The 57,671-nt window shown below is 71.6% G+C and carries 46 protein-coding genes and 2 tRNA genes; 32 read left to right on the forward strand and 16 right to left on the reverse strand.

The genetic code is table 11. From position 1 onward, the window contains the following. The first annotated feature begins 159 nt into the window (after nucleotides 1-159). The 5 genes from ACFRKB_RS04430 (at nucleotide 160) to moeZ (ending at nucleotide 6,472) form a co-directional block, all read left to right on the forward strand. On the forward strand, nucleotides 160-2,028 hold the full coding sequence (locus ACFRKB_RS04430; RefSeq protein ID WP_383103291.1) for a DUF3492 domain-containing protein: 1,869 nt from the start codon (nucleotides 160-162) through the stop codon (nucleotides 2,026-2,028). Beyond that, nucleotides 2,021-3,370, forward strand: a complete 1,350-nt coding sequence (locus ACFRKB_RS04435) for a hypothetical protein (RefSeq protein WP_383103187.1) — start codon at nucleotides 2,021-2,023, stop codon at nucleotides 3,368-3,370. The genes ACFRKB_RS04430 and ACFRKB_RS04435 overlap by 8 nt, the downstream gene beginning before the upstream one ends. Before the next feature lie 109 nt (nucleotides 3,371-3,479). Beyond that, nucleotides 3,480-4,454: an NAD-dependent epimerase/dehydratase family protein gene (locus ACFRKB_RS04440; RefSeq protein WP_383103188.1), complete on the forward strand. Its 975-nt coding sequence runs from the start codon at nucleotides 3,480-3,482 to the stop codon at nucleotides 4,452-4,454. Further along, complete coding sequence (locus ACFRKB_RS04445; RefSeq protein WP_383103190.1) at nucleotides 4,442-5,221, forward strand: spherulation-specific family 4 protein; 780 nt, start codon at nucleotides 4,442-4,444, stop codon at nucleotides 5,219-5,221. Before ACFRKB_RS04440 ends, ACFRKB_RS04445 begins: the two co-directional genes overlap by 13 nt. Nucleotides 5,222-5,293: 72 nt before the next feature. Then, nucleotides 5,294-6,472, forward strand: coding sequence for an adenylyltransferase/sulfurtransferase MoeZ (moeZ, locus tag ACFRKB_RS04450; RefSeq protein ID WP_030352874.1), 1,179 nt, complete (start codon nucleotides 5,294-5,296; stop codon nucleotides 6,470-6,472). Between the two features lie 150 nt (nucleotides 6,473-6,622). On the opposite strand, the gene ACFRKB_RS04455 is transcribed toward moeZ, so the two are convergent. The 3 genes from ACFRKB_RS04455 to ACFRKB_RS04465 form a co-directional block, all read right to left on the reverse strand. Continuing rightward, entirely contained in the window at nucleotides 6,623-8,221 is a 1,599-nt protein-coding gene (locus ACFRKB_RS04455) for an alpha/beta hydrolase (RefSeq protein ID WP_383103191.1), read from the reverse strand. Between the two features lie 54 nt (nucleotides 8,222-8,275). Continuing rightward, nucleotides 8,276-9,856: an alpha/beta hydrolase gene (locus tag ACFRKB_RS04460; protein ID WP_383103292.1), complete on the reverse strand. Its 1,581-nt coding sequence runs from the start codon at nucleotides 9,854-9,856 to the stop codon at nucleotides 8,276-8,278. 298 nt (nucleotides 9,857-10,154) lie between these two features. After that, nucleotides 10,155-12,860: a lysylphosphatidylglycerol synthase domain-containing protein gene (locus tag ACFRKB_RS04465; protein ID WP_383103192.1), complete on the reverse strand. Its 2,706-nt coding sequence runs from the start codon at nucleotides 12,858-12,860 to the stop codon at nucleotides 10,155-10,157. Between the two features lie 248 nt (nucleotides 12,861-13,108). On the opposite strand from ACFRKB_RS04465, the gene ACFRKB_RS04470 reads away from it, so the two are divergent. From ACFRKB_RS04470 to nudC, 5 genes are all read left to right on the forward strand, one after another. Beyond that, a complete protein-coding gene (locus ACFRKB_RS04470; RefSeq protein ID WP_383103193.1) occupies nucleotides 13,109-13,510 on the forward strand; it encodes an MGMT family protein in 402 nt (133 codons plus the stop codon). Between the two features lie 254 nt (nucleotides 13,511-13,764). Further along, complete coding sequence (locus ACFRKB_RS04475; protein ID WP_383103195.1) at nucleotides 13,765-17,232, forward strand: ATP-dependent helicase; 3,468 nt, start codon at nucleotides 13,765-13,767, stop codon at nucleotides 17,230-17,232. An 81-nt stretch (nucleotides 17,233-17,313) separates the two neighbouring features. Then, the gene (locus ACFRKB_RS04480; protein WP_383103196.1) at nucleotides 17,314-21,156 is read left to right on the forward strand and encodes a UvrD-helicase domain-containing protein; all 3,843 of its coding nucleotides are present in this window, start codon (nucleotides 17,314-17,316) and stop codon (nucleotides 21,154-21,156) included. A gap of 18 nt (nucleotides 21,157-21,174) precedes the next feature. Continuing rightward, nucleotides 21,175-22,590: a dipeptidase gene (locus tag ACFRKB_RS04485; protein ID WP_383103197.1), complete on the forward strand. Its 1,416-nt coding sequence runs from the start codon at nucleotides 21,175-21,177 to the stop codon at nucleotides 22,588-22,590. Between the two features lie 72 nt (nucleotides 22,591-22,662). Further along, nucleotides 22,663-23,613, forward strand: coding sequence for an NAD(+) diphosphatase (gene nudC / locus ACFRKB_RS04490; RefSeq protein WP_383103199.1), 951 nt, complete (start codon nucleotides 22,663-22,665; stop codon nucleotides 23,611-23,613). A 149-nt stretch (nucleotides 23,614-23,762) separates the two neighbouring features. Here the strand turns inward: nudC and ACFRKB_RS04495 are convergent, their stop codons facing one another. Further along, nucleotides 23,763-24,005 (reverse strand): mycoredoxin, encoded by a 243-nt coding sequence (locus ACFRKB_RS04495; RefSeq protein ID WP_249954276.1) that lies wholly within the window; start codon nucleotides 24,003-24,005, stop codon nucleotides 23,763-23,765. A 166-nt stretch (nucleotides 24,006-24,171) separates the two neighbouring features. Here ACFRKB_RS04495 and ACFRKB_RS04500 point away from each other — a divergent pair, with 166 nt between their 5' ends. From ACFRKB_RS04500 to ACFRKB_RS04515, 4 genes are all read left to right on the forward strand, one after another. Further along, nucleotides 24,172-26,439 (forward strand): ATP-dependent DNA helicase UvrD2, encoded by a 2,268-nt coding sequence (locus tag ACFRKB_RS04500; RefSeq protein ID WP_383103200.1) that lies wholly within the window; start codon nucleotides 24,172-24,174, stop codon nucleotides 26,437-26,439. Between the two features lie 167 nt (nucleotides 26,440-26,606). Next, entirely contained in the window at nucleotides 26,607-26,954 is a 348-nt protein-coding gene (locus ACFRKB_RS04505) for a hypothetical protein (RefSeq protein WP_383103202.1), read from the forward strand. A gap of 172 nt (nucleotides 26,955-27,126) precedes the next feature. Beyond that, complete coding sequence (locus tag ACFRKB_RS04510) at nucleotides 27,127-27,495, forward strand: WhiB family transcriptional regulator (protein ID WP_365977413.1); 369 nt, start codon at nucleotides 27,127-27,129, stop codon at nucleotides 27,493-27,495. Then, entirely contained in the window at nucleotides 27,492-27,815 is a 324-nt protein-coding gene (locus tag ACFRKB_RS04515; protein ID WP_383103203.1) for a hypothetical protein, read from the forward strand. Before ACFRKB_RS04510 ends, ACFRKB_RS04515 begins: the two co-directional genes overlap by 4 nt. An 88-nt stretch (nucleotides 27,816-27,903) precedes the next feature. On the opposite strand, the gene ACFRKB_RS04520 is transcribed toward ACFRKB_RS04515, so the two are convergent. Both ACFRKB_RS04520 and ACFRKB_RS04525 read right to left on the reverse strand, forming a co-directional pair. Continuing rightward, entirely contained in the window at nucleotides 27,904-29,325 is a 1,422-nt protein-coding gene (locus ACFRKB_RS04520) for an ABC1 kinase family protein (protein WP_383103204.1), read from the reverse strand. 42 nt (nucleotides 29,326-29,367) lie between these two features. Next, a complete protein-coding gene (locus ACFRKB_RS04525; RefSeq protein WP_383103206.1) occupies nucleotides 29,368-30,516 on the reverse strand; it encodes a TOMM precursor leader peptide-binding protein in 1,149 nt (382 codons plus the stop codon). A 294-nt stretch (nucleotides 30,517-30,810) separates the two neighbouring features. Here ACFRKB_RS04525 and ACFRKB_RS04530 point away from each other — a divergent pair, with 294 nt between their 5' ends. The 4 genes from ACFRKB_RS04530 (at nucleotide 30,811) to ACFRKB_RS04545 (ending at nucleotide 34,567) form a co-directional block, all read left to right on the forward strand. Next, the gene (locus ACFRKB_RS04530) at nucleotides 30,811-31,365 is read left to right on the forward strand and encodes a M48 metallopeptidase family protein (protein WP_383103208.1); all 555 of its coding nucleotides are present in this window, start codon (nucleotides 30,811-30,813) and stop codon (nucleotides 31,363-31,365) included. A 144-nt stretch (nucleotides 31,366-31,509) separates the two neighbouring features. Next, complete coding sequence (locus tag ACFRKB_RS04535) at nucleotides 31,510-33,099, forward strand: TerD family protein (RefSeq protein WP_383103210.1); 1,590 nt, start codon at nucleotides 31,510-31,512, stop codon at nucleotides 33,097-33,099. Between the two features lie 13 nt (nucleotides 33,100-33,112). Continuing rightward, nucleotides 33,113-33,793, forward strand: coding sequence for an AIM24 family protein (locus tag ACFRKB_RS04540; protein WP_383103212.1), 681 nt, complete (start codon nucleotides 33,113-33,115; stop codon nucleotides 33,791-33,793). Between the two features lie 15 nt (nucleotides 33,794-33,808). Beyond that, nucleotides 33,809-34,567: an AIM24 family protein gene (locus tag ACFRKB_RS04545; RefSeq protein ID WP_383103213.1), complete on the forward strand. Its 759-nt coding sequence runs from the start codon at nucleotides 33,809-33,811 to the stop codon at nucleotides 34,565-34,567. Between the two features lie 199 nt (nucleotides 34,568-34,766). On the opposite strand, the gene ACFRKB_RS04550 is transcribed toward ACFRKB_RS04545, so the two are convergent. Beyond that, nucleotides 34,767-35,312, reverse strand: a complete 546-nt coding sequence (locus ACFRKB_RS04550; protein WP_383103214.1) for an NUDIX hydrolase — start codon at nucleotides 35,310-35,312, stop codon at nucleotides 34,767-34,769. Beyond that, nucleotides 35,309-36,754: a zinc-dependent metalloprotease gene (locus tag ACFRKB_RS04555; RefSeq protein ID WP_383103216.1), complete on the reverse strand. Its 1,446-nt coding sequence runs from the start codon at nucleotides 36,752-36,754 to the stop codon at nucleotides 35,309-35,311. The genes ACFRKB_RS04550 and ACFRKB_RS04555 overlap by 4 nt, the downstream gene beginning before the upstream one ends. A 309-nt stretch (nucleotides 36,755-37,063) precedes the next feature. Between ACFRKB_RS04555 and ACFRKB_RS04560 the strand changes: the two genes are divergently transcribed. The 4 genes from ACFRKB_RS04560 to ACFRKB_RS04575 all read left to right on the forward strand — a co-directional run bounded on the left by ACFRKB_RS04560 (nucleotide 37,064) and on the right by ACFRKB_RS04575 (nucleotide 40,325). After that, complete coding sequence (locus ACFRKB_RS04560) at nucleotides 37,064-38,176, forward strand: SDR family oxidoreductase (RefSeq protein ID WP_383103218.1); 1,113 nt, start codon at nucleotides 37,064-37,066, stop codon at nucleotides 38,174-38,176. Nucleotides 38,177-38,298: 122 nt separating this feature from the next. Then, the gene (locus ACFRKB_RS04565; RefSeq protein ID WP_383103219.1) at nucleotides 38,299-38,757 is read left to right on the forward strand and encodes a molybdenum cofactor biosynthesis protein MoaE; all 459 of its coding nucleotides are present in this window, start codon (nucleotides 38,299-38,301) and stop codon (nucleotides 38,755-38,757) included. 189 nt (nucleotides 38,758-38,946) lie between these two features. After that, the gene (locus ACFRKB_RS04570; RefSeq protein ID WP_365977398.1) at nucleotides 38,947-39,132 is read left to right on the forward strand and encodes a hypothetical protein; all 186 of its coding nucleotides are present in this window, start codon (nucleotides 38,947-38,949) and stop codon (nucleotides 39,130-39,132) included. A 104-nt stretch (nucleotides 39,133-39,236) separates the two neighbouring features. After that, nucleotides 39,237-40,325 (forward strand): YlbL family protein, encoded by a 1,089-nt coding sequence (locus ACFRKB_RS04575; RefSeq protein WP_383103220.1) that lies wholly within the window; start codon nucleotides 39,237-39,239, stop codon nucleotides 40,323-40,325. A 44-nt stretch (nucleotides 40,326-40,369) separates the two neighbouring features. Here ACFRKB_RS04575 and ACFRKB_RS04580 read toward each other — a convergent pair whose 3' ends face one another. Next, entirely contained in the window at nucleotides 40,370-40,927 is a 558-nt protein-coding gene (locus ACFRKB_RS04580; protein WP_383103222.1) for a PPA1309 family protein, read from the reverse strand. Nucleotides 40,928-41,077: 150 nt separating this feature from the next. Here ACFRKB_RS04580 and ACFRKB_RS04585 point away from each other — a divergent pair, with 150 nt between their 5' ends. From ACFRKB_RS04585 to ACFRKB_RS04600, 4 genes are all read left to right on the forward strand, one after another. Beyond that, the gene (locus ACFRKB_RS04585; protein WP_383103294.1) at nucleotides 41,078-44,026 is read left to right on the forward strand and encodes a UPF0182 family membrane protein; all 2,949 of its coding nucleotides are present in this window, start codon (nucleotides 41,078-41,080) and stop codon (nucleotides 44,024-44,026) included. Between the two features lie 42 nt (nucleotides 44,027-44,068). Continuing rightward, nucleotides 44,069-44,142 (forward strand) — tRNA-Met (locus ACFRKB_RS04590). Nucleotides 44,143-44,343: 201 nt separating this feature from the next. Continuing rightward, nucleotides 44,344-46,281 (forward strand): tetratricopeptide repeat protein, encoded by a 1,938-nt coding sequence (locus ACFRKB_RS04595; protein WP_383103224.1) that lies wholly within the window; start codon nucleotides 44,344-44,346, stop codon nucleotides 46,279-46,281. A gap of 66 nt (nucleotides 46,282-46,347) precedes the next feature. Continuing rightward, nucleotides 46,348-46,421, forward strand: a tRNA-Met gene (locus tag ACFRKB_RS04600). 166 nt (nucleotides 46,422-46,587) lie between these two features. Here ACFRKB_RS04600 and ACFRKB_RS04605 read toward each other — a convergent pair. Further along, on the reverse strand, nucleotides 46,588-47,004 hold the full coding sequence (locus ACFRKB_RS04605; protein ID WP_030352843.1) for a Fur family transcriptional regulator: 417 nt from the start codon (nucleotides 47,002-47,004) through the stop codon (nucleotides 46,588-46,590). A gap of 144 nt (nucleotides 47,005-47,148) precedes the next feature. Between ACFRKB_RS04605 and ACFRKB_RS04610 the strand changes: the two genes are divergently transcribed. After that, nucleotides 47,149-48,600: a catalase gene (locus ACFRKB_RS04610; protein ID WP_383103226.1), complete on the forward strand. Its 1,452-nt coding sequence runs from the start codon at nucleotides 47,149-47,151 to the stop codon at nucleotides 48,598-48,600. An 85-nt stretch (nucleotides 48,601-48,685) separates the two neighbouring features. On the opposite strand, the gene ACFRKB_RS04615 is transcribed toward ACFRKB_RS04610, so the two are convergent. Together ACFRKB_RS04615 and hisN are read right to left on the reverse strand one after the other, a co-directional pair. Beyond that, the gene (locus ACFRKB_RS04615; RefSeq protein ID WP_383103228.1) at nucleotides 48,686-49,090 is read right to left on the reverse strand and encodes a CBS domain-containing protein; all 405 of its coding nucleotides are present in this window, start codon (nucleotides 49,088-49,090) and stop codon (nucleotides 48,686-48,688) included. A gap of 177 nt (nucleotides 49,091-49,267) precedes the next feature. Next, nucleotides 49,268-50,068 (reverse strand): histidinol-phosphatase, encoded by an 801-nt coding sequence (hisN, locus tag ACFRKB_RS04620; RefSeq protein WP_365971190.1) that lies wholly within the window; start codon nucleotides 50,066-50,068, stop codon nucleotides 49,268-49,270. Between the two features lie 132 nt (nucleotides 50,069-50,200). Between hisN and ACFRKB_RS04625 the strand changes: the two genes are divergently transcribed. Continuing rightward, entirely contained in the window at nucleotides 50,201-50,929 is a 729-nt protein-coding gene (locus ACFRKB_RS04625; RefSeq protein ID WP_383103230.1) for a TetR/AcrR family transcriptional regulator, read from the forward strand. On the opposite strand, the gene ACFRKB_RS04630 is transcribed toward ACFRKB_RS04625, so the two are convergent. The 4 genes from ACFRKB_RS04630 to ACFRKB_RS04645 form a co-directional block, all read right to left on the reverse strand. Beyond that, nucleotides 50,895-51,218, reverse strand: coding sequence for a DMT family transporter (locus ACFRKB_RS04630; protein ID WP_383103232.1), 324 nt, complete (start codon nucleotides 51,216-51,218; stop codon nucleotides 50,895-50,897). The genes ACFRKB_RS04625 and ACFRKB_RS04630 overlap by 35 nt on opposite strands. 98 nt (nucleotides 51,219-51,316) lie before the next feature. After that, nucleotides 51,317-52,327: a ribosome small subunit-dependent GTPase A gene (gene rsgA, locus ACFRKB_RS04635; RefSeq protein WP_383103234.1), complete on the reverse strand. Its 1,011-nt coding sequence runs from the start codon at nucleotides 52,325-52,327 to the stop codon at nucleotides 51,317-51,319. 4 nt (nucleotides 52,328-52,331) lie between these two features. Continuing rightward, nucleotides 52,332-53,696 carry a 3-phosphoshikimate 1-carboxyvinyltransferase gene (gene aroA, locus ACFRKB_RS04640; RefSeq protein ID WP_383103236.1) on the reverse strand — a complete coding sequence of 455 codons (1,365 nt, stop codon included), beginning with the start codon at nucleotides 53,694-53,696 and terminating at the stop codon, nucleotides 52,332-52,334. A 134-nt stretch (nucleotides 53,697-53,830) separates the two neighbouring features. Continuing rightward, a complete protein-coding gene (locus ACFRKB_RS04645; protein ID WP_383103238.1) occupies nucleotides 53,831-54,553 on the reverse strand; it encodes a M50 family metallopeptidase in 723 nt (240 codons plus the stop codon). A 315-nt stretch (nucleotides 54,554-54,868) separates the two neighbouring features. Here ACFRKB_RS04645 and ACFRKB_RS04650 point away from each other — a divergent pair, with 315 nt between their 5' ends. The 4 genes from ACFRKB_RS04650 to rsrA all read left to right on the forward strand — a co-directional run bounded on the left by ACFRKB_RS04650 (nucleotide 54,869) and on the right by rsrA (nucleotide 57,625). Continuing rightward, a complete protein-coding gene (locus tag ACFRKB_RS04650; RefSeq protein ID WP_383103239.1) occupies nucleotides 54,869-55,684 on the forward strand; it encodes an SOS response-associated peptidase in 816 nt (271 codons plus the stop codon). Nucleotides 55,685-55,712: 28 nt separating this feature from the next. Then, nucleotides 55,713-56,384 (forward strand): alpha/beta hydrolase family protein, encoded by a 672-nt coding sequence (locus ACFRKB_RS04655; protein WP_383103240.1) that lies wholly within the window; start codon nucleotides 55,713-55,715, stop codon nucleotides 56,382-56,384. A gap of 264 nt (nucleotides 56,385-56,648) precedes the next feature. Next, nucleotides 56,649-57,308 (forward strand): sigma-70 family RNA polymerase sigma factor, encoded by a 660-nt coding sequence (locus tag ACFRKB_RS04660; RefSeq protein WP_193564036.1) that lies wholly within the window; start codon nucleotides 56,649-56,651, stop codon nucleotides 57,306-57,308. Beyond that, nucleotides 57,305-57,625: a mycothiol system anti-sigma-R factor gene (gene rsrA, locus ACFRKB_RS04665; protein ID WP_383103242.1), complete on the forward strand. Its 321-nt coding sequence runs from the start codon at nucleotides 57,305-57,307 to the stop codon at nucleotides 57,623-57,625. Before ACFRKB_RS04660 ends, rsrA begins: the two co-directional genes overlap by 4 nt. Nucleotides 57,626-57,671 lie beyond the last annotated feature (46 nt).

Consider the following 57,671-nt stretch of genomic DNA (forward strand, 5'->3'; position numbering starts at 1 on the left):
AACTGCGTGGTCTTGTCGTTTTTTTTTCCGTTCCTCCCCCGGGTCGGTGTGCGCCTCCCCCCCCCCCCCCCCCCACCACCGGCTTATCCGCTTACGGTCGTCCCCTGCGTGTCGCCGGATCAACGGCGTCCGCCCACAAGGGAGATCGGGGGTGTGCTCGTGCGGATCGGACTGCTTACGGACGGTGGGTATCCGTATGCGACGGGTGAGTCCAGGCTCTGGTGCGACCGGCTCGTGCGCGGGCTCGCCCCGTATGAGTTCGACCTCTACGCGCTGAGCCGGAGCGCGGGCCAGGAGAGCCGGGGGTGGATAGAACTGCCGCCCCAGGTACGGCGGGTGCGCACCGCGCCGCTCTGGGGACCGGCCGAGGGCGGCCGTCGTCACGGACGGCGTGACCGGCGCCGGTTCGCGGCGCACTTCACGGAGCTGACCGCCGCGCTCTGCACCGCGCGCACCGACGACGCGACCGCCTCCGACAGGTTCGCGGCGGGGCTCTACGGACTCGCCGATCTCGCCAGGGAGCGCGGCGGGCTGCCGGCGGCCCTGCGCTCGGAAGCCGCCGTGCGGCTGCTGGAGGCCGCCTGCCGCACCCCCGGCGCGCGCCGGAGCGTGCACACCGCGTCCGTGCCCGATTTCCTGGCCTTCGCCGATCAGCTGGAGCGCGCTCTGCGCCCCCTCTCGCTCGACTGGTACGAGGACGACGGGCTCGCCGGGGCCGATCTCTGCCATGCCGCGTCCGGGGGCCCGGCCGCGCTGTCCGGGCTGTTGGCCAAACGCTTCTTCGGGGTACCTCTGCTCGTCACGGAGTACGGCGTACGGCTGCGCGCGCACTACCTCGCCGCCGGCGGCGCTCCGGAGGCGGGCGCGCCGGGGGACGAGCCGGGGTGCGCGCCGGAGGACGGGGCGACGGCCGAGTCGGGGAGCGTGCCGGGGGGCGCGCATGACGCGCCGGTGCGCGCCCTGCTCGCGGCCTTCCAGGGGCGGCTGGCCGCCGAGGTCTACCGGCAGGCGGGCGTCATCACCTCCGGAAACGCCCATGCCAGGCGCTGGCAGGAGCGGTGCGGCGCCGACCGCGCGAAGCTGCGTACGGTCCACCCCGGGATGGCGGCGGCGCGGTTCGCGTCGGTCCGTGAGGCGGCGGAGGATCACGGCGGCGGCGATCCGCGCACCCTCGTCTGGGTGGGCAGGATCGAGCCCGCCAAGGACCTGATCTCGCTGCTGCACGCCTTCGCGGAGATCCGCAGGGCGGCGCCGGGCGCGCGCCTGCGGATCGTCGGTGCTCCGGCGCGGGGCCCCGAAGCCGCCGCGTATCTCACCCACTGCCGGGGGCTGGCCGCCCAGCTCTTCCCGGACGAGGCGGCCGACGCGCATGCCATCGGCGACAACCCCGTCTCCTTCGAGGAGATCGGCGGCCCCGAGGCGCCCGCGCTCACCGACGTCTATGCGGCGGCCGGCCTGGTCGTGCTCTCCAGCGTCGCCGAGGGCTTTCCGATCAGCCTGGTCGAGGCGATGTTCTGCGGACGCGCGACGGTCTCCACGGACGTCGGGGCGGTCGTCGAGGTCATCGGCGGTACGGGGCTCGTCGTGCCCCCGCGCAATCCGCGGGCGCTCGCGGACGCCTGTATCGCGCTGCTCCGCGACCCCGCGCGCCGGGCGCGGCTGGGCGCGGCGGCGCGCGCCCGCGCGGGCGAACTCTTCACCGTCGAGCAGAACCTCGCGGCCTACCGCGCGCTCTATCTGGAACTGATCTCGCACGCCCCGGTCCGGCGCGCGGCCGACGCCGTGGACGCGGACGGGGAGCCGCTGCCCTTCGCCCACCCGGCCGAGACGTATGTGCCCGGCCGCTGGACCGGCGGTCTTTCGGGGCTGCCGCGGCGTACGCCGAGCTGGGCGAGCCCGGCCGCGCGTGCCAAGCGCGGCGGGCGGGCCGAGCGCCCCGCGCGCGACGGGCGTGGCGAGCGCGGCGGGCGCGACGGGCAGGCCGGGCCGGTGGGGGCGTACGCCGGAGCGGGGGAACGCGATGTCTGACCGAGGCGCCGCCCGTACGACGAGCGCGGCCACTCCTGCCCCGGCCATGGCGGCCACCCCGGCCCCCGCCGGCCCGGGGCCCTGGGATTCCCGCTCCCGGGCCCTCCTGCCCGGCGAGCCCCCGTCCGAGGCGCCCGCCGCCCCCGCTGCCTGCGCCGCGCCCGCCGCGCCCGCCGCACCCCTCGCGCACACCGGGAGGCCCGCCGCCCGCCGGGGCCCCGCCGATCCCGTCAAGGCGCTCCTGCACCGGCACCGTGAGCTGTGCGCGCGGGCCGTCGACCCGCTGGAGATCGCCGCCGGCCTGGAGGCGCACGGCATCACCGACCGGACCGCCGCCCGCTTCCGCCACCGTGATGTCTTCTCGCTGGCCGAGGAGTTGTACGCGCGCGCCCCGCGCACCACCGCCGACGGGATCTCCGAGCCCCGCCCCCCGGAGGCGCGCACCGCCGACGCGCGCCCCCCATGGGCCGGCCCGTCCGGCTGGGGCCGGTGGACGGCCCTCGCGCTGCTGCCCGGCGCCGTCTGCTCCCTCACCCTGCTCGGGCTCGACCACACCGGCGGACAGCGGCGCCTCGCGATAGGCCTGGCAGGAGCACTCGCGCTGGCCGGCGCGCTCTCCGCCTGTCTGCGCCGGGGACCGCTGCGCGCCGAAGGCCGTACCCACCCCGCCACCAGCCCCTGCGTGTACGGGCTGCTCGCCTGTCTGCTGTGCGGCGAGGGGCTGCTGGCCGCGCTGGTCAGCGGCGGTCCCGACGGACCCTGGCCCGCGTCCCCGGCGCTCCTCGTCGCTCCGGCCTTCGCCGTCCTCCCCGCCGCCTGGTGCGCCCATCTCTTCTCCGCGGGGGCCCGGCGCGGACTCGCGGGCAGCCGCGCGCTCGCCGACTTCGCCGCCGTCGCGCGCCCCCTGCTGCTCACGCTCGTAGGGCTGTTCGCCGTGGCCCTGACCGGTCTGTATCTGCTCGCCGCCGCCGTCTTCGGTGCCGCCGTCTCCGGTGAGGAGAACGGCGGCGCGCACGGCGCACTCGCCGCCACTCCGGGCGGCGCACTCGCGCCCACCGTCGCGCTCGGCACGCTGCTCCTGCTCGCCCGGCTGCTCACGGTCCACGGCTTCCCCGGAGCCGCCGCCGCCGGACTCGTCGCCGCCTGCGCCGTGGAGCTCCTGTCCTGCGCGTCCGTACTCGCGGGCCGCCTGCCCGGCTGTGAAGCCCTCGCCGTCCCCGTACGCGCCCTGGCCGAGACCTGGGGCGCGGCAGCCGTACCCGCCCTCGCCTGCGGAGCCGCCGCGCTCGCACTCCTCGCCCATGCCACCGTCGCCCTCTCGCGGGCGTCGGCGCACACCTGAGCCCTCAGCACCACCTTGTGAAGGAGAAGCCAGAGATGACTCCCCAATCCCGAACACGGGCCGTGGCACCGGCCCCCGCACCGGCCTGTCGGCACAGGGGGGCCGCGCGATGAGGGTCCTGCTGCTCGGTGCCAACGGTTTTCTCGGCCGCTTCGTGGCCGACCGGCTGCTCGCCGACCCCGCCGTCCACCTCACCGCGCTCGGCCGGGGCGACGACGCCGATGTGCGGTTCGATCTCGCGGGCGGCAGCCCGGGAGCCCTCACCCGGTTCCTGGACGCCGTCCACCCCGGGGTCATCATCAACTGCGCCGGAGCCACCCGTGGCGGCGCGCGCGAGCTGACCCGGCACAACACGGTCGCCGTCGCCACGGTCTGCGAGGCCCTGCGCCGCAGCCGCTGCGGCGCTCGGCTCGTCCAGCTCGGCTGCGCCTCCGAGTACGGCCCGTCCCAGCCCGGCTCGTCGACCGCCGAGGACGCCGTACCGCGCCCCGGCGGCCCGTACGGCGTGAGCAAGCTCGCCGCGTCCGAGCTGGTGCTGGGGTCCGGGCTCGACGCGATCGTGCTCCGGGTGTTCTCGCCCGTGGGCCCCGGCACCCCCGCGGGCTCCCCGCTCGGCCGGCTCGCCGAGGCGATGCGCCGCGCCATGCAGTCCGGCGACGGCGAGCTGAAGCTCGGCGGCCTGGGCGTGCAGCGCGACTTCGTCGACGTACGCGATGTGGCGCGCGCCGTGCACGCCGCCTCGCTCTCCGCCGCGCAGGGCGTCGTCAACATCGGCACCGGACGCGCGGTGAGACTGCGCGACGCCGCCGCCGTACTGGCACGGGTCGCGGGGTACGCGGGCGCCCTCCACGAACTGGACCTGCCGTCGGGGCCGATGCGGGCCGGCCACGCCACCGTCGGCGCCCCCCGGGGCGAAACGCCGCCGGAACACCTGGGCGCGGGCCCGTTCCCGTACCCCGACGGCTGCGGCAGCTGGCAGCAGGCCGATGTACGGACCGCCCGCGACCGGCTCGGCTGGCGGCCCCGGATCAATCTGGAGGAGTCACTCGCCGATATCTGGATGGAGGCGGCGTGCCGTATCTGACCAGACCCGGCGGCCGGCTCTCCGCCACCGAGGAGGGCCGGCTCGGCATCGGCGTTCCCGGGTACGCGCATCCGCTGCTCGCCCCGGTCGAGTGGGCCGAACTGACCCGGCCGGGAACCCCGCTGCACTGGGCCGTCCTCAATGTCGCGAACGGCCCGGGCGACCGCCCCGATCCGCACTGTCTGGCGGCGGCGGGCCGGCTCACCAACGCGGGGTCCCGCGTGCTCGGGCACCTCGATCTGGCGTACGGCACCCGCCCCGCCGGGGAGCTGGTCGCCGAAGCGCGGCGGTTCTCCGACTGGTACCGCGTCGACGGCTTCTTCCTCGACCGCTGCCCGGCGGGCCGCGCCGACCTGCCCGCGACACGGCGGACGACGGCGGCCCTCGGCGCGCTGCTCGACGGCGGGTTCCTCGTCCTGGGCCACGGGGTCCATCCGTACCCCGGATACGCGGAGGCCGCCGACCAGTTGGTGACCTTCCGCGGCCCGTGGGCGGAGTACCGCTGGTCGCAGGCGGCCGCGTGGACGGCGGACCACCCGCCGGAGCGCTTCGCCCATCTCGTCCACGGGGTGCCGCGCGGCCATCTGGCGGAGGCGGTGCGGATCGCCCGCTGGCAGGGCGCGGGCACGATCTTCTTCACCGACCGTACGGAGCGGAGCGACGGGGGTCCCGGGGGCGGCCCGGCCGCGCGCAACGGGTCATTCGAGACACTGCCCGGCTTCTGGGACGAAATCGTCTCGCGAGTCGGACCGGGTGTCTCGGAATGAGAAGGGCCGTGGCAGTGTTACAGGCAGAACAACCGTACTGATTGACCGGCCAACCCCCTTGTTGAGGTCCCTGTGTCGCTGCCACCCCTGGTCGAGCCCGCTGCCGAGCTCACCGTCGACGAGGTCCGCAGGTACTCCCGTCATCTGATCATCCCGGACGTCGGGATGGACGGGCAGAAGCGGCTGAAGAACGCGAAGGTGCTGTGTGTGGGTGCCGGTGGCCTCGGCTCCCCGGCTCTGATGTACCTGGCCGCGGCCGGTGTCGGCACGCTCGGCATCGTGGAGTTCGACGAGGTCGACGAGTCGAACCTGCAGCGCCAGATCATCCACAGCCAGGCCGACATCGGCCGGTCCAAGGCCGCGTCCGCGCGTGACTCCGTCCTCGGGATCAACCCGTACGTGAACGTGATCCTTCACGAGGAGCGGCTCGAGGCCGAGAACGTGATGGACATCTTCTCGCAGTACGACCTGATCGTGGACGGCACGGACAACTTCGCCACCCGCTATCTGGTCAATGACGCCTGCGTGCTGCTGAACAAGCCGTACGTCTGGGGTTCGATCTACCGCTTCGACGGCCAGGCCAGCGTGTTCTGGTCCGAGCACGGCCCCTGCTACCGCTGCCTCTACCCGGAGCCGCCGCCCCCCGGCATGGTTCCCTCCTGCGCCGAGGGCGGCGTGCTGGGTGTGCTCTGCGCGTCCATCGGCTCCATCCAGGTCACCGAAGCGATCAAGGTCCTCGCGGGTGTCGGCGAGCCGCTGGTCGGCCGGCTGATGATCTACGACGCCCTGGAGATGCAGTACCGCCAGGTCAAGGTCCGCAAGGACCCCGACTGCGCGGTCTGCGGCGAGAACCCCACCGTCACCGAACTCATCGACTACGAAGCCTTCTGCGGCGTCGTGTCCGAGGAGGCCCAGGAGGCGGCGGCCGGCTCGACGATCACTCCCAAGCAGCTCAAGGAGTGGATCGACGAGAAGGAGAACATCGAGATCATCGATGTGCGCGAGCCGAACGAGTACGAGATCGTCTCGATCCCCGGCGCCAAGCTGATCCCGAAGAACGAGTTCCTGATGGGCACGGCCCTGGAGAGCCTGCCGCAGGACAAGAAGATCGTCCTGCACTGCAAGACGGGTGTCCGCAGTGCGGAAGTCCTCGCGGTGCTGAAGTCGGCGGGTTTCTCGGACGCGGTGCACGTCGGCGGCGGAGTCATCGGCTGGGTCAACCAGATCGAGCCGGAGAAGCCGGTCTACTGAGACCCCGGTCTGCTGAGACCGGGCGCTTCGATACGAACGGAGGGGCCGACGTGCGTACGTCGGCCCCTCCGTCATGCCTGGGCCCTCCGCATGCGCGGGCCCGTCGTCATGCGCGGGCCCTCCGTCACGCGCGGGCCCTTCGCCGGTCCGCTAGGAGCAGCTGGTCCCGGCCGCCGGGACCGTGCCGTGCAGGAAGTAGTCGTCCACCGCGCCGGTGATACAGCGGTTGCCGGTGGTGTACGCGCCATGGCCCTCGCCCTCGAAGGTGAGCAGGACCCCGACCCCGTCGCCCAGCTCCTCCACCATCCGCCGCGCACCCTCGTACGGCGTCGCCGGATCGCCCTTGCCGCCGACCACCAGGATCGGCGCCGCGCCCGGCGCCGACACCTCCGGTGTCTCGTGCTCGCCGGCCACCGGCCAGCCGGCACACCAGCCGGCCAGATCCCAGGCCAGGAACGGGCCGAAGACCGGCGACACCTTCCGGAAGTCCGCCAGCAGCCGCGACGTGACCTCAGCGGCGGTGACACGTCCCTTGGTGTCCGCGCAGGAGATGGCGCGCTGCGAGTGCTGCGCCGTGCCGTAGCGGCCCTGCGCGTCGCGGTTGTTGTACGAGTCGGCCAGCCGGAGCAGCCCGCTGCCGTCGCCGCCCTCGGCCGCGTCCAGCGCGTCGGTCAGATACGGCCAGCTGTCCTCGCTGTAGAGCGGGGTGATGATGCCGGTGAGCGCGAGGCTCTCGGTGAGCCTGCGCCCCGTACCCGTCGGCAGCGGCTCGCGGTCGAGCCGGTCGAGCAGCCGCACCACCCGCGCGGTGCCCGCCTGCGCGCTGACGCCCCGGCTCTTGTAGTAGTTCTCCAGGGCGCGCTGGAAGCCGAGGGCCTGGTTGCGGGAGTGCCCCACATAGTCGGCCGTCGGATCGACGACCGCGTCCAGGGTGAACCGGCCGACCTTCGCCGGGAACAAGTGGGCGTAGACACCGCCCAGTTCGGTGCCGTACGAGAAGCCCAGATAGTTGAGTGTGTCGTCACCGAGGACCTGGCGCATCAGATCCATGTCACGGGCCGCGTTGGTCGTGCCGAAATGGGGCAGCAGCGACCCGGAGCGGCGCGCGCAGTCCGCGCCGAAGGCCGCGGAGTCATCGAGGAAGGTCTTCTGCTCGGCCGGGGTGTCGGGGGTCGCGTCGATACGGAAGGACTTCTCCGTCTGCCGGTCGTTCCGGCACACCACACCGGCGCTCTCCGCCACCCCGCGCGGGTCGAAGCCGACCAGGTCGTAGCGGGTTTGGAGCGCGCTGAACGAGTCGCCGAAGGCGGGGAGTGCGGCCACCCCCGAGCCGCCGGGGCCGCCGAAGTTGAACAGGAGCGAGCCGATCCGGCCGGCCCTGTCCTTGGCCTCGGAACGGATCAGGGCGATCCCTATCGTCTCGGCGGCCGGTGCGCGGTAGTCGAGCGGCGCACGCATCGTGGCGCACTTCCAGCCGGCGCCGGGGGCCTTCGCCGCGCTGCCCCGCGCCTTCCGCGGCGCCTCGCAGCGCTTCCAGTCGAGCCGTTGACCGGTGAGCGAGGCGGGTATTCCGGGCAGATCGGCGGAGTCCGGCGTGGCGCCGGCGGCGGCCGGGGCGGGCGCGGCGGCCGAGGAGGGAGGGGCCGCCTTCGCGTCGGGCGGGGGGTCCTCCGTACCCCTCCCGCACCCGGTGACGGTCAGCAGGAGTGACACCGTGAGCAGGGCGGATATCCGTGTACGGCGAGACATGGCGTCATTCAATCCGCTCCGGCGGACAAGGACAACCGAAGCCGGCCGGGCGCGTCAGCGGCAGACCGTGCCCGCCGCCGGCACCTTTCCGTTCAGCAGATAACCGTTCACCGCCCCCTGGACGCAGGGGTTCCCGCTGTCGTACGAGCCGTGTCCCTGGCCGTGGTACGTGATTTCCGTGCCGACGCCCTTGCCCAGCGCGTCGGCCATCGCCCTGGCGCCCGCGTACGGGGTCGCCGGGTCACCGGTGTTGCCGACGATCAGGATCGGGGCCGAGCCCTTCGCGCTGACATCGGGGGTGGACCACTGCCCCGGCACCGGCCACTTGGTACAGCTCATGATCCCCCAGCCCAGGAACTCCCCGAAGACCGGCGATGCCTTGCGGAACTCCGGCAGCTTCGCCTCGGTCTGCGCCACGGTGTAGCGCTCCTTGGAATCGGCGCAGTTGATGGCCACGTTGGCGGCCTGGAGATTGCTGTATCTGCCGTACTGGTCACGGCCGTTCATCGAGTCGGAGAGTGCGAGCAGCAGCGCGCCGTTGCCGCCGTCGGCCTCGTCGAGCCCCTGTTCCAGATACGGCCAGAACTCCTTCGAGTAGAGCGCCTGGGCGATGCCGTTGGTGGCCTGTGTCTGGGTCAGCTCGCGGCTGCCGATGCCCGGGATCGGCCGCTTGTCGAGCCGCGCGAGCAGCGTGGTGATGAACCCCTCGATCTGCTTCGGGGTGGTGCCGGGCAGCGCGCAGGCGTCGCCGCGCGCGATGCAGTCCTTCTCGAAGTTGTTCAGCGCGAGCTGGAAGCCCTTGGCCTGGCCGAGCGAGCCCTGTTCGGAGTTCTGGGTCGGGTCGACGACGGCGTCGAAGACCGCCCGGCCGACGGACTTCGGATAGAGATGGGCGTAGACGCCGCCCAGTTCGGTGCCGTACGAGATGCCGAAGTAGTAGAGCTTGCTGTCGCCGAGGACCTTGCGCATCAGTTCCATGTCGCGGGCGGCGTTGGTCGTACCGACATACGGAAGCGAGCGGCCGGAGTTCTTCTCGCAGGCGGCGGCGAAGCCGGCGAGCCCATTGGTGAAGGTCTTCACCTCGGCGGGGGTGTCGGGGGTGGCGTCCTTGGCGAAGTACGCGTCGAGCTGCCGGTCGTCCTCGCACTTCACGCCGTCGCTGTCGCCGACCCCGCGCGGGTCGAAGCTGACCAGGTCGTAGCGGGCGCGGAGCTTCTCGTAGTCCTGGGCGAAGGCGGGCAGTCCGGTGATGCCGGAGCCGCCGGGGCCGCCGAAGTTGAAGATGAGCGAGCCGATGCGGTGCTTCTGGTCGCGGGCCTTGGCCCGGATCAGCGCCAGATCGATCGTGTCGCCGTCCGGCTTGGCGTAGTCGAGCGGCGCCTTCATGAAGGAGCACTCCCACTGGGCGCCGCCCGGCAGTGGGGAGGGCGCCGTACCGCCGCCCTCCGCGACCGACGGGGCCTTGCACGCCTTCCATGTCAGCCGCTGGGTCGCCAGGTCCTTGGGCCGGTCCGTGCTCCGGGTGTTCCCGCCGTGGGAGCTGCCCGGTGAAGAGGCCCCGTTGTCGCCGGAGCATCCCGTGGCGGCCAGCAGGGCGGCGGCGGTGACAGCGGCCAGGGCCGGGGCGCGCCGCACGGAGAGGACGGACAGGACGGACAGGACGGACGGGGCAGACGTGGCGGATGTGGCGGATGTGGCGGATGTGGCGGATGTGGCGGACGGCACGGAGACGGTGGACGCGGGGGAGCGTGACATGGACCCATCGTGCGCCCCGGCGGCATGGGCCGCTCGGGGCCGCGGTCCATGCGGGTGGCGGCGGGGCGGCCGGGCCGGGGACCTCCAAGGGCGGAGGTCTACGGGCGTGCGGGTCTACGGGCGTGCGGGTCTACGCGCCCGTGGGTCTACGGGCGTGCGGGTCTACGCGCCCGTGGGTCTACAGCGCTCCCTTGCGCGTGAGGTGACTGAAGCTCAGCCAGCCGGGCAGCACGGGCAGCCACAGCGTCAGCAGCCGGTAGAGCAGCACGGCCGGCGCGGCGACCTCCTTCGGCAGTCCGACCGCCAGCAGACCCAGCGTCAGCGCGCCCTCGACCGCGCCCACACCGCCCGGCGTCGGCGCGGCCGAGCCCAGCGCGTTGCCCGCCAGGAAGACCACCGCGATGCTCGCGTAGCTGAGCTGCTGGTTGCCGTTGTCGAACGCCCGGATCGAGGCGTCCAGACACATCACGAACACACCCGTCAGCAGCAGCATCCCGCCGATGCCGGTGAGCAGCTTCAGCGGCCGCTGGAGTACGTCGAGCATGCGGGGCACCACCCCGGCGAACAGGGAGCGCAGCCGCGTCACGACGAACTTCCGCAGGAACGGGATCGCGGTCACGACCAGCACCAGCACCGCGACCGTCAGCAGCCCCGCGATCACCGTCCTGGACGGGGTGAGCGACGCCGACTTCTCCGTACCGGTGAGATAGCCGAAGGACAGCAGCAGCAGGATGTGCGCGCCGAGCCCGAAGAGCTGCGAGGCGCCGACACTGGCGACGGCGAGCCCCGGGCGTACCCCCGCGCGCTGGAGGAAGCGCGTGTTCAGCGCCACACCGCCGACGGCGGCAGGGGTGACGATCTTGACGAAGGAGCCGGCGACCTGCGCGACGACCGTACGCCGGAAGGGCACCCGTTCCGGTACGAAGCCCAGCAGGCTCATCGCCGCCGCGACATAACTGAGCGCCGAGAACGCCACGGCCGCGGCCACCCAGCCCCAGTGCGCCTGGCTGATGACCGAGCCGAAGTCCACCTGCGTGATGGTGGTGAGCAGGAAGTACGCGGCGACGGCCCCGGCGATGAAGCTGAGCAGCGTACGGGGCTTGATCCGCTCCAGCCGGACCGGCTCGACCGGCGCCTGCGGCCTGATCCGCAGCACCTGCTTGCGCATCTGGGAGAGCAGATCCTCCTCGCGCGCCTCGTCGAGAGCCTCGTCTATGGCCCGTTTCTCCGCCTGTTTCTCCGCGCGCAGGGATCTTCGTACCGCCTTGCGGTCACCGTCCAGGGCGGTGGCCTCCGCCACCTTGGCGCGCTTGTTCGCCTCGGACGCCTGGAGCACGGCCTCGCGCTCGCGCTGTGACCGCTCGCGGGCGAGCCGGCGCAGCGTCGCGCGGGTGGAGCGGCTGAGCGCGATCGGCTGGAGCAGCGGCAGACAGTCGGCGATGGCGTCGGGGCCGAGGACCTCGACCGCCGCGGCCACCGAACGCTCCGCGCCCACCCGCAGCCCCATCGTGGTGAGCAGCTGGGCGGTGTCCATGCGCAGCACGAGATCGCCCGCGGCGATCTCGCCGCCGCGCAGCTCGGTGAGGATCACCTTGCCGGAGCGGTCCACCAGCAGCGCGTCGCCGGTGAGCCTGCGGTGCGCGATCCGGCGCGACTGGAGCGCCTTGACCTGGCGCCAGGCCCCCCGTACCAGCTCGTCGGTGATCTCCTCGTCCGGCAGCGAGTCCAGGGACCGGCCGCCCAGGTGCTCGTACACGAGCATGACGGCGTCGGGGCCCAGCTCCGAGGTGGCGATCAGCTTGGGGGCGTTGGCCCCGGCGGCGATCGCCGCGTACGCGAGCAGTGCTTCCTGTTCGAGCGCCTGGCGCAGGGAGGGGATGGACCGGCGGGTGGTGATGGAGCGCAGCGTCAGCTGCCGCCAGACCCGGTAGAAGAAGCCCTGCGCCTGCTGTTCGCGGTCGACGACGGTGACATCGAGCGGCGGGCCGTCCTCCAGGGAGACGAGATAGCGGCGGCCCCGGTCGCCCTGCTCGGCGGAGTCGGCGACATCCTCGGCGCGCATCGCGCTGACCGGGCGGAAACCGACATGGCGCAGACCCGCCATCAGGGTCTGCCCGGTGGGACGTACGTTGGGCGAGCCGACCGTGTAGAGGGTGCCGTACGCGACGCTCCAGCCGATCAGTACGGTCAGGATGATCGAGAACGGTGTGGTGTAGCCCGCGACGAGCATCGCGAAGGCGTCGAGCAGCAGCACCACCCACAGCACGACCCTCCACCGGGGTCTGCGCGCCATTCCGACGGCCGTCATATACGCGATGACGGGCGCCAGATAGCCATGGACGGGATCGGTGAGCCCGGCGCCCGCCTGGGGGCGGGTCAGCGCGTCCTGGATCGACTCCGGGGCGGCCCTGGCGACCCAGAGGTCGATGGCGAGGGTGACGCCATGCGCCAGGACGGCGGCGAGCACGCCGTCGGCGATCCGTAGTCCGTCGCGTTTGATCAGCCGTTCGATCGCGAAGGCGACCGGGACGAGGAGCACGGCGATGCTCGACACCAGCCCGGCCACCTTGACCATCAGGTCGGGGGCCTGGCCCGTGCCCTTGCTGATGTCCTGTTCGAGACCGGAGGTCGTGCCGTGGGCGAAGGCGGAGAGCCCGAGGACGAGGGCGATGGCCAGGACGCCGATGAGCAGCCGCAGCAGATCGGAGGGGCGGTGGACGCGGGCCGAGAGCAGCGGCTCGTCGCCGGAGACGCGGTCGGCACGGGTGGCGCCGGTGTCCCCGGTGCCTCCGGTGTCGCCGGGCCGGCCGTCCGGACCGGTGTTCTGTTCCGCGTCCGGGCGCGACTCAGCGCCAGAGGTGGGCGTCGCCGCCGCAGGCCGCACGTCCCGCTCCTCCGTCGAATCCGTCTCTTCTTGATCTCGTATCACCAGTCACCGCCCGGATGATGGTGGCACGAGCAGCCGACAGACGGGGGCATCAGGGTGCATTGCGGGGACCGGGGGCGCGCGAGATACGTCCCTTTGTGTGCGTACGTACATACGGTGACCGCCCGTACGCGCTCCGATGTCCGGTCGCGGCCGGGCCGCCGGGCCGGGCGGGGCTGTCGGTGGGGTGCGGCAGGATGGACCGGATGAGGAGCGAGGAGTCCCGCGGCGCGAACGCGGACGTGCCCGACGAGGTGGCGCGGCTGCCCGACTACGCGGAGCGCGTGCTGGACGTGGCGGAGCTGATCCCGCCCGGCCGGGTCATGACCTACGGCGATGTCGCGGAGTGGCTCGGCGAGGGCGGACCGCGCCAGGTCGGCCGGGCGATGGCGCTCTACGGCGGCGCCGTGCCGTGGTGGCGCGTGGTCAGGTCCGACGGCGTGCTGCTGCCCGGACACGAACTGCGCGCCCTGGGCCACTACCGCGAGGAGGGCACGCCCCTGCGTCAGGCCCCGCGGAGCGCGGAGGGGCATGTGCCGCGTCTGGATATGAGGCGGGCGCGCTGGGACGGCGCGGACGCGGGCGAGGACGAGGGGGCTCACAGATGACAGCTTCCGCCATTCGGGCGTGCGAAAGGTGGTCCGCCGCCCTCGCGGCTGCCCGGAAGGACGACCGAGCGAAGCGCGGCACCGAGCGCCCCGCCGAACCGGTCGCCGCGGGTGGAGCGGAGCGTACGCGTCCCGGTCGCCCGACGGCGTAGCGTCACCGGCACGCGCCATCCGCGCCCCGGCCGGGGGACGGGCCACCATCAGCGCCCCCGCCACCGTCACCACCAGCACCTTCTCCAGGACCGGCGAACCACGTGAGCTCCTCCTCTTCCACCGGGCGTACCCCGCACCGTCGGGTACGGCAGCGGACTCCGGGCGCGTACCGACTGGTGCGTACCCCGCCGGTCCCGGTGGACCCTCCTTGGCTGGACGCAGCGCAGCGCGGGGTGGTTGACCATGAGACCGGACCGTTGCTCGTGCTCGCCGGACCCGGTACGGGCAAGACGACGACGCTGGTGGAGTCGGTCGCCGCACGCGTCGGCCGGGGCGCCGACCCCGAACGGATCCTGGTGCTGACCTTCAGCCGCAAGGCCGCCGTGGAGCTGCGCGACCGGATGGCGGTCAGGCTCGGCGGCCGGCGCGCCCCGCAGGCGACCACCTTCCACTCCTTCTGCTACGCCCTCCTCCGCGCCCATCAGGAGGCCGAACTCTTCACCGAACCTCTACGGCTGCTCTCCGGTCCCGAGCAGGACGTCGCCGTACGCGATCTCCTCGCGGGCCAGCTCGATCTGGAGCGCGCGGGGCGCGGGCGCGTCCGGTGGCCGGACGAACTGCGGGCGTGTCTCACCACACGCGGCTTCGCCGACGAGGTACGCGCCGTGCTCGCCCGCAGCCGTGAACTGGGCCTCGGCCCCGACGCGCTGGCCGCGTTCGCGCGGCGCACGGGCCGTCCTGACTGGTCGGCGGCGGCGGCCTTCCTCGCCGAATATCTGGACAACCTGGATATGCAGGGGGTGCTCGACTACGCGGAGCTGGTCCATCGCGCGGTGCTGCTCGCGGACCGCCCCGAGGTCGGGGCGCGGCTGACGGAACGGTACGACGCGGTGTTCGTCGACGAGTACCAGGACACCGACCCGGCGCAGGTCAGGCTGTTGCGCGCGCTGGCGGGCCGGGGGCGCACGCTGGTCGCCTTCGGCGATCCGGACCAGTCGATCTACGCCTTCCGGGGCGCCGATGTGAACGGCATCCTCGACTTCCCGTACGCCTTCCCGCGCCCGGACGGCCGCCCGGCGCCGGTGGAGGTCCTCACCACCTCCCGGCGCTCCGGCGATCAACTGCTGGCGGCGACCCGGCTGCTGACCCGCCGTATGCCGCTTCCCCGGCTGCCCGCCGAGAAGGTACGGACGCACCGCGAGCCGGCGGCGGTGCGCACGGGCGGCAGGGTCGAGACGTATACGTTCCCGACGCCGTCGACGGAGCTGGACAACATCGCGGACATCCTGCGCCGCGCGCATCTGGAGGACGGCGTTCCGTGGCGCGACATGGCGGTGCTGGTGCGCGCGGGCGGCCGTACGATCCCGTCGATCCGGCGCGCGCTGACCTCGGCGGGTGTGCCCCTGGAGATCGACGGTGACGATCTTCCCCTGCGCCATGAACCGGCGGTGGCCCCGCTGCTGACGGCGCTGCGAGCGGTGGCGGAGGCGGCGATCGGCCGGCCGTCGCGGGGTGTGGCGGGCGAGGACGTACGGGGAGAGGGCGTACGGGGGGAGGACGTACGGGCGGAGGGCGTACGAGGGGAGGGCGCACGGGGGGAGGGCGTACGAAGGGAAAGCGCGGCGCCTGACGGCGACCGGCCCCCGGCGGAGCCGGCCCCGGCCGAGCCCGCCACCGCCTCCGCGGCTCCCGTCACCTCCTGGCTCGATGCCGAGACGGCTCTCACTCTCCTCACCTCCCCCCTCGGCGGTATGGACGCCGCCGATCTGCGCCGGCTCGGGCGGGCGCTGCGCGACGAGGAGCGGGCCGGCGGGAACCGCGTGCCCGCCCCGTCGGACGCGCTGCTCACGCGGGCGCTCGCCGAGCCCGAGCGGCTGCTGGCGCACGACCCGGCGTACGCCCGTGGCGCCCAGCGGCTCGGCGCGCTGCTGCGCACGGCGCGCGAACTGCTCGAAGGCGGCGGCACCGCCGAGGAGGCGCTCTGGGAGCTGTGGGACGGCACCCCCTGGCCGGGCCGGCTCGAACGCTCCGCGCTGCGCGGCGGCGCGGGCGGCCGTAACGCCGACCGCGATCTCGACGCCGTGTGCGCCCTCTTCGACGCCGCCGCGCGCGCGGAGGAGCGCACCGGCGGCCGGGGCGCGCTGAACTTCCTGGAAGAGCTCGACGCCCAGGACATCGCCGCCGACACGCTCAGCCGCAAGGCCGTACGCCCCGACGCCGTACGGCTGATGACGGCGCACCGCTCGAAGGGGCTCGAATGGCGCCTCGTCGTCGTCGCCGGTGTGCAGGAAGGGCTCTGGCCCGACCTGCGGCGGCGCGGCTCCCTCCTGGAGGCGGACAGGATCGGCCGCGACGGACTGGCCGAGCCGCTTTCCCCCGGCGCGCTTCTCACGGAGGAGCGCAGGCTGTTCTACGTGGCCGCGACCCGCGCCCGCGACCGGCTGGTCGTGACCGCGGTCAAGGCCCCGGCCGACGACGGTGACCAGCCCTCGCGCTTCCTCGCCGAACTCGGCGTGGAACCCAGGGACATCACCGGCCGCCCCCGCCGCCCGCTCGCCGTCGCCGCGCTCGTCGCCGAACTGCGCGCCACCACGGTCGACCCGGCGGCGTCCCCGGCGCTCCGTGACGCCGCCGCCCGCCGGCTCGCCCGGCTCGCGGCGCTCGGCGACGAGGACGGCCAGGCGCTCGTCCCGGCCGCGCATCCGCACCGCTGGTGGGGCCTGTACGAGCCGACCCGCAGCACGGTCCCGTTGCGCGACCGGGACCAGCCCGTCGCGCTCTCCGGCAGCGCCCTCGACCAACTGGCGAACACCTGCGCGCTCCAGTGGTTCCTGGGACGCGAGGTGAAGGCGGACGCGCCCGCCACCGCGGCCCAGGGGTTCGGCAACGTCGTCCATGTGCTGGCCGACGAGGTGGCCTCCGGCCGTACCCCCGCCGATCTCGACGTCCTCATGGAGCGGCTGGACTCCGTATGGGACGCGCTCGCCTTCGACGCCCCCTGGAAGTCCCAGCAGGAGAAGACGCAGGCGAGGGTCGCGCTCGAACGTTTCCTGCGCTGGCACGTCATGGACCGCGGCCGTACGCCCGCCGCCACGGAGCACGGATTCGACGTGACCCTCGAAGCGGGCGCGTACGAGGTACGCATCCGCGGCTCCATGGACCGCGTCGAGAAGGACGCGGAAGGCCGCGCCTATGTCGTCGACTTCAAGACCGGGAAGCAGGCCCCGACGAAGGACGAGGTCGCCCACCACCCCCAGCTCGCCGTCTATCAGCTGGCGGTACGCGAAGGCGCGCTCGACGAGATCTTCGACGGCCGCCGCCCGGAGCCGGGCGGCGCGGAACTCGTACAGCTGCGCCAGGCCGCGCCGAAGAAGGAGGGCGGCGAGGAACTCCCCAAGGTCCAGGCCCAGGAGCCACTGGCGGGGGAGTGGGTGGGCGAACTCCTGACGACGGCGGCCGGCCGCGTACTCGACGAACGCTTCACCCCGACCACGGGCCAGCACTGCGGCCACTGCGCGTTCCGCGCGTCGTGCAGCGCGCAGCCGGAGGGGCAGCAGGTCGTGGAGTGAGCCGGGCCGCTCGCGCCGGAGCCCGGCCACCGCGACGACGGCCGCCGGGCGTTGTCAGTGGTGGCCGATAGCCTCTCTGAGGTGTCCGTACATCTCGCCGATCCCGAGCAGCTCAAGGAGCTTCTCGGGATCCCCTTCACCCCGGAGCAGACGGCCTGCATCACCGCGCCGCCCGCCCCGCAGGTCATCGTGGCCGGGGCCGGTTCCGGGAAGACGACGGTGATGGCCGCCCGGGTGGTGTGGCTGGTGGGCAGCGGACAGGTCGCCCCCGAGCAGGTCCTCGGGCTGACGTTCACCAACAAGGCCGCGGGCGAGCTGGCCGAGCGGGTGCGCACGGCGCTCGTACGGGCCGGAGTGACCGACCCCGACGTCATCGACCCCGAGCACCCTCCCGGCGAGCCCAGCATCTCCACGTACCACGCCTTCGCGGGCCGGCTGCTCACCGACCACGGTCTGCGGATCGGACTGGAGCCGACCGCCCGGCTGCTCGCGGACGCCACCCGCTTCCAGCTCGCCGCGCGAGTGCTGCGGGACGCGCCGGGACCGTATCCGGCCCTGACCAAGACACTTCCCGCGCTGGTCAGCGATCTGCTCGCGCTCGACGCCGAGTTGGCCGAGCATCTTGTCGGGCCCGCGCGGCTCGGCGCGTACGACACCGATTTGCTGCGCGCCCTGGAGGGCGCGAGACTCAGCAACGCCGAGCTGCGCAAGGTCCCGGAGACCGCCGTCGCCCGCGGTGAACTGCTCGAACTCGTCGGGCGCTACCGCGCCGCCAAGAGCTCCCGCGATCTCCTCGACTTCGGCGACCAGATCGCCCTCTCCGCCCAGCTCGCCACCACCCGCCCCGAGGTCGGTGCCCTCCTCCGGGACGAGTTCCGGGTCGTCCTGCTCGACGAGTACCAGGACACGTCGGTCGCCCAGCGGCTCCTGCTCTCCGGCCTCTTCGGCGGCGGTACGGGACACGCGGTCACCGCGGTCGGCGACCCCTGCCAGGCGATCTATGGCTGGCGCGGTGCCTCCGTCGCCAATCTGGACGACTTCCCGGCCCACTTCCCGTACGCCGACGGCCGCCCGGCCGCCCGCTTCTCCCTCAGTGAGAACCGCCGCAGCGGCGGCCGTCTCCTGGACCTCGCCAACGGCCTCGCGGAACCGCTGCGCGCGATGCACGAAGGCGTGGAGGCCCTGCGTCCGGCGCCCGGCGCCGAGCGCGACGGCGTGGTGCGCTGCGCGCTGCTGCGTACGCACGCGGAGGAGATCGACTGGCTCGCCGACTCGATCGCCCATCTGGTGCGTACGGGCAAGGAGCCCGCCGAGATCGCCGTGCTGTGCCGTACGGCCGGGGACTTCCCGGAGATCCAGGGCGCCCTGGTGGCCCGCGACGTGCCCGTCGAGGTCGTCGGCCTGTCGGGGTTGCTCCATCTCCCCGAGGTGGCCGACCTCGTGGCGATGTGCGAGGTCCTCCAGGACCCCGGCGCCAACGCCTCCCTCGTACGGCTGCTCACCGGACCCCGCTGGCGCATCGGCCCGCGCGATCTGGCGCTGCTCGGCCGCCGGGCGCGGCTGCTGGTCCACCGGGGTGCGGGCGCCGACGGGGACGACGACCCCGACGCGCGGCTGGCCGCGGCGGTCGAGGGCACCGACCCCGCCGAGGTGATCTCGCTCGCCGACGCCCTGGACACCTTCCTGGAGTCGGCGGGCGCACCGGAGGACGGACTGCCCTTCTCCGCCGCCGCCCGGGTCCGGTTCGCCCGGCTCGCCACCGAACTGCGCGAGCTGCGCCGGTCGCTCGCGGACCCCCTGATGGACGTCCTGCACCGCGTCCTGGCCACGACCGGCCTTGAGGTCGAGCTCTCCGCCTCCCCGCACGCGCTGGCCGCCCGCCGCCGCGAGACGCTGGGCAACTTCCTCGACATAGCCGCGTCGTTCGCCTCGCTCGACGGCGAGGCCGGGCTGCTGGCCTTCCTGGGGTTCCTGCGGACGGCCGCGCAGTACGAGAAGGGCCTGGACAACGCCCTGCCCGGCGGCGAGAACACGGTGAAGGTCCTCACCGCCCACAAGTCCAAGGGTCTGGAGTGGGATGTCGTCGCCGTGCCGGGGCTGGTCACCGGGCAGTTCCCCAACGGCAAGGCACGCGAGGCCTGGACGTCCCAGCCGAAGGTCCTCCCGCACGCGCTGCGCGGTGACGCGCCGACGCTGCCGGAGATCACGTCCTGGGACGCGAAGGGGCTCAAGTCCTTCAAGGAGGCCATGAAGGCGCACCAGCACACCGAAGAGCTGCGCCTCGGCTATGTCACCTTCACCCGCCCGCGTTCGCTGCTGCTCGGCTCGGGCCACTGGTGGGGGCCCACGCAGAAGCGCCCGAGGGGCCCGTCCGATTTTCTGCACGCGCTGTACGACCACTGCGCGGCGGGCTTCGGCGAGATCGAGGCGTGGGCGGACGAACCGGAGGAGTCGGAGGACAACCCGGCGCTGCGGACGGAGGGCGTCTCCCACGCCTGGCCGCTTCCGTTGGACGGGCCGTCCCTGACCCGCCGGCGCGCGGCGGCGGACACGGTGCTGACGTATCTGGAGGAGCTGGGGAGCGAGGGAGGGGCGGCGGCCGAGCCGGCGGAGCCGGCCGGTCCGGATGAGCCCGCGGAGCCGGCAGAGCCCGGCGATCCGGAGCTGTACGGGCCGGAGTCGTACGGGCCGGAGCTGTACGGGCCGGAGTCGTACGGGCCGGACCCGGCCGAGCCGTCCGATGCCGACTCCTTCGACGCGGACCCGTTCGACAGCGAGTCGATGGACGCCGACCCCTTCGACGCCGACCCCTTCGACGCCGACCCCTTCGACGCGGATCCCTTCGATGCCGACCTGTCCGGCGCGGATCTGTCCGGCGCGGATCTGTACGGCGCGGATCTGCCGGGCGGTGACCTTCCGGGCGCGGATCCGTCCGACTGGGACGCCTGGACGACCGCCCGCGCCGCCGAAGGCCCCGCCTCCGCCGCCGAAGGCCCCTCCGCCGCTCCCGTCTCCGTCTCCGCCGACTCCCCGGCAGCCGTCCCCCGCCCCCGGCAGCCAGGGGGGACCCCGGCCGCCCGCCCCCGCCTCACCCCCGAGGAGAGCCGCACCCTCGCCTCCTGGGACCGCGATCTCGACGCCCTCGCCGGTGAGCTGCGCCGCGCCCGCGCCACCGTCCGCGAGGTCCCCGTACCGCCGTCGCTCTCCGCCTCCCAGCTGCTGCGGCTCGCCGCCGACCCCGACGGCTTCGCCCAGGAGCTGGCCCGGCCCATGCCGCGCCCGCCGCGCCCGGCCGCCCGCAGGGGCACGCGGTTCCATGCCTGGGTGGAGTCGCGGTTCGAGGAGCTGCCGCTCCCGATGCTCGGCCCCGACGAGCTGCCCGGCGGCGAGGACGACGAGCCGGAGATCGCGGACGAACGCGATCTGGCCGCGCTCAAGGAGGCGTTCGAGCTCACGCCGTACGCCCGGCGCACGCCGTACCGCGTGGAGGAGCCGTTCCAGCTCACCCTCGCCGGCCGGGTGATCCGGGGCCGTATCGACGCCGTCTACCGCCATGCCGAGGCCGATCCCGCGACCGGCGCGGAGACCTTCGCCTACGAGATCGTCGACTGGAAGACCGGCCGCGCCGGGACCGCGGACCCCCTCCAGCTCGCCGTCTACCGGCTCGCCTGGGCCGAGCGGCACGGCCTCCCGCCGGCCGCGGTCACGGCCACCTTCCTGTATGTGAGGACGGGGGAGGTCGTCCGCCCGGAGCGTCTTCCCGGCCGCCCCGAGCTGGAACGGCTCCTCACCGAAGCCCCGGAGTCCCCCGACGGGACCGCTCCCGAGTCCCCGGACGGGACCGCCCCGGAAGCGACGCACGGGACCCGGGACACCCCCACGGAAGAGCGATCCTCACAACCGGCAGACGGGACCGCCCTCTGAGCCCGTTAGGCTCGACGCATGAGCGACACCCCGGACAGCGTCGTCCGTACGTACATCCAGACCCACCGCGCCGCCTTCCTCGCCGACCTCGCCGACTGGCTGCGCATCCCCTCCGTATCCGCCCACCCCGACCACGACGCTGACGTGCGGCGCAGTGCCGACTGGCTTGCCGCGAAGCTCAGGGAGACCGGCTTCCCGGTCACCGAGATCTGGGACACCCCGGGCGCCCCCGCCGTCTTCGCGGAGTGGCCCTCCGAGGACCCGGACGCCCCGACCGTGCTGGTCTACGGTCACCATGACGTCCAGCCCGCCGCCCGCGAGGACGGCTGGCACACCGACCCCTTCGAGCCGGTCGTACGGGACGGCCGTATGTACGCGCGGGGCGCCGCGGACGACAAGGGGCAGGTGTTCTTCCACACACTCGGCGTACGGGCCCATCTCGCCGCCACCGGCCGCACCACACCGGCCGTCCACCTCAAGCTGCTCGTCGAGGGCGAGGAGGAATCGGGCTCCCCGCACTTCCGCGCGCTGGCCGAGGAGCGGGCCGGCCGTCTCGCCGCCGATGTCGTGATCGTCTCGGACACGGGCATGTGGTCGGCGGACACCCCGACCGTCTGCACCGGTATGCGCGGGCTCGCCGACTGCGAGATCGAGCTGTACGGCCCCGACCAGGACATCCACTCCGGCTCCTTCGGCGGAGCCGTCCCGAACCCGGCCACCGTCGCCGCGCGCCTCGTCGCGGCCCTGCACGACGAGCACGAGCGCGTCACGGTCCCCGGCTTCTACGACGGGGTGGCCGAACTGACCGAGGCCGAGCGCGCCCTGATCGCGGAGCTGCCCTTCGACGAGGAGGAGTGGCTGCGTACGGCGACATCGCACGGCACCCTCGGCGAGGCGGGCTTCTCCACGCTGGAGCGGATCTGGGCGCGTCCGACCGCCGAGGTCAACGGCATCGGCGGGGGCTATCAGGGCCCCGGCGGCAAGACGATCATCCCGTCCTCCGCACAGCTGAAGCTCTCGTTCCGGCTGGTCGCGGGCCAGGACCCGGACCGTATCGAGCGGTCCGTACGCGACTGGGCCGAGGCCAGGATCCCGGTCGGCATCCGTCACAAGATCAGCTTCGGCGCGGCCACGCGTCCCTGTCTGACCCCGCTGGACCATCCCGCGCTCCAGTCCGTCGTACGGGCCATGGGGCGCGCCTTCGGCCAGAAGATCCGCTTCACCCGGGAGGGCGGTTCGGGACCGGCCGCCGACCTCCAGGACGTGCTGGGCGCCCCGGTGCTCTTCCTGGGCATCTCCGTACCGTCCGACGGCTGGCACGCGCCGAACGAGAAGGTCGAACTCGACCTGCTCCTCAAAGGCGTGGAGACCACCGCCCACCTCTGGAGCGAGCTGGGTACCGCCCCCGGGCCCGGGACAGGACCCGCGCGTTGACCGCCCCGCTCGCCTCCGCCGCACACTCCGCTGATCAGAAACCCAATCCATCCGGGGGAGTTGGAAGTACCTGTGAGCACGCTCAGCAGTGACGCCACCGCACACCGACCCATCGGCCTCACCGCCCCCAGCGGTATCGACCGCGCGGCACACCACCGTCTCGACGAGGCCTGGCTGGCGGCTGCCTGGAGCCATCCGACGACCCGCGTCTTCGTGGTGTCGGGCGGCCAGGTGCTGATCGACGACACCCCTGACGGGCGGACCGAACTGGTCATGACCCCGGCCTTCGAGGCGCCCCTCACCGAGACCCACCGCTACTTCCTCGGCACGGACGAGGACGGCGTCCGCTATTTCGCGCTCCAGAAGGACTCGCTGCCGGGACGGATGGACCAGTCGGCGCGGCCCGCGGGGCTGCGCGAGGCCGGGATGCTGCTCTCCGCGCGCGACGCCGGCCTGATGGTGCACGCGGTGGCGCTGGAGAACTGGCAGCGGCTGCACCGGTTCTGCTCCCGCTGCGGCGAACGCACCGTGATCGCGGCGGCCGGCCATATCCGCCGCTGCCAGGCCTGCGGCGCCGAGCACTATCCGCGTACCGACCCCGCGGTGATCATGCTCGTCACCGACGAGGAGGACCGCGCGCTGCTGGGCCGCCAGGTCCACTGGCCCGAGGGCCGTTTCTCCACGCTGGCGGGCTTCGTGGAGCCGGGCGAGTCGATCGAGACGTCAGTGGCCCGTGAGGTCTACGAGGAGGCGGGTGTCACCGTCGGCGAGGTCGAGTACATCGCCAGCCAGCCGTGGCCGTTCCCGTCGAGTCTGATGCTGGGCTTCATCGCGCGCGCCACGTCCTCGGACATCACGGTGGACGGCGAGGAGATCGAGGAGGCGCGCTGGTTCTCCCGGGAGGACCTGCGGACGGCGATCGAGACGGGCGAGATCCTTCCTCCCGTCGGCATCTCGATCGCCGCCCGGCTGGTGGAGCTCTGGTACGGCAAGCCCCTGCCGAAGCCGCTGCCCCGGCTCTGAGTTCCCGCAGGTCCGGGACTCACACGACGCGAGCCCCCCGCCCGGTCTCCCGGTGGGGGGCTCGCGTCACAGATGTCCCGGACCCGCCCGTCCCGGGGCGCGTGTCCGCGCCCTCACGCCGTCCGCGACGTCGGAAGCCGTCCGCGACCTCAGACGCCGACCTTCTGCTTGACCTGGGCCAGCGAGGGGTTCGTCAGCGTGGAGCCGTCGGGGAACAGCACGGTCGGCACCGTCTGGTTGCCGCCGTTCGCCTTCTCGACGAAGGCCGCCGACTCCGGGTCCTGCTCGATGTTGATCTCGGTGTACGCGATGCCCTCACGGTCCATCTGGCCCTTGAGCCGACGGCAGTATCCGCACCACGTGGTGCTGTACATCGTCACAGTGCCCGGCATGTCTCTCGGCTCCTCTGCCTCGACAGTGCGGATATTCCGCTGGTTGCGTCGCCCGCATTCTCTCGAACGTGCACGACCCGGCCACCATTCCCGTATGCCGTACGGCCATCCCCGGCCGTCGCCGTCCACCCACAGGACCGGTCGTACGAACGCATCAGTACGACCGATGTGGCACCCCTGTGGACAACCGCCGCAGCTGTCCCGGGGGACCTGGCAGCATGGCGGGGTGACATCAGCAACGCACTCCTCACTGTTCCCGCGGGAATCCGACGGCGGCCAGATCGTGACCCCGCCGCGCGACGCCGACGCGGTGCTCGACGGGCTCGACCCCGAGCAGCGCGAGGTGGCGACGGCCCTGCACGGTCCGGTGTGCGTGCTGGCGGGGGCCGGCACGGGCAAGACGCGCGCGATCACGCACCGGATCGCGTACGGCGTGCGCGCGGGGATCCTCCAGCCCGCGAGCGTGCTGGCCGTCACGTTCACCAACCGTGCCGCGGGCGAGATGCGCGGGCGGCTGCGCCAGCTCGGCGCGGGCGGTGTGCAGGCGCGTACGTTCCACTCGGCGGCGCTGCGCCAGCTCCAGTTCTTCTGGCCCAAGGCGGTCGGCGGAGAGCTGCCGCGGCTGCTGGACCGCAAGGTGCAGCTGGTCGCCGAGTCCGCGGCCCGCTGCCGGATCCGGCTCGACCGCAATGAACTGCGCGACGTCACCGGCGAGATCGAGTGGGCGAAGGTGACCCAGACCGTGCCGGCCGACTATCCGGCCGCCGTGGCCAAGTCCTCCCGCGAGGCCCCGCGCGACGCGGCCGAGATCGGCCAGATCTACGGGCTGTACGAGCAGCTGAAGCGCGAGCGCTCGGTGATCGACTTCGAGGACGTCCTGCTGCTCACGGTCGGCATCCTCCAGGACCGCCATGACATCGCCGACCAGATCCGCCGTCAGTACCAGCACTTCGTGGTGGACGAGTACCAGGACGTCAGTCCGCTCCAGCAGCGGCTGCTCGACCTGTGGCTGGGGGACCGGGAGAGCCTCTGTGTGGTCGGTGACGCCAGCCAGACCATCTACTCCTTCACCGGCGCCACCCCGGACCACCTGCTGAACTTCCGCACCCGGCATCCGGGCGCCACCGTCGTGAAGCTGGTCCGTGACTACCGCTCCACGCCGCAGGTGGTCCATCTCGCCAACAGCCTGCTCAACCAGGCGCGCGGCCGGGCCGCCGAGCACCGGCTCGAACTGATCTCGCAGCGCGAGCCGGGCCCCGAGCCGGTGTGCGCGGAGTACACGGACGAGCCCGCCGAGGCCGAGGGCACCGCCCGCCGGATCCGCGATCTGATCGCCGCGGGCGTGCCGGCCGGCGAGATCGCGGTGCTGTACCGGATCAACGCCCAGTCGGAGGTCTACGAACAGGCCCTCGCCGACGCGGGTGTGCCCTACCAGCTGCGCGGCGCCGAGCGGTTCTTCGAACGCCAGGAGGTACGGGAAGCGGGCGCCGCGCTGCGCGGCGCGGCCCGCTTCGGGGGCAACGACTCCCTGCTCGACGATGTGGTCGAGCTGCCGTCGCAGGTGCGGGCGGTGCTCTCCACGAAGGGGTGGACCACCGAACCTCCGGCGGGCTCGGGCGCCGTCCGTGACCGCTGGGAGTCGCTGGCCGCTCTCGTCCGGCTCGCCGAGGACTTCGTACGGGCCAAGCCGTCGGCGACGCTCGCCGATCTGGTGGCCGAGCTGGACGAGCGCGCGGCCGCGCAGCACGCGCCGACCGTGCAGGGTGTCACGCTCGCCTCGCTGCACGCGGCGAAGGGCCTGGAGTGGGACGCGGTGTTCCTGGTCGGTCTCACCGAGGGCATGATGCCGATCACCTACGCCAAGACCGACGAGCAGATCGAGGAGGAGCGCAGGCTGCTCTATGTCGGTGTCACCCGGGCGCGCTTGCATCTCTCCCTCTCCTGGGCGCTCTCCCGTTCTCCCGGCGGCCGGGCCTCCCGGCGGGCCACCCGCTTTCTCAACGGGCTGCGGCCGGGCTCCGTGGCCCCGAGTGCCCGGGGCGCGGGGGCGGGCACGGGCGGTTCCGTGGAGCGCGCGGGCGCGGCCCGGCGCAAGCGGCGTGGCCCGGTTCTGTGCCGGGTGTGCCGCAAGACGCTCACGGACGCCGGCGAGATGAAGCTGATGCGCTGCGAGGACTGTCCCTCGGACATGGACGAGGCGCTCTACGAGCGGCTGCGCGACTGGCGCGCCGACCAGGCGCAGCAGCTCAGCCAGCCCGCCTATTGCGTGTTCACCGACAAGACGCTGATGGCCATCGCCGAGGCCGTGCCGGGGAGCGCGGGCGAGCTGGCCGGCATCGCCGGTGTCGGCAGCCGCAAGCTGGACCGGTTCGGAGCCGAGGTACTGGCCATCTGCGCAGGTGAAGAGCGTGCGGAAGCCGATCGGGACAGCTGAGGCAAACTCGACCCGAAAATAGTTTGCGCCCGCCCCAGGAATCCCCATAGGTTCTTAACCACGGAAACAACGGCTTCTCCGAAGCCCTGTTACCGTGCTCTACTTGTCCAGATACGTGTGACGGGCCTTCGGGCCGGTCCTTGAGACGCCGAGAGGAGGCGATTCCAGTGATCAGCATCAACGCCAGCTTCATCAGCACCGCCAAAATGACCGATCTCTCGGTCGTCTCCGTCTGCCCGCTCGGCTTCTCCCGTTCCGAACTCATTGCCAGTGGTCTGTCCGGCGCCTCCGCCGTGCGTCCCGCAGGTCTGCTGTCGGCCCTTCCTGTCCGGAAGCGCGCCGTCAATGTCCTGGAGCGCAATGAGCGACCGACCAAGGCACTGGAAGCAGGAGTAGCAGCGGCAGAGGCCAAGGCCTATGCCTTTGCGGCGACCGGTGCCGGAGCAACGAAGCAGACGCAGCACCACACGATGTGGGCCTTCCGTGGGCTCGAACCCTGGAGTGATCCAGCCTGATCCACCATCAGGCCGGCGCCTTCAGGGCCGCGGAACCCCACCCGGGATCCGCGGCCCTTCTGTTTGTCCCGAACGGGACAGACGGAGCGAAGGGGCCTCGGGACACGCAACACCCGGTACCAGCCGACCCCCGGCCAACAGGCCGGACCGACCAGACGAGGAACGACACCCCGTGCAACTCGAAGCGCACGCCCCGTCCGTACCGCCTTCCGAAACGATCACCCCGCCCGGCTCCACGGAGGACTCCACCTTGACCCCGCTCACCGCGCTCACCGCGCTCGACGACGCCATCGAGAACCTCGGCGTACCCGTTCCCTGCCGTGCCTACGACCCGGAGGTTTTCTTCGCCGAGTCCCCGGCCGATGTCGAGTACGCCAAGGCGCTCTGCCGCACCTGCCCGCTGATCGAGGCCTGCCTCGCCGGCGCCAAGGAGCGGCGCGAGCCGTGGGGTGTCTGGGGTGGGGAGCTCTTCGTCCAGGGCGTCGTGGTTGCCCGCAAGCGGCCTCGTGGCCGTCCGCGCAAGAACCCGGTCTCGGCATGAACGTCACCGGAACCATCGACCGCCCCCTCACGCACGATCCCCAGAAGCAGGCTCCGATGACCTCTTCCCCGAGCGAGCCGTCAGGCTCCGCCACCCCAGTCGTCACCACCATGGGCGCGAACGACTCGCGTCAGAACAGGACCCGCGAGATGCAACTCATTCCAGAAGCCCTGGCACGCGCGCATATGAGCGAGCGCATGCGGGAAGTCGACGCGGAACGCCGGGCCGTGCGCCTGGTCGCCGCTCGACGGATGCAGCGCCGCGCCGAGCGCGTATCGATGCGCGCCCGCCGCGCGCTCGCCATGGCCGTCATGCAGTAGGCACTACCTCAGCCGGCGCCAGTCGCCGAGAACTGCGCGGGGGCCGGTCCCAACGGACCGGCCCCCGCTGTGTGTTGTCTTCCCGTGCTCACGCGCCCGCATCAGAGCCATCGAGGGCGGGCTCCACTCCGGCCGGTGGCGACAGCGCCTCCTCCTCGTCGCCGGGCTCCGGCAGGAACCCGGGCAGCCATGCCTCCAGCTCGGCGCGGAGACGTACCGTCGCGCTCAGCTGACAGAGCACACCGATGGTGCTCAGCGTCACCCGGTGGATCAGCAGATACGACGGCGGCAGATTCAGCTGCTTGCCCAACTGGTTGGCGGGAGAACGCGGGTCGGCGATCCGCGCCGCCTGGGCGCGCATCCAGCTTCGGGTGAAGGTGAACTCCTCCACCACCGCGGGCTCGATGATGGGCAGCAGATACTCAAGCACCGCGTCCGGGTCGAGATCGATGGACTCCTTGACGAACCCCTCGTCGCGCAGCAGTCCGTACACCCCCTGGGCGTCGCCCTCCAGCGCCATCCACAGCGCCTCACCGATCGTGTCGGGCAGCCCGCCGGGCAGCCGGTCCACCGTGCCGAAGTCCAGGACGCCGAGCCGCGGTTCACCGGACGAACCGTCCTCCTCGGCGTCCGCCGCGGGCAGCAGCCGGAAGTTCCCCGGGTGCGGATCCGCGTGCAGCAGGCCCGTACGCGCCGGGCCCGAGAAGAGGAACCGCGCCAGCAACTGCCCCGCACGGTCGCGCTCCTCGGGCGTGCCGTCGGAGATCACCTCCGCCAGCGGTGTCCCGTCGATCCACTCCGTGACCAGCACCTGATCGCCCTGGTGCACCACCTCCCGCACCACGACATCCGGATCGTCCGCGAACTCCGCCGCGTGCTCCCGCTGCGCCTCGGCCTCCAGGGCGTAGTCCAGCTCCTCGGACACCCGGTCGCGCAACTCGTTGATCAGCGGCTTGATGTCCATCCCCGGAATGAGCGGCCCCAGCAGCCGGGCGAACCTGCTCAACTGGGTCAGATCCGACAGCAGGGCCTCGCCCGCCCCGGGATACTGCACCTTGACCGCGACCTCGCGTCCGTCGTGCCACACCGCCCGGTGCACCTGACCGATCGACGCGGCGGCCGACGGCTTGTCCTCGAACTCCAGGAACAGCTCGCGCCATGCCTCGCCCAGCCGCTCCGCCAGCACCGCGTGCACCGTGCGGGTCGGCATGGGCGGCGCCGCTTCCTGGAGTTTGGTGAGCGCCGCCCGGTAGGGCCCGGCGATCTCCTCCGGCAGCGCGGACTCGAAGACGGACAGCGCCTGCCCGAACTTCATCGCCCCGCCCTTCAGCTCTCCGAGCACCTTGAAGAGCTGGTCGGCCGTGCGCTGTTGCAGCTCGCGCGCGACGATCTCCGCGGACTTCCCGCCGATCCGCTTGCCCAGACCCCAGGTGGCCCGGCCTGCGAAGCCCAGCGGCAGCGTGGCCAGCTTCGCGGTACGGGTGACCGCCTTCCGGGGAAGATCAGACATTGAGCCCCTCCTAATCCCAGACAGCCATGCCGCGTACGGCGATTACCCCGCCATTGTGTCGTGCGACGCCCCGGCCCCGGCCATGCGCTCCCCCTCTCTTTGGCCCGCCGCCCCACAGGGGCACTCCGGATTTGGTGCGAGCCGCTCCGCCCGCCAGTCGAGCAGCGGCAGTGACGCCTCCCACCGGGCACCCGTACTGGCCGGCAGCTCCCCGTCCAGGAACGACAGGGCATGGGCCGCCGCCAGTCCCGCCACCGCCGTGGCCAGCCCCAGATCGCAGGCCGGTACGGCGCCGGACCCACGCCCGGAGCGCCACTGCGCCAGCATCCTCGGCCACCCCGGATCGCGGTCCGCGCGCGCCCCGGCGACACAGCCCGCGCAGGCCGTGCCGCCCGGCAGCACCAGCGGTCCGACCACACCCGTGGCCTCGATCACTCCCGTATAGAGATGGGGAGTTCCGGTGGAGATCCAGGGCTCGGCCGACGCCGGATCCGGGGCGTAGGCCGCGAGCCCGTCCCGCGGAGCGACGATCACCAGCGAGAGACCGGGCTCACCCTCGCCGGCCGACTCCGCGAACTCCGCCGCCCGCGGCGCGCGTCCTGGCGCGGACTTCCGTACCAACTGCCGGGCCGCCGTGTCCCGGCGCTCACCCACGGACCGCGGGGGCAGCCCGCCGGGTGACACATCCCACACCTCGGTACATCCGCTGTCCAGCACATCGACCCGCCCGACCCCGGAGGCGGAGAGCACCGCCGCGACCGCCGCACCCACCCGTCCGGCGCCCCGGATCTGGACCCGCGTCGTGCGCCGCGCCGCCAGCCGGCGCGCCCCCGCCCCCGGCTCCGGATGGACGACGGAGAGCGACGCGAGATCGGGCCTCAACCGGTCGAGCACCGCTCTCCGCCCGCACAGCGCGTCGGCCGCGCCGCCGCCCGCGTCCTGATCGTCGATCAGCCCGGCCCTGGTCAGCCGCTTCACCAGCGAATCGGCCAGGCCGTCCGGCAGCCCCATCGCGCGGGCCTCCTCCCGTAACAACGGCAGCCCGCGTGTCCCGTCCAGCAGCTCCATGAAGCTGCCCGTGGCCGTATCGACCGGACCCACCAGCACCGCGTGCGCGGGCGTGATCCCGAACTGCACGGTCTGCCGCTCCCGCCACGCCCGGCGCAGCGCGGGCTTCACCGTCGGATGCATATCGGCCTCCCCGTTCGTGTGCTCTCGGTCTTCTCTCGTGTTCTGCGATCGCCCCGAGTGATCGCCCCGAGCGCCCCCCGAGTGATCGCGAGTGATCGCCACGGAATGATCACTCCGGAATGTCCCGGGCTCCCGTTTTCGTGTTCTCAGAATGCAAGACACCGGTCGACGGTGCGGAAAGTTATCCACAGCGCCGGGCGTTAGTCATTCAAATCCCGCCGTGCGGGAAGTGGATCAAGGGAGAACCCTCGCGGAGGCGGGACTTCCTCCACACGCAGCGGGTAACGTCGTGGCGTGTCCGCCGATCCTTCCCCTCGCCTCGCGGGGACCAGCGCTGTCGAGGTCCGCAGGAGCACCCGCCGCAGCAGAACGGTTTCGGCCTACCGGGAGGGCGACCGGACCATCGTGCTCATCCCCGCCCGGATGTCGGAGGCGGAGGAGCGGCGCTGGGTGACGGTGATGCTCGACAAACTCGCCGCGCAGGAGAGCAAGCGCGTCCTCGGCGACAGCGAGCTGATGGAACGGGCCGAGCGGCTGTCGGACCAGTACTTCGGCGGCAGGGCCCGGCCGGCTTCGGTCAGATGGGTCACCAACCAGAACACCCGCTGGGGCTCGTGCACCCCCGCCGAGGGCAGCATCCGGCTGTCGCACCGGCTCCAGGGCATGCCGGAGTACGTCGTCGACTACGTCCTCGTCCACGAGTTGGCCCATCTGCTCGTGCCGGGACACGGCCCGCGGTTCTGGCGTCTGCTGGAGGCCTACCCCCGCACCGAGCGGGCCCGCGGCTATCTCGAAGGCGTGGTCGCGGCCGAGCGGCTGCCCTATCTGCCCGTCGCGCGCGGGGAATGACGGCCGCCGGGTACGCGACGACGCCGGGACTTCCGTCCCCTTCGGCGATCCTGTACCGAGTGTGTACCGACTTGGCTGATTGTCAGCCCCAGCCGTTAGCCTGACGCGAGCAATCACCTTCCGGATGGGGGACGGTCGTTACGCATGGCCAGGGAATTCCAGCGCGGTCACAAGGCCAAGATCAGTGATCTCACAGCGGGGACGGATCTGTACGTAGGTGTGCAGATCGCGGGCCCCGGGCTGAGCTTCGACATCAGCTGTTTCGGCCTCGATGCCGACGAGCAGCTCTCGGACGACCGTTACTTCATCTTCTTCAATCAGCCGAAGTCCCCGGAAGAATCTCTTCAGTTGCTGGGCGCGCAGGCCGGGGACACCGAGTCGTTCCGGGTCACGCTGGACCGTATTCCGGCGAATATCCACAAGCTCTCGTTCACCGCCACCCTTGACGGCGCCGGACAGATGTCCCAGGTCGGCCCCGGATACATCCGCATCGTCGCGGGCGGCGAGGAAGTCGTCCGATACGCCTTCACCGGCTCGGAGTTCACCACCGAGCGTGCCGTGATGCTCGGTGACTTCTACCTCAAGGACGTCTGGCGGTTCGCGGCCGTCGGCCAGGGCTTCGACGGCGGTCTCGACGCGCTGCTGAAGAACTTCGGCGGCGAGGTCGCCGAGGAGGAGCCGGCCGCGCCGGAGCCGGTGGCCGGCGGCGCGCCGCCCGCCTTCGCCCCGCCTGCCTTCGCTCCGCCCGCGCAGAGCACCCCGCCGCCCGCCTTCGGCGCTCCGGCCGGACCGCCCGCCCCGGCGCCCGCTCCGACGCCGCCGCCCGTGCACGCGGCGCCGACCATCGTGGCGCCGATGACCCCGCCGGGCGGTACGGTCCCTCCGCCGTCACCCGCGCCCGCCCCGTACGGACAGCCCGCCGCCGCCCCGTACGGACAGCCCGCCGCCGCTCCGTTCGGTCAGCCGGCTCCGGCGCCCTACGGTCAGCCCGCTCCGGCGCCGTACGGTCAGCAGCCGCCCGGACCGCCCCAGGGCGTCCCCCAGGGCGTCCCCCAGGGCGTGCCGCCCGGCGGCGCCGGTCTCCAGGCGGCCCTTCAGCCGTACCGGGAACTGCCCACGGGCCAGCGCTGGACCCCGCAGAACGGCCAGTTGATGCGTGTCGACCTCGGAGAGGGCGGCAGTCCGGTCCTCGCCCGCCAGGGCAGCATGGTGATGTACCAGGGCAAGGTCGACTTCGGCTACAAGGGCGCCGGTTTCGCCGGCCGTATCGTCGGCAACGCCACCGGCCAGGAGATGCAGCTGATGCGCTGCACCGGCAAGGGACAGGTCTTCCTCGCCGAAGACGGCGCGCATCTGCACCCCGTCGAGCTCCAGGGCGACGGAATCTGTGTCTCCGCCGAGAACGTCCTCGCCTTCGACGAGAGCCTCCAGTACGAGATCCGCCGTATCGAGGGCCACGGGATCCCCGGCGGCGCGCTGTTCACCATGCTGTTCCAGGGCACGGGCACCGTGGTCGTGAAGACCCACGGCACCCCGGTCGTCCTGCCCGTCACGCCCACGACCTTCGCCGACTGCAATGCCGTCGTCGCCTGGTCGGCCGCGTCCCAGGTGATCATCTCCAGCCAGGTCAGGCTGCGGCGCAACGCGTACCCCGGCCACAGCGGGGAGACCGTGAACCTCCAGTTCCGGGGAGCCCCCGGCAACTTCATCGTCGTCCAGCCGTACGAGGTCTGAGGGAGCCCGGACAATGAACCAGCAGCTCGCGGGCTTTGCCCCCACCCCCGTCGCGGCCCGGATGGAGAACCACGGCCGCGCCATGCTCAAGGTCGCGATGGCCTCGGGCCAGGACCTCTTCGCACGCACCGGCTCGATGATCGCCTATGAGGGCTTCATCCAGTACGAGCCGAACCCGCCCGCCATCCGCCAGATCGCCTCCCAGTGGGTGACCGGCGAGGGCACGCCCCTGATGAAGTGCGCGGGCGACGGCCTGCTCTATCTCGCCGACTACGGCGCGGATGTCGTCGTCATCAACCTCGACAACGACGCGCTCTCGGTCAACGGCAGCAACCTGCTCGCCTTCGACGCGCACCTCCAGTGGGGCGTCGAGCGCGTGAAGGGACTGGCCAAGTTCGCCGGCCAGGGGCTGTGGAACGTACAGATCTCCGGGACCGGCTGGGTCGCCCTGACCTCGCGCGGCACCCCGATCGTCGTCGACTGCGGCCGGGGCGAGGACGAGACCTATGTGGACCCGGACGCCCTCGTCGCCTGGTCGCCGGCTCTGAAGGTGAAGGGCAAGCGCAGCTTCAAGGCCTCCGCGCTGATCGGGCGCGGCAGCGGGGAGGCCTACCAGATGGCCTTCTCCGGCTCGGGAATCGTGGTCGTACAGCCCAGCGAGGACAGCACCGACCGCCTGCGGGTCCAGGGCTGAGGGGGAGAACTCACCATGCAGAGTCCGCTTTTCGCCTACACCGAGCAGCAGTCCCAGGACCGCTACGCGGTACAGAACCCGCAGCTGCTGCGGGTCGCGCTCACCGGCCAGGACGATGTCCTCGCCCGCAAGGGCGCGATGGTCGCCTACCAGGGGCTGATCGACTTCGACGGGGAGTACCAGTCGCAGAGCCAGCGCCAGTCCCGCGCGCGCACCGGTGAGGGGCTGGAGCTGATGCGCTGCTCGGGGCAGGGCACGGTCTATCTGGCCAATCTCGCCCAGTACATCCACGTGGTGGACGTCGACCAGGAGGGGATGACGGTCGACAGCGCCTATGTGCTGGCGCTCGACTCCACGCTGCACACCGAAGTCATCGCGGTGGACAGCCAGTACGGCATCTCCGGCTCGGGCAAGTACCAGCTGAACATCTCAGGCCGGGGCAAGGTCGCGCTGATGACCTCGGGCCTGCCGCTGATGATGCGGGTCACGCCGGAGACGTACGTCAGCGCGGACGCCGACGCGGTCGTCGCGTGGTCCTCCGGCCTGCGGGTGCAGATGCAGGCGCAGACGCATTCCTCGGGGGTGATGCGGCGGCGCGGCAACACCGGCGAGGGCTGGGAGCTGAGCTTCCTCGGCCAGGGCTACGCGCTGGTCCAGCCCAGCGAGGTCATGCCGCCGCAGCACGCGGTGATCGGACAGGGCCTCGGGGCTCAGTACGGGGTCGGGCAGCAGGGCGCCCATGGCCAGAACCAGAACAACGTCTGGAGCCGCTGACCCGTCGACGCGGGTGACACCGGGCACGGGGGACTCCGGACCCGGGGGACACCGGACGCGGATGACACCGCGCCGGGTCCCGGACCGGCGGAACGGACCGGCGGAACGGACCGGCGGAACGGACCGGCGGAACGGACCGGCGGAACGGACCGGCGGAACGGACCGGCGGAAAGGGGCGGCCTGCACGGGCCGCCCCTTCTCAGCCGCTCCGCCCCTCCCGCTCGCGCAGCGCGGCACGGCCGCTCTCCACCAGCCGTACCACCGAGCCGTCGCCCACCTCCGCGGCCTCGTCGTAGGAGAACCAGCGCAGATCCAGCGACTCCTCGCTGATCGCCTCGACCGCCCCGGAAGGCGCCAGCGCCGCGTACTGGACATCGAAATGCCAGTGGCACGGGGCCGGGATCGCGTGCCGGTCCAGCTGTACGGGACCGCCCGCCAGCAGCGTCAGCCCCTCGATCCCGGACTCCTCCGCGGCCTCGCGCAGCGCCGCCCGCTCCAGCGAGGTGTCACCGGGCTCGCAGTGGCCGCCCATCTGGAGCCACATGCCGAGCTTCTTGTGCAGGGTCAGCAGGACCCGGCCGCGTTCCTGATCGATCACCAGCGCGCTGGCCGTCAGATGCCCGGCCCCGCAGGACTTCCACATCGCGTCGGGATGAGCGTCCAGATGGTCCAGATAGAGCCCGCGCAGCTCTGGCTGGTTCTCGTAGCCCTTCAGTACGAGAACCGCGTCGTCGTGCAGGCTCACTTGTCGCCGTCGCCCTTGTCGTCGTCCGGTCCTGCCTTGTCCCCGTCGTCCTTGCGGAGGTCCGGCTTGCCGCCCGCCGCCTCGCCGAGCATCTTGTCCAGCTCGGAGAAGTCAAGCTGCTCGTGGTGGACGAAGCCGTCCGGGTCGTCCAGATCGGAGGCCGTCGGCAGCATGTCCGGGTGCTCCCACAGACGGTCGCGGCCGTCGACACCCCGCGCGTCCGTGAGCGAGGCCCACAGCCGGGAAGCGTCCCGCAGCCGGCGCGGGCGCAGCTGGAGACCGATGAGGGTGGCGAAGGTCTGCTCGGCCGGACCACCGGAGGCGCGCCGCCTGCGCAGCGTCTCGCGCAGCGCGTCGGCGCCCGTGAGCCGGGACTTCGCGGCCTCGTGGACCACCGCGTCCACCCATCCCTCGACCAGCGCGAGCGCCGTCTCCAGACGGGCCAGCGCGGCCTTCTGCTCGGGTGTGTCCTCGGGCTGGAACATGCCCTGCTGGAGCGCTTCCTGAAGCTCCTCGGGATGTGTCGGGTCGAACTGGCCGACCACGTCCTCCAGCTTGGTCGTGTCCACCTTGATCCCCCGGGCATAGCCCTCGACCGCGCCGAACATATGCGACCGCAGCCAGGGCACATGGGCGAAGAGCCGCTGATGGGCGGCCTCGCGCAGCGCCAGATACAGCCGGATCTCGTCCTTCGGCACCCCGAGGTCCTTGCTGAACGCCTCGATGTTCAGCGGGAGCAGCGCGGCCCTGTTCGCCGGGCCGAGCGGGAGCCCGATGTCGGTCGAACCGACCACCTCGCCCGCCAGCACGCCCACGGCCTGTCCGATCTGCTGGCCGAACATGGCGCCGCCCATGGAGCGCATCATGCCGATCAGCGGACCGGCCACGGACTGCATCTCCTCGGGCAGCACCTCGCCCATGGCCGTACCGACGCGCTCCGCCACCGGATCGACGAGCTGCTGCCACGCGGGCAGTGTCGCCTCGACCCACTCGGCGCGGCTCCACGCCACCGCCGTGTTGGCCCCGGAGGGCAGGGACGTCACGCCGTCCAGCCAGATGTCGGCGAGCCGTACGGCCTCCTCGACCGCGGCGCGCTCGGAGGGCCCGACGCTCGCGTCCTTCGTGCCGTCCGGTGTGCCCTGGGCGACCGTCTGGCGGGCGATCTGCTTGGCCATGTCCCAGTTCACGGGACCGCCCTCATAGCTCAGCATCTGGCCGAGCTGCTGGAAGGCCGCGCCCAGGTCGCTGGGGTTGAGCGAGCCGAACATCGCGGCGAACGGATTGTCCGCACCGCCCGCGCCGCCCGGCAGCCCGAACCCCGCGAAGGGGTTCACGGGACCGCCACCGGCACCCTGACCACCTCCGGCGGGGTCCTTCTTCTTGCCGTCGCCGTCCTCCGGCTCCTCCGGCGGAAGGCCGAATCCGAATGGGGTGTCACTCACGGGGTTCCTCGGCTCGTAGGGCCACCGGCTTGCTGCCGGCGGCGGCTGCCCGACTACACCACCCAGCCTAAGCGGCTCCGGGCGGGTCAGGGTGGCTTCGCGGGCCGCGGGCCGCGCCCCGCCGTACTGCCCGGGACCCTGCCTCCGACCTGCTGTCTCTCCCGCTTCCGAGGGCGGCATACCATTTCGACACCCGGGCGGCTTCCGGGCTCGGTGCTCCGCCGGACCATGGCCTGCGGCAGGATGGACATCACCTGGTACGTACGCGTCATTCACGTACGTATTGAAGACAACCGCTGGAGACGCCCGGTGAGTTCCCCAGATCCGCAGGTTCGCGCAGCGCGAAACCGCTCAACCACGCCCCCGTCCCGCGGCCCCGTCGTCGCGGTCACCGGCGCTGCCTCCGGGGTGGGTGACCTGCTCACCCGCCGCCTGGCCGCGTCCGAGGAGATCAAGCAGGTCATCGCCATCGACGAGCGCAGGGGCGAGGTCTCCGAGGCGCAGTGGCATGTCCTCGATGTCCGCGACCCGGCCATCGCGGAGAAGTTGCGCGGGGCGGATGTCGTGGTACATCTCGCGCTCGATCTCGACCTGGAGACCGACGCGACCGCCCGTACGGCGTACAACGTGCGCGGCACGCAGACCGTGCTCACGGCCGCCGCCGCCGCGGGGGTGCACCGGGTCGTGCTCTGCACCTCGGCCATGGTCTACGGCGCGCTGCCCGACAACGACATCCCGCTCTCCGAGGACGCCGAGCTGCGCGCGACCGCCGAGGCGACCGGCGTCGGCGATCTGCTGGAGATCGAGCGCCTCGGCCGCCGCGCGCCCCGCGCGCACCCCGGCCTCAATGTGACGGTCGTACGCCCCGCCGTCCTGGTCGGCGGCACGGACACGGCCCTCACCCGCTACTTCGAGTCGCCACGGCTGCTCGTCGTCGCCGGATCCCGTCCCACCTGGCAGTTCTGCCATGTCGACGATCTGGTCAGCGCCCTGGAGTACGCCGCGCTGGAGAAGGTGGACGGGGAGTTCGCGGTCGGCTGTGAGGGCTGGCTGGAGCAGGAGGAGGTCGAGGAGCTGAGCGGCATCCGCCGGATGGAACTGCCGTCGGCGGTCGCCCTGGGAGCCGCGGCCCGGCTGCACAGGATCGGCCTCACCCCCTCGCCCGCCGGCGACCTCGCCTACACCATGCATCCCTGGGTGGTCAGCGTCAGCAGGCTGCACGACGCGGGCTGGCGGCCACGCTGGACCAACGAAGAGGTCCTCGCCGCTCTCCTGGAGGAAGTGGAGGGCCGTCACACGGTCGCCGGCCGCAGGCTCGGCCGCAAGGACGCCACCGCGGCGGGCGCCGCGGGCGCGACGGTGGCGCTGCTCGGTACGGCCGCGCTGGTACGGCGGGCCCGCAAGGCGCGGCGCAGGCTCTAGGGGAAGCGGCCCAGGGGAGTGGTCCAGGGCCCACCCGGCCGTACGACCCTCCAAGCGGTACGCCCCGTGCCGGGCGGAAGCGCTGTTCCGTGATGTCAGTGCCGTACGGCACGATGGCTTTCATGGCGAGCACCCATTCCCACCCCGGTGAGCAGGCGGCGCAGGACCCGATCCGGCTGCTGGCGATACGCGACACCCCGCTGAGCGTCGACGAGGTCTTCCGCGCGGTCGGCGACGACGCGGCCGGAGGCACGGCGCTCTTCGTCGGCACGGTGCGCGACCACGACGGCGGCGCCGATGTCGACACCCTCGGCTACCACAGCCATCCCACGGCCGAGGCCGAGCTGCGACGGGTCGCGGAGAAGGTCGTCGCCGACTATCCCGTGCGCGCGCTGGCCGCTGTCCACCGTGTGGGTGATCTGGAGGTCGGAGATCTGGCGGTCGTCGTGGCGGTCTCCTGCCCCCATCGGCGGGAGGCGTTCGAGGCCTGCCGGAAGCTGATCGACGACCTCAAGCACGAGGTCCCGATCTGGAAACACCAGAAATTCTCGGACGGCACGGAGGAGTGGGTCGGCGCCTGAGGCATGTCCGGAGGCGGTCCGCAGGCGGTCCGCACGCGCGCTTCTCGCGCTTCGGGCCGTCTGAAACCCGGTCAGTACCCCTACGGCCCGATTTGCGTAACCGCACCCCGGCCAGCAGCGTTGTTGTCAGCAGATGGTTATCTGCTGATCTGTCAGTCACAGACGCTCACTTGAGGTCGGGAGATCGAAATGGCCGCACTTGCCTGGCTCTTGATTCCGCTCTTCGCCGCCATAGGCGCCGGTATATGGGGAAGCTGGGTCTCCAGGGACCGCACGATCGGGGACATAGCCGAGCTCAACGGCTACGCCCGGTTCCGTGACGCGATGGAGAAGGCACCCTCCGCCCCGGCATCCGCCGGGTCCGACGCTGTCTGACGTCGTCGCGGTCCGTACGCCGTCGCTGCGCGGCACCGCCGCCCCCGCCCCGTACGGACCGGCCCCAGGGGTGCACTGACAGACCCTTCCCGTACTGTCGTTCCATGCCACGCCGCACCGCGACGATGCTCGCCTCCACCCTCGTCCTCATCGCGCTGCTCTGCGCAGGCGTGCTGATCAAAGTGCCGTATTCGGAGATGAGCCCCGGGCCGACGGTGAACACACTCGGTGACGCGGGCGGTGAGCCCGTACTCCAGATCTCCGGCCGCAAGACGTATCCGACCTCGGGTCATCTCAATATGACGACGGTCAGGGTCACCGGCGCGGACTACAACATGAACATCGTCGAGGCGGTCTACGGCTGGCTGGCCCACGACAACGTGGTGGTGCCGCACGACACCCTGTATCCGGACGGCAAGACGGAAGAGCAGTCCACGCAGGAGAACGCCGAAGAATTCAGCCAGTCCCAGGAGAGCGCCAAGGTCGCGGCCCTGCGGCAGCTGAACATCCCGGTGTCGTCGCGGATCATCGTCTCCTCCGTGATCAAGGACAGCCCCTCCGAGGGCACGCTGCACGCCGGCGATGTGATCAAGGCCGTGGACGGTACGCCGGTCAAGGAGCCGCAGGACGTCGCGAAGCTCGTCACCAAGCACCAGCCCGGCGAGGACGTCTCCTTCACCATCGTCCCCGCCGACGAGGCGAAGGCGGCGGAGAAGGCGGGCAAGGAGCCGGAGGCGAGCGAGAAGGTGACGGTCACCACGGCGAAGGCCCCCGACGGCGACCGGGCGATCGTGGGCATCCAGGCCGGCACCGACCACACGTTCCCGTTCACGATGGACATCAAGCTGGCCGATGTGGGCGGCCCGAGCGCCGGGCTGATGTTCTCCCTCGGCCTTGTCGACAAACTCACACCCGGTTCTCTGACGGGCGGCAAGTTCGTCGCCGGTACGGGCACGATCGACGACAAGGGCACCGTCGGACCGATCGGCGGCATCGAGATGAAGCTCGTCGGCGCGCGCGCCGCGGGCGCGGAGTACTTCCTCACCCCGGACCAGAACTGCGCGGCGGCGGTCTCCGACATCCCCAAGGGCCTCACGCTGGTCAGGGTGAAGACCATCGCGGACGCCACGAAGTCCCTGGACAAGATCCGCGCCGGGGACACGGCCGGCCTGCCGAGCTGTTCGGCGAGCTGACCGGCCGCGTCCCCGGGACGAGAGAGAGACCGAAAGGGAGCCGCTTACGCCTCGAACGTGGCGGAGAGCGCCTCGGCCAGTCCCGGGACCAGCCCCGAGCCGGTGAGGACCTCGCTGGGAGAGTCCTTCTCGCGCAGCCGCAGCGCGGACTCCCGGGCGCCGTCACGCAGCACGGCCACGGTCATCCGTACCTCCTGACGCTCCGGGTGGGCGGAGACCCACGAGGCGAGCCCGGCCTCGTCGAGACCTTCCGGTACGGACGCCTCCGCGGACGGCGGCAGCATCAGCCGCTCGACCGTCATCGCGCAGCCCGCCACCGCCCCGGGCCACGCGATGGTGGCGAGGAACTCGTCCAGCGGGGTGCCGGACGGGATCTCGTCCTGCTCGATAGGGGTGAGGGGCGCGGCGGACCCGGCGTCGTCGAGACCCAGCTGGGCCGCGAGCTCCGGCTCGTCGGCGCGCAGCCGCGCGGTGTCGACGAGTGCGAAGAGCCTGGCCGGCTGGTCCCAGCCGAGACCCGACGCGTATTCGTCGATTTCGAGCACCGCGCGGGTCAGCGGGCTCGCGGCCATGGGGGTGCCTGAGGGAGAGACGTTGGACATGGGCAATATCCTGCCTCCTTCGGACCCGGGTACGGGAACTAGGTAAAGCCTCAGTAAGTTGCATGAGTGGGCTCTACGATCGCGGGGCCCGCTTTTCACACGCTGAATCACACGACCGCGAACTTAGAGGTGCGCACGTTGGCTTTCCAGATGCCGGACCGCGGCGGAGGCCCAGCCGGGCCACGGATGAGAGTGGGCCGGCCCTCTCGGCGGGTCCGGACCCTGCTCATGACCTTGGGCGTGCTGGCCGTGCTGGCCATGCTCTTCGTCATGTTCGCGGGGTTCTGGACCGACTGGCTCTGGTACCGCTCGGTGAAGTACTCCTCGGTGTTCACCACCACGCTCTGGACCAAGATCGGTCTGTTCGCGGTCTTCGGGCTGCTGATGGCCGGCGCCGTCGGCCTCAACATCTGGCTGGCGCACCGGCTGCGGCCGCCGCTCAGCGCGATGTCGATGGAGCAGCAGAACCTCGACCGGTACCGGATGGGGATCGCCCCGTACAAGAAGTGGGTGCTCCTGGCGATCACCGCGCTCGTCGGGCTGATCTCCGGGGCGTCCGCCGCGGGACAGTGGCGTACGTGGCTGATGTGGGTGAACGGGGTGGCCTTCGGGCAGAAGGACCCCCAGTTCAAGATGGACGTGTCGTTCTACGCGTTCGATCTTCCCTGGTACCGCTTCATGCTGGCCTTCGGCTTCGCGGCGACCGTCCTGTCCCTGATCGCCGCCGCGCTGACCCACTACCTGTACGGCGGGCTGCGGATCACCAGCCCCGGCGCGCGGGCCACCGCCGCGGCCACCGGCCATCTGTCGGTGCTGCTCGGTGTCTTCGTCTCGCTGAAGGCCGTGGCGTACTGGCTCGACCGGTACGGGCTGGCCGTGAAGTCCAGCGACTTCAAGGCGGCGGGCAACTGGACGGGCCTGCGGTTCGTCGACGCCAACGCCTATCTTCCGGCGAAGACGATCCTCTTCTGCATCGCCGTCATCTGCGCCCTGCTGTTCTTCGCGACGCTCTGGCGCCGTACGTGGCAGCTGCCGGTGATCGGCTTCGGTCTGATGGTCCTGTCGGCGATCCTCATCGGCGGCCTCTACCCGGCGATCGTGCAGAAGTTCCAGGTCCAGCCGAACGAGCAGGCCAAGGAATCGCCGTACATCCAGAAGAACATCGACGCCACGCGCAAGGCGTACGGCATCGACAGCGCCGATGTGCAGGACTACGGCGGCAAGGGCGACCCGGACAAGAAGGCCGAGCAGCGCAAGGCGGCCGACACCGCCGCCAGCTACCGGCTGGTCGACCCCAATGTGGTCTCGCCCGCGTTCCAGCAGCTCCAGCAGGAGCGTAAGTACTACCAGTTCCCCGCCACGCTGGACGTCGACCGGTACACCGGCCCCGACGGAAAGCCGCAGGACACGGTCGTCGGTCTGCGCGAGCTGAACATCACCGGTATCCCCAAGCGCAACTGGATCAACGATCACTTCACGTACACGCATGGGTACGGTCTGATCGCGTCCAAGGGCACGAACACGGTGACGGACGAGAACGACGGCACCGTCGGCGCCCCGGACTTCACCGAGTCCGGCCTGCCGACGACCGGCCAGCTCCCCACGCACGAGCAGCGCGTCTACTACGGCGAGAAGACCGAGCAGTACTCGATCGTGGGCGGCCCGCAGAAGGAGCTGGACTACGAGAAGAACGGTGAGCGGACGACGAGCTACAAGGGCAAGAGCGGAGTCGATCTCTCCAACCCGCTGAACCGCGCGGCGTACGCCGTGGCCTTCAGCGAGCCCCAGATGCTCTACTCCGGCGCCATCGGCGACGGCTCGCGGATTCTCTACAACCGCACGCCCAAGGAGCGCGTCGAGGCCGTCGCGCCCTGGCTGACGATCGACGGCGACGCCTATCCCGCCGTGGTCGACGGCCGTATCCAGTGGATCGTCGACGCGTACACCACGACGAACGGCTATCCGTACGCGTCCCGTACGACCCTCGGCGACACCACGGCCGACTCGCTGACCGACAGCCAGCGCGCGGTCGTCGCGCAGCAGAACCAGGTCAACTACATCCGGAACTCGGTGAAGGCCACCGTCGACGCCTATGACGGCACGGTCAAGCTCTACGAGTGGGACACCAAGGACCCGGTGCTCAAGACCTGGATGAAGGCGTTCCCGGACACGGTGCAGCCGAAGTCCGAGATCAAGCCCGACCTGCTGTCCCATCTGCGCTACCCGCAGGACATGTTCAAGGTGCAGCGCGAGCTGCTCACCCGCTACCACGTCACGGACCCCGCGCAGTTCTACAGCGGCAGTGACGCGTGGCAGGTGCCGGACGATCCGACCAACAAGGACAGCAACTCCGTCCCGCCGTACTACCTGAGCCTGAAGATGCCCGGCCAGAACGAGCAGAAGTTCTCGCTGACCACCACCTTCACGCCCAACGGACGCCCCAACCTGGGTGCGTTCATGGCGGTGGACGCCGATGCGACCAGTTCGGACTTCGGCAAGATCAGAGTCCTGAGAGTCACCTCCACCGTGCAGGGCCCGCAACAGGTGCAGAGCGAGCTGAACGGTGTGCCCGAAGTCGCCGAGTTCGTCAGGAACCTGAGAGGCACCGACTCGGACATCGAGTACGGCAACCTCCTGACGGTGCCGCTCAACGGAGGCTTCCTGTACATCGAGCCCGTGTACGCGCGCGGTGGCAGCGCGAACTATCCGCTGCTGAAGAAGGTGGCCGTCTCGTACGGCGGCAAGCCCGTCTTCAAGGACAGCCTCCCCGAGGCGCTCAACGCGGTGTTCGGGGCGGAGAGTTCGCCGACGCCCACCACCCCGCCGCCCCCGGGCGAGACCACCAAGCCGCCGGCCACCGGTGACAAGGCGCTGCAACAGGCCATCGCGGACGCCCAGAAGGCGTACGAGGACGGTGAGGCGGCGCTGAAGAAGCAGGACTGGACCGCGTACGGCAAGGCTCAGCAGGAGCTTCAGGACGCGCTCCAGCGGGCCGCCGACGCGGACACCGGATCCGGCTCCGGCTCCGGCTCCGAATCCGGCGCCAGGAACGGCGGCGACAGCGGGGACGGCGGGAACGGCGGTAACAACAGCGGCTGAGCAGACGGCACTCCACCCCGTGATACGGTTGCATCACAACGACGCGGGGTGGAGCAGCTCGGTAGCTCGCTGGGCTCATAACCCAGAGGTCGCAGGTTCAAATCCTGTCCCCGCTACGCGAAGTCGAGGGCCCGGATCCTTACCAGGATCCGGGCCCTCGCCATGTGTGCCGCGCCACGAGTGCCAACTGTGTGTCAGGTCACGCGAGTTGGCCGTCGACGTGTTTGACTTGTCTCTCTGTGGGCATGTCGACAAAACGCTGAAGAGACCACCGCTCGCGGTATACCGGCTGTACGCGAGTGGTCAGTGGTGCGACGATGGAAAATATGGGGGATAGGACAACTCTGTTGGAGACAGGGCGGTATGTGCAGCGGCACGTAGAGGATGGCGCCCGGGCCGAGAGCGGCGCGGCGGGATCCGCCGAGACCGCTGCCGACGCCGAGACCGAGGAGCGCCACCGGCGCGCCGCCGACGCGGGCGACACCGCGTCGATGAGCGTCCTCGGCGCGATGCTGCTGCGCCGAGGCGATCTCGACGCCGCCGAGCCCTATCTGCGTGCCGCGACCGCTGAGGGCGAACGCGCCGCGGCCAACAACCTGGGGGTGCTGCTCCACCAGCGCGGCTATGTCGACGAGGCGGCCGGCTGGTGGCGGGTCGCCGCCGTCGCCGGCTCCGCGGCCGCGGCCCACGCGCTGGGACGGCACTACCGCGAGCTGGGCGACGACCCCGCCGCCGAGTACTGGCTGCGCCAGTCCGCCGAGCAGGGCCACGCCCTGGGCGCGTACGCCCTCGCCGATCTGCTGGAGCACCGCAGCGACGTCGGGGCCGAGCGCTGGCTGCGCGCCGCCGCCGAGCAGGGGCACCGCGAAGCGGCGTACCGGCTCGCCCGCGCCCTGGAGGAACGGGCGCGCGAGACGGGCCATCCGGGCGCCGACGCGGTCTACCGCAGCGGTACGGGCCCCCCGACCTCGGCCGGCCGCCGTCGCCCGGGTGCCGACACGGGCCCGCGCGAGGACACCGGAGAGGGAGCCCCCGGCGGGCCTTCACTGATCAGCGAGGCCGCGCAGTGGTACCGGCAGGCCGCCGCCCGCGGCCATCGCCGGGCCGCGCTGCACCTGGGCGCGATCCTGGAGAAGCGGGGTGAGCTCAAGGAAGCGGGACGCTGGTATCTGACCTCCGCCAAGGACGGTGAGGCGCGGGCCGCCTGCGCCCTCGGCTTCCTGCTGCGCGACGCCGGCGACGAGGAGAGCGCCGCCGTCTGGTGGCTGCGCGCCGCGCAGGAGGGCGACGGGAACGCGGCCAACGCCCTCGGCGCGCTGCACGCCGCGCGCGGTGAGCAGCAGACCGCCGAGCGCTGGTACCGCGCCGCCATGGACGCGGGCGATGTGAACGGGGCGTACAACCTGGGGCTGCTCTGCGCCGCCCAGGACCGTACCGTCCAGGCCGAGCAGTGGTACCGCCGTGCCGCCTACGCGGGCCACCGCGAGGCCGCCAACGCCCTCGCCGTCCTGCTGCTCCAGGCCGACGATCCGACCGGCGCCGAACCCTGGTTCTCCAAGGCCGCCGAGGCGGGCAGCGTGGACGCCGCGTTCAACCTCGGCATCCTCTACGCGGGACGCGACGACGACGGTACGGCCCTGCGCTGGTACGAGCGCGCGGCGGCGGCCGGTCACACGGAAGCGGCCCTCCAGGTCGGGATCGCCTGCCTCAGGGACGGCGACGAGCGGTCGGCCGAGCGCCATCTGCGCTGCGCCGCCGGGGGCGGCAGCGCCGAGGCGGCATTCCGGCTGGCCACGGTCCTCGACTCGCGCCGGCCGCCGCCGGGACCGCCCGCGCTCGGGGAGCCGCACGGCGTGAAGACCGAGTGCGAGCAGTGGTACGAGCGCGCCGCCGAGCAGGGACACCGGCGCGCCCAGGTACGGGTCGGCATGCTCGCCGCGGGCCGCGGTGACATCGCGGACGCGGCGCGCTGGTACCGGGAGGCGGCGGAGGCGGGCAGTCGCAACGGCGCCTTCAACCTCGGGCTGCTGCTCGCCCGCGAGGGCGGCGAGCGGGAGGCCGCGCTGTGGTGGACCAGGGCCGCGCAGGCCGGGCACGGCCGGGCCGCGCTGCGCCTGGCGCTGCTCGCGGCACGCCGGGGCGAGCTGACCGAGGGCCAGCGGTGGTGCGCGCGCGCCGTCGAGCTGGGCCCCGCCGAGGTCGCGGAGCGCGCGGCCCGGCTGCGCGAGGCGCTCCACCAGGAGCTCACCGCGTAAGCACGCGGGGCGCGCGGAAAGGGATTTGCTCTGGTCGGTGGCGTGACGTAATGTTGCGTTCATCGACGCGGGGTGGAGCAGCTCGGTAGCTCGCTGGGCTCATAACCCAGAGGTCGCAGGTTCAAATCCTGTCCCCGCTACTGAAACCGGAGGCCCGGATCTCGAAAGAGGTCCGGGCCTCCGGTGTGTGCGTCCTGGCTACGACTGTGTCCTACGACGAAAGGCCCCAGCGGTCAGCTGCCGGGGCCTTTCGTGAAGCGGTAATCCGTGAACTGGTAATCCGTGAAGCCGTAACGCGTCAGGCGGTTACGCGGACGCGCAGTTCGGGCAGGTTCCCCGATACGTCACCTCGACACCCGAGATGGTGAACCCGAAGCGCTCCCCGTCCGGCAGATCGGCCAGCGGATCGCCCGACGGATGGACATCGCGTATGGCACCGCACTGGGCACAGACCAGGTGGTGGTGCGGCCGGTGCGCGTTCGGGTCGTACCGCTTGGCCCGGCGGTCCGTGGACACCTCGATCACTTCACCGAGCGTCACCATCTCACCCAAGGTGTTGTAGACGGTGGCCCGGGAGATCTCCGGAAGCCTGGCGACGGCGCGCGCGTGTACCTCGTCGGCGGTCAGATGCACGTGCTCCCCGTCGAGGACCTCGGCCACGACACGCCGCTGCGCCGTCATGCGCCAGCCGCGTTCGCGAAGTCGTTCCAACAGGTCACTCATGGGACCAGCCTAACAGTGAGGGGACCCAGGTCCCGAATGTGTGTGACTTTGGATGGCTGCTTGACTTAGACATAGTCCATCGTAGGATCGGAATCGGCACTCGCCAAGGGACAGAACCGAGCAGTAATGACGCAGGAGGCGCACGTGACGCAGGGACCGCTCACCACGGAGGCCGGGGCTCCGGTCGCCGACAACCAGAACAGCGAGACCGCGGGCGTCGGTGGTCCCGTTCTGGTCCAGGACCAGGCACTGCTGGAGAAGCTCGCGCACTTCAACCGTGAGCGCATCCCGGAGCGCATCGTGCACGCGCGCGGCGCCGGCGCGTACGGCACGTTCACGCTGACCCGTGATGTCTCGCAGTGGACGCGGGCGAAGTTCCTCTCCGAGGTCGGCAAGCAGACGGAGACGTTCCTGCGCTTCTCCACCGTCGCGGGCAACCTGGGCTCGGCGGACGCGGTGCGCGACCCGCGCGGCTTCGCGCTCAAGTTCTATACCGAAGAGGGCAATTACGACCTCGTCGGCAACAACACCCCGGTGTTCTTCATCAAGGACGCCATCAAGTTCCCCGACTTCATCCACACCCAGAAGCGCGACCCGTACACCGGCTCGCAGGAGGCGGACAACGTCTGGGACTTCTGGGGTCTGTCGCCGGAGTCCACCCACCAGGTGACCTGGCTGTTCGGTGACCGGGGTATCCCGGCCACGCTGCGTCACATGAACGGGTACGGCTCGCACACGTACCAGTGGAACAACGAGGCCGGCGAGGTCTTCTGGGTCAAGTACCACTTCAAGACCGACCAGGGCATCAAGAACCTCACCTCGGAAGAGGCCGCGGTGCTGGCGGGCCAGGACCCGGACAGCCACCAGCGCGATCTGCGCGAGGCCATCGAGCGCGGTGACTTCCCGTCCTGGACGGTGCAGATCCAGGTGATGCCGGCGGCCGAGGCGGCCACGTACCGCTTCAACCCGTTCGACCTGACCAAGGTCTGGCCGCACGAGGACTACCCGCCGATCGAGATCGGCAAGCTGGAGCTCAACCGCAACCCGGAGAACATCTTCGCGGAGGTCGAGCAGTCCATCTTCTCGCCGGCCCACTTCGTGCCGGGCATCGGTCCCTCCCCGGACAAGATGCTCCAGGGCCGTCTGTTCGCGTACGGCGACGCCCACCGCTACCGCGTCGGCATCAACGCCGACCACCTGCCGGTGAACCGTCCGCACGCCACCGAGGCGCGGACGAACAGCCGTGACGGCTTCCTGTACGACGGCCGCCACAAGGGCGCCAAGAACTACGAGCCGAACAGCTTCGGCGGCCCCTTCCAGACGGACAAGCCGCTGTGGCAGTCCGTTCCGGTCACCGGTGGCACCGGCAACCACGAGGCCCCGAGCCACGCCGAGGACAACGACTTCGTGCAGGCGGGCAATCTGTACCGGATGCTGTCCGAGGACGAGAAGGGCCGGCTGATCGACAACCTCGCCGGGTTCATCTCCCAGGTCTCGCGCGACGACATCGCCGAGCGCGCGGTGAACAACTTCCGCCAGGCGGACGGTGACTTCGGCAAGCGGCTGGAGGCCGCGGTCCAGGCCCTTCGCGGCTGACAGCCTCTCGCGCCGAGACGTCAGGGGCCGGGTCCTTCGGGATCCGGCCCCTGACGCCGTCCCGGGGCCCGGGACGTGTCCGGCCTCAGGCCCCGGCCAGTACCGCCGCCTCCCGCCGGGCCGGGGCCCAGCAGCGGATGATGTCGCGTACGGACACGATGCCGACCGGTTCGTGTTCATCGAGCACGATCAGATGGCGGAACCCGCCGCTGGACATGGCCGCCGCGGCTTCCTCCAGCGTCCAGGCGGGCGAGGCGAAGACGACGGACGTCGTGGTGTGGGTGCAGGCGGTCTCGGAATCGGGGCTCTCGTCGGCACCGAGCGAGTTGAGGATGTCGCGCTCGGTGAGGATTCCGATGCCGCAGTGGTCGGGATCGAGGACGACGGCGGCGCCGACGCGGCGGGCCGACATCAGCCGGGCCGCCTGGCGGAGCGTGTGCGTGGGGCCGATGGTCAGGACCACCGAACTCATGGCGTCACGGACGAGCATGGATGGAGTCACCTCCTCGGTGAACCGGTTTCCGGGGTCTCTTGAGGGCCGAGCGGAACGGGAAGACCCTTGGAGAAACGATTCACAAGTTCACAAGTGGGGGAACTCTTAGAGTGACACTGTTGCGCGGAGCGAACAAGGGGGCGCCCGACGCGGACGCCGGGGCGCGCGAAAAAATCAATAGCGCTGGTTGAGGTAGCCCAGAAGCTCCTCGTGGAGGATTCCGTTCGACGCCGCCGCGTTGCCGCTGTGGGGGCCCGGGCGGCCGTCGAGGCCGGTGAAGCTGCCGCCCGCCTCCTGGACGACGATCGCCGTCGCCGCCATGTCCCAGAGGGACAGCTCGGGCTCCGCGCAGATGTCGACCGAGCCCTCGGCGACCATCATGTACGGCCAGAAGTCGCCATAGCCGCGGGTGCGCCAGCACGCCCGGGTCAGGTCCAGGAAGCCGTCCAGCCGGCCCTGTTCCTCCCAGCCGGTCAGTGAGGAGTACGCGAACGACGCGTCCTGGACGCGGGAGACGTCCGAGACCCGCAGCCGCGTCGCGGAGGAGAGGCTCCGGCCCGTATAGGCGCCGCCGCCCTTCGCCGCCCACCAGCGCCGGCCCAGCGCGGGCGCGGACACCACGCCGACGACCGGTTCGTAGCCGCCCTCGGCGGCCACCATCAGGGAGATCAGCGTGGCCCAGACGGGCACCCCGCGGACATAGTTCTTGGTGCCGTCGATGGGGTCGATGACCCAGCGGCGCGGGCCCGTGCCCTCGACGCCGTACTCCTCGCCCAGGATCGCGTCACGCGGCCTCGCCCGCTGGAGATTGCCACGGATCAGCTCCTCGGCCGCCTTGTCGGCCTCACTCACCGGAGTCATGTCCGGTTTGGTCTCGACCTTGAGGTCGAGGGCCTTGAACCGGTCCATCGTCGCGGCGTCGGCGGCGTCCGCGAGGACATGGGCGAGACGCAGGTCATCGTGGTAGTCGGGCATGGTCGTCACAGTATCCATCGTGCGCGATGCCGGGCCACGGGGTCCGGTCGGCGAGAAGGCGCCGCGAAACCTTGACAGTGAGCGACAGCCCGTCAACTCTGTGCACAGAGCCGCACGGCCCCGGAGGCGACGATGCCTACAGCGCGTGAAGCCCTGCTCCGCTCCGCTCTCGCGGCGCTCGCCGAGCTGCCCTGGTCCGCGATCAGAATGGTCGATGTGGCGTCGGGCGCCGGGGTTTCCCGGCAGACCCTCTACAACGAGTTCGGCAGCAAGGACGGTCTGGCGCGTGCGCTGATGCGGCGTGAGGCCGATCGCTATCTGCACGGCGTGGAGCGGCTGTTGGGCGAGCGCGCCGACGCCGCTGACCGGCTGGTGGCCGTCGCCGAGTGGACCGTCGGCGAGGCACGGGCCAGACCGCTGCTGCGCGCGCTGCTCACCGGCTGCTGGGGGGAATGGCTCCCGGCGCCGCCGCCCGCGCGCGCGGCCACCGCCACGTCCGCCGTCCCGGCGCAGCGCCGCGCGGACGCCGGGCCGCCGGGGACCGCGGATCTGGTGGCGCTCGTACGGGACAGATCGGCGGCGGCGCTGCGCCAGGACCCGCGCGATCAGAGCCAACGCGATCACGGTCCACGCGATCCCGGCCGGCCCGATCCCGGCCGGCCCGACCGCGGTCAACGCGACCGTGATCGCGACGAGTTGCTCTACCGCTGTGAGCTGGCCGTCCGGCTCGCGCTCGCCCATCTCATCGCGCCCGGCGCCGAGTCCGTGGGGCCGCTGGTCCGTACGGCCGTCACCGCACCGCTCCGCGCGCCCCTGCGCGCTCCGCTCAGTGCGCCGAGCCCGAGAGCTGGAGCCCGATGACCCCGACGATCACCAGCGAGATCGAGACAAGCTTCAGTACGGACACGAGATCGCCGAGGAAGACCATCCCGTAGATCGCGGTGCCCGCCGCGCCGATGCCCGTCCACACCGCGTACGCGGGACCCACGTCGAGCTTCTTCAGCGCAAGCGTCAGCAGACCGAAGCTGCCGAGCGCGAAGGCCGCGAACGCGACCGTCGGCCACAGCCTGGTGAATCCGTGGGAGAGCTTCAGACAGACGGCAAAGCCGGTCTCCAGAATCCCGGCGACCACAACCAGCAGCCACGCCATTGAAAGGGCCTCCCCGCGTCGGTGACTGCTCGGTACCGTCCGATTTCTGGTGTGATTATGCCCCTTACCGGCACGGGCGGGCGGCAAACGTGTACGAGTCAGTCGCCTTCGCGCCGCTCCCGCGTGGCGAGAAGCCGGCGCAGCGAGTAGAGCCGGGCCGGATCGGCGTGGCCCTCGGCCACCCACGCGTCCAGCGCGCAGTCCGGTTCGTCATGGCTGCACGCGCGCGGGCAGCCCTCCGTCCCCGGCACCAGATCGGGGAAGGCGAGGATGACCCGGGACGGATCGACATGGTGGAGTCCGAAGGACCGGATCCCGGGGGTGTCGATCACCCAGCCGTCCGCCTTCGCCAGCGGCAGCGCCAGTGCCGAGGTGGTGGTGTGCCGGCCGCGTCCGGTGACCGCGTTGACGTCTCCGGTGATCCGCCGGCGGTCGTCCGGCACCAGCGCGTTGACCAGTGTCGTCTTGCCGACGCCCGAGTGGCCCACGAAGGCGGTGACCCGGCCGTCGAGATGTTCGCGTACGAGGTCCGCCGCGTGGCCGCTCGCCAGTTCGTCGCGGCGCGTGACGACATAGCGGATGCCCAGCGCGCGGTAGGTCTCCAGGAGTTCGTCCGGTGAGGCCAGATCGGACTTCGTCAGCACGAGCAGCGGTTCGAGCCCGCCGTCGTACGCCGCGACGAGACAGCGGTCGATCAGCCGGGGGCGCGGCTCCGGGTCGGCGAGGGCGGTGACCACGGCCAGCTGGTCGGCGTTGGCGACGACCACGCGCTCGTACGGATCGTCGTCGTCCGCCGTACGCCGCAGCACCGAGCGGCGCTTCTCGATCCGTACGATGCGCGCCAGCGTGTCCTTCTTGCCCGACAGATCGCCCACCAGGAAGACCTGGTCACCCACCACGGCCGCCTTGCGGCCCAGTTCGCGCGCCTTCATCGCCAGGACGACACGGTCCTCGACGAGACAGGTCAGCCGGCCCCGGTCGACGGTCAGGACCATGCCCTCCGACGCGTCCTCGTGCTTGGGCCGGATATTCGTACGCGGCCGGTTGCCCTTGGGGTTGGGGCGCTGGCGGATGTCGTCCTCGTCGGGGTTCTTGCCGTAGCGGCGCATCGCGTCAGGCTCCCGCTCCCGCGAGCATGTCCGTCCACATCCGCGGGAAGTCCGGCAGCGTCTTGGCGGTCGTGCCGACGTTCTCGATCTCCACGCCCTCGACGGCGAGACCGATGATCGAACCGGCCGTGGCCATGCGGTGGTCGTCGTAGGTGTGGAACACCCCGCCGTGCAGCGGGCGCGGGCGGATGTGCAGCCCGTCCGCGGTCTCGGTGACATCGCCGCCCAGCTCGTTGATCTCCTTGGTGAGCGCGGCCAGCCGGTCCGTCTCGTGGAGCCGCAGATGGGCCACGCCCCGCAGGGTGGAGGGCGAGTCGGCGAGCGCGGCGACGGCCGCGATGCCGGGGGTCAGCTCCCCGACCTCGCTCAGATCGAGATCGACGCCATGGATCCGGCCGGTGCCCGTGAAGGTCAGGCTGGTGCCCTCGGCCGTCTCGGCGAACTCGCACGAACCGCCCATAGCGGTGAAGATCTCGCGCAGCGCGTCACCCGGCTGAGTGGTTCGCGCGGGCCAGTCGGGGACGGTGACCCGGCCGCCCGTGACCAGAGCGGCGGCGAGGAACGGCTGGGCGTTGGAGAGATCGGGCTCCACGGTCAGATCGCGGCCGAGCAGCGCGCCCGCCGAGACCCGCCAGACATTCGGCTCACCACCGGTCTCGGGCTCGTCGACCTGGGCGCCGGCCGCGCGCAGCATGTCGACCGTCATCCTGATGTGCGGCAGCGAGGGCAGTACGGAGCCCACGTGCCGTACCTCCACGCCCTGGTTGAAGCGCGCTCCCGAGAGCAGCAGGGCCGAGACGAACTGGGAGGACGCGGAGGCGTCGATCTCCACCGCGCCGCCCTCCAGGGCGCCGCCGCCGTGCACGGTCAGCGGGAGCGAGCCGCGTCCGTCGTCGTCGATACGGGCGCCCAGCGCGCGCAGGGCGTTGATGACGCTGTGCAGCGGACGCTGATAGGAACGGGGGTCGCCGTCGAAGCGGACGGCGCCGTCGGCGAGCGTCGCGACGGGCGGCAGGAAGCGCATGACCGTACCGGCGTTGCCGACATCGACGGTGGCCGGGCCGTGCAGCCCCGAGGGGATCACCCGCCATGCCTCGCCGCTCGGGCCCGGTACGGCAGCGGCGGCGGAGCTGGACGAGGAGACGGTCTCCTCGATGCCGACGCCCATGGCCCGCAGCGCGTCGGCCATCAGGAGGGTGTCGCGGGAGCGCAGCGGGCGGCGCAGCCAGCCGGGCTCGGCGGCCAGCGCGGCGAGGACCAGACCTCGGTTGGTGACCGATTTCGATCCGGGCACGGTGACCGTCGCTTCGACGGCCCCGTTTGCGTAGGGGGCGGGCCAGAGGGCGGGCTGCACGGAGCTTTCGGTCATGGCCAATACTTTAGTGGTTCTTGAGAGACCTCGATCCTGATCAAATACGGAGAAACCAGGGCGTAATCCGAGGGTGATAAGAGGGCTGGCGGATGAGCGGCCGAATGAGGTCCCGTCCGGCCGGATTGTCGGTGTCACAGGCCCAGCAGCCAGCGCCCGCCGCCGGCCAGGGAGCAGAGCGAGACGGCGTGGAAGAGGAACAGCCACATCGCGGGCGGCGCGTGCGTCAGCCGGCCCAGCTGGTCCGCGTCGGAGTCCCCGGCGCCGCCGTACCGGCGCTTCGACTGGAGCTCGAAGGCGGGCCGTACGCCCCCGAGAAGCAGAAACCAGACGGCGGTGTACGCGAACGCCGACTGGACGTCCGGACCGGTCAGCCCGGAGATGAGCAGGAAGGCCGCCCCGGTGACGATCACCGTGAGCGCGCCGTACGCGTTGCGGATCATCACCAGCATCGCGAGCAGCAGGGCCGTCGCCAGCCACAGCAGCAGGGTGATGTGGTGCGCGGCGAGCAGCCAGGCGCCGCCGAGCCCGAGCAGCGGCGGGGCGGTGTAGCCCGCGGCGGCGGTGAGGATCATGCCGGGGCCGGTCGGCCTGCCCCGGCTGACGGTCAGGCCCGAGGTGTCCGAGTGCAGCCGGATGCCGTCGAGCCGGCGTCCGGTGACCAGGGCTATCAGCCCGTGGCCGCCCTCGTGCGCGATGGTTATCGCGTTACGGGACAGCCGCCAGAGCGGACGCGGTACGACGGTGGCGAGCGCGACGACCGCCGTCACGACCACCAGCCAGTCGCCGGGGGCGGGCTGGGTACCGAAGACGCGATCCCACAGATCGCCGATGGAGGCGGAGTCGATGCTGGCCATTGCTCGGGCGGCTCCTCAGCTGGGTGGCGTCGTGGCGGTGTCGTGGCTGGCAGTGTGGCACCGACGTGCCATACGTAGGAAAACGCCGCCGCGCCTCGCGCCGGTTCCGCCGGAAACCTGTGAACCGGCGCGGTCGGCGGCCCGCGGATCGTCGACGGGGGGCGCGGGCGGCAGGGTCGTCGGAGGCGCCTGCGCCGCCCCGCCTGTTCGGCGTAGCCTGGCGCCATCGCAGGCCATAGACGAGTAAGTCCGAAGTAGCGTCGTCCGTCCCGGGCAGACGGGACTTGGGACTTACTCGTATAGGGGTGGTTGAGGATGTGCGGCAGGTACGCGGCGAGCCGTCGGCCCGAGGACCTTCAGGGAGTCTTCGGCATCGAGAAGTGGGAGCCCGAGGAGACCCTCGCCCCCGACTGGAACGTGGCCCCGACCAAAGAGGTCTACGCCGTTCTGGAGCGCCCCGTGAAGGAGACGGCGGACCCCGGTCCGGTCCGTCAGCTGCGGAAACTCAAGTGGGGGCTCGTACCGTCCTGGGCCAAGACGCCCGAGGGCGGCGCGCGGATGATCAACGCGCGCGCCGAGACCGTGCACGAGAAGCCGTCGTTCCGGCGGCCCTTCGTCTCACGGCGCTGCATCCTCCCGGCCGACGGCTACTACGAGTGGGTCACCGGATCCGACGAGCGGCAGCTGGAGGAGCAGGGCAAGAAGAAGCGGCCCCGCAAGCAGCCGTACTTCGTCACCCCGGCCGACGGCTCGGTCTTCGCGATGGCCGGACTGTACGAGTTCTGGCGGGACCGCACGCTGCCCGACGACCATCCGTCGGCCTGGTGGGTCACCTGCTCGGTGATCACCACCGAGGCGGAGACGACCCCGCTGGCGGTGGCCCCGGCCGAGGGCCCCGGCTCGCTGGCGGAGATCCATCCGCGCATGCCGCTGATGCTGACGCCGGACCGCTGGGACGCCTGGCTGGACCCGGCCCGTACGGACCCGGAGGAGCTGCGGGCGCTGCTCGCCCCGCCGCCGGCCGGGCTGATGCGGGCGTATCCGGTCACGACGGCCGTCAGCAATGTCCGTAACAACGGTCCCGAGCTGCTGGAGGAGCTGCCGGCACCGGAGGAGAGCACGCTCTTCTGACGGAGCCTTCTGATGGAACGATGGCTGTGTGACGAGCGACACGACAGCGGAGCCGGACCAGCAGACCGTCGAAACCCCCGCCGGGGACGCCAGGATCACCTGGCATGCCGCGAAGCGGCCCCGCCGTGTCCTCGCCCTCGGCCATGGCGCCGGCGGCGGGATCGAGGCGCGTGACCTGCGGGCCCTGGCCGTCGCGCTGCCCCCGCTCGGGGTCACCGTCGCACTGGTGGAGCAGCCCTGGCGGGTGGCCGGCAAGAAGATGGCGCCCGCGCCCAAGACCCTCGACACCGGCTGGCGCGCGCTCTGGCCCGCGCTGGAGAAGCCGGGCGTGCCGGTCGTCGCGGGCGGGCGCAGCGCCGGCGCGCGCGTGGCCTGCCGTACGGCGCGCGAGCTGGGGGCGCACGCCGTACTGGCCCTGAGCTTCCCGCTGCATCCGCCGGGCAGGCCCGAGAGGTCCCGCGCCGCCGAACTGCTGGAGTCGGGCGTGCCCACCCTGGTCGTACAGGGCGGGAACGACCCCTTCGGGAAGCCCGCCGAGTACCCCGGACCGCCGGAGGGCGGGTACGAACTCCTGGAGGTGCCGTACGGAGACCACGGATTCGCCGTGCCCAAGAGGGCGCCCCTCTCGCAGGACGAGGCCCTCCGGATCATCACCGAGGGCGTGGCCGCCTGGCTCGCCGTACCGGACGGGACCCGGTGAAACCTCTGGGGAATGTCCGGCGTGAAGTCGCTGTTGTCAGGAACATCGGTAGACAGAGCACGAGAGGGAGTCCGTCGTATGGGTTCGACCATCTGCCCGCGCCGCTCAGACGCCACTGACCTGGAGTGGACGGTGCTTTCCGCGGCCAAGACCGCTTCTGTTCGGGCGGCCGGCGGGGCGGACCGGCAGGCCCCGTCGCATCAAGGTCGACTATTCTCCGATTCGAGTGGGTCCGCATTCGGCCCCGCCACATCGTTGGAGGAGGTGGGTCCGGTCACTGGGACCGACGGAGCGACCGACGACGGCCACATCGAAGAGACCACCGCCGAGCGCAATGCCCGTTTCGAGAGGGATGCTCTGGGCTACCTGGACCAGATGTACTCGGCCGCCCTGCGTATGACGCGCAATCCGGCCGATGCCGAGGATCTGGTGCAGGAGACCTATGCCAAGGCGTACGGCTCCTTCCACCAGTTCCGTGAGGGAACCAACCTCAAGGCGTGGATGTACCGCATCCTCACGAACACATTCATCAACTCGTACCGCAAGAAGCAGCGCGAGCCCCAGCGCAGTGCCGCCGAGGAGATCGAGGACTGGCAGCTGGCGCGCGCGGAGTCGCACATGTCGACCGGTCTGCGCTCCGCCGAGTCGCAGGCGCTCGACCATCTCCCGGACTCCGACGTGAAGGCCGCGCTCCAGGCGATTCCCGAAGAGTTCCGGATCGCCGTGTATCTCGCCGACGTAGAGGGCTTTGCGTACAAGGAGATCGCGGACATCATGGGAACCCCCATCGGTACGGTCATGTCACGACTGCACCGTGGCCGCCGCCAGCTGCGCGGCATGCTGGAGGACTACGCCCGTGACCGCGGGCTCGTCCCGGCGGGTGTCGGAGAGTCGTTGGACGATCGGAAAGGTTCGGACTCATGAGCTGCGGAGAGCCGCATGAGACGGATTGCGCCGAGGTCCTCGATCATCTCTACGAGTTCCTCGACCACGAGATGCCCGACAGCGACTGCACCAAGTTCGAGGTGCACTTCGAGGAGTGCTCCCCGTGCCTGGAGAAGTACGGCCTTGAGCAGGCCGTGAAGAAGCTGGTCAAACGGTGCTGCGGGCAGGACGACGTACCGGCCGATCTGCGCTCCAAGGTCATGGGGCGGATCGATCTGATCAGGTCGGGACAGGCGGTGCCCGACCACGAGGTGTCGGCGGCCGGAGCCGATCTCCCGGGTGTCGCCAAGGAGTAGCCGCTCCGGCAGAACGCGTTGAGGAGAGAGGGCGTATCGCGCGCGG

Source organism: Streptomyces scopuliridis (genome assembly GCF_042790125.1).
Lineage (GTDB): Bacteria > Actinomycetota > Actinomycetes > Streptomycetales > Streptomycetaceae > Streptomyces > Streptomyces scopuliridis_A.

Excerpts from the sequence above, each read along its gene's own strand:
- ACFRKB_RS04625 (WP_383103230.1), top strand. The coding sequence starts at position 50,201 with ATGCCTACAGCGCGTGAAGCCCTGCTCCGCTCCGCTCTCGCGGCGCTC.
- ACFRKB_RS04595 (WP_383103224.1), top strand. The coding sequence starts at position 44,344 with ATGGAAAATATGGGGGATAGGACAACTCTGTTGGAGACAGGGCGGTAT.
- ACFRKB_RS04440 (WP_383103188.1), top strand. The coding sequence starts at position 3,480 with ATGAGGGTCCTGCTGCTCGGTGCCAACGGTTTTCTCGGCCGCTTCGTG.
- hisN (WP_365971190.1), bottom strand. The coding sequence starts at position 50,068 with ATGCCCGACTACCACGATGACCTGCGTCTCGCCCATGTCCTCGCGGAC.
- rsrA (WP_383103242.1), top strand. The coding sequence starts at position 57,305 with ATGAGCTGCGGAGAGCCGCATGAGACGGATTGCGCCGAGGTCCTCGAT.
- ACFRKB_RS04545 (WP_383103213.1), top strand. The coding sequence starts at position 33,809 with ATGCAGAGTCCGCTTTTCGCCTACACCGAGCAGCAGTCCCAGGACCGC.
- ACFRKB_RS04525 (WP_383103206.1), bottom strand. The coding sequence starts at position 30,516 with ATGCATCCGACGGTGAAGCCCGCGCTGCGCCGGGCGTGGCGGGAGCGG.
- ACFRKB_RS04585 (WP_383103294.1), top strand. The coding sequence starts at position 41,078 with ATGCCGGACCGCGGCGGAGGCCCAGCCGGGCCACGGATGAGAGTGGGC.
- ACFRKB_RS04495 (WP_249954276.1), bottom strand. The coding sequence starts at position 24,005 with ATGCCGGGCACTGTGACGATGTACAGCACCACGTGGTGCGGATACTGC.
- ACFRKB_RS04435 (WP_383103187.1), top strand. The coding sequence starts at position 2,021 with ATGTCTGACCGAGGCGCCGCCCGTACGACGAGCGCGGCCACTCCTGCC.
- ACFRKB_RS04540 (WP_383103212.1), top strand. The coding sequence starts at position 33,113 with ATGAACCAGCAGCTCGCGGGCTTTGCCCCCACCCCCGTCGCGGCCCGG.
- ACFRKB_RS04580 (WP_383103222.1), bottom strand. The coding sequence starts at position 40,927 with ATGTCCAACGTCTCTCCCTCAGGCACCCCCATGGCCGCGAGCCCGCTG.
- ACFRKB_RS04645 (WP_383103238.1), bottom strand. The coding sequence starts at position 54,553 with ATGGCCAGCATCGACTCCGCCTCCATCGGCGATCTGTGGGATCGCGTC.
- ACFRKB_RS04615 (WP_383103228.1), bottom strand. The coding sequence starts at position 49,090 with ATGCTCGTCCGTGACGCCATGAGTTCGGTGGTCCTGACCATCGGCCCC.
- ACFRKB_RS04535 (WP_383103210.1), top strand. The coding sequence starts at position 31,510 with ATGGCCAGGGAATTCCAGCGCGGTCACAAGGCCAAGATCAGTGATCTC.
- ACFRKB_RS04485 (WP_383103197.1), top strand. The coding sequence starts at position 21,175 with ATGAGCGACACCCCGGACAGCGTCGTCCGTACGTACATCCAGACCCAC.
- ACFRKB_RS04605 (WP_030352843.1), bottom strand. The coding sequence starts at position 47,004 with ATGAGTGACCTGTTGGAACGACTTCGCGAACGCGGCTGGCGCATGACG.
- ACFRKB_RS04470 (WP_383103193.1), top strand. The coding sequence starts at position 13,109 with ATGAGGAGCGAGGAGTCCCGCGGCGCGAACGCGGACGTGCCCGACGAG.
- ACFRKB_RS04630 (WP_383103232.1), bottom strand. The coding sequence starts at position 51,218 with ATGGCGTGGCTGCTGGTTGTGGTCGCCGGGATTCTGGAGACCGGCTTT.
- ACFRKB_RS04575 (WP_383103220.1), top strand. The coding sequence starts at position 39,237 with ATGCCACGCCGCACCGCGACGATGCTCGCCTCCACCCTCGTCCTCATC.
- aroA (WP_383103236.1), bottom strand. The coding sequence starts at position 53,696 with ATGACCGAAAGCTCCGTGCAGCCCGCCCTCTGGCCCGCCCCCTACGCA.
- ACFRKB_RS04565 (WP_383103219.1), top strand. The coding sequence starts at position 38,299 with ATGGCGAGCACCCATTCCCACCCCGGTGAGCAGGCGGCGCAGGACCCG.
- ACFRKB_RS04515 (WP_383103203.1), top strand. The coding sequence starts at position 27,492 with ATGAACGTCACCGGAACCATCGACCGCCCCCTCACGCACGATCCCCAG.
- ACFRKB_RS04520 (WP_383103204.1), bottom strand. The coding sequence starts at position 29,325 with ATGTCTGATCTTCCCCGGAAGGCGGTCACCCGTACCGCGAAGCTGGCC.
- ACFRKB_RS04500 (WP_383103200.1), top strand. The coding sequence starts at position 24,172 with ATGTGGCACCCCTGTGGACAACCGCCGCAGCTGTCCCGGGGGACCTGG.
- rsgA (WP_383103234.1), bottom strand. The coding sequence starts at position 52,327 with ATGCGCCGCTACGGCAAGAACCCCGACGAGGACGACATCCGCCAGCGC.
- ACFRKB_RS04455 (WP_383103191.1), bottom strand. The coding sequence starts at position 8,221 with ATGTCTCGCCGTACACGGATATCCGCCCTGCTCACGGTGTCACTCCTG.
- ACFRKB_RS04650 (WP_383103239.1), top strand. The coding sequence starts at position 54,869 with ATGTGCGGCAGGTACGCGGCGAGCCGTCGGCCCGAGGACCTTCAGGGA.
- ACFRKB_RS04570 (WP_365977398.1), top strand. The coding sequence starts at position 38,947 with ATGGCCGCACTTGCCTGGCTCTTGATTCCGCTCTTCGCCGCCATAGGC.